51 protein-coding genes (2 of these 51 running past the window's edge) are annotated in these 57671 nt (G+C 40.1%); 27 read left to right on the plus strand and 24 right to left on the minus strand.

Annotated features, from left to right (window positions below; translation table 11 throughout):
- Together acs and ACFI4Z_RS06350 are read left to right on the plus strand one after the other, a co-directional pair.
- Positions 1–1115, plus strand: partial view of an acetate--CoA ligase gene (gene acs / locus ACFI4Z_RS06345; RefSeq protein ID WP_462669845.1) — the 3' portion only. 826 nt of this gene lie to the left of the window's left edge; only the last 1115 of its 1941 coding nucleotides appear in the window; its start codon lies beyond the left edge, outside the window; its stop codon occupies positions 1113–1115.
- Between the two features lie 93 nt (positions 1116–1208).
- Complete coding sequence (locus ACFI4Z_RS06350; RefSeq protein WP_462669846.1) at positions 1209–1871, plus strand: response regulator transcription factor; 663 nt, start codon at positions 1209–1211, stop codon at positions 1869–1871.
- A 37-nt stretch (positions 1872–1908) separates the two neighbouring features.
- Here the strand turns inward: ACFI4Z_RS06350 and purU are convergent, their stop codons facing one another.
- The gene (gene purU / locus ACFI4Z_RS06355; RefSeq protein WP_462669847.1) at positions 1909–2739 is read right to left on the minus strand and encodes a formyltetrahydrofolate deformylase; all 831 of its coding nucleotides are present in this window, start codon (positions 2737–2739) and stop codon (positions 1909–1911) included.
- Between the two features lie 390 nt (positions 2740–3129).
- On the opposite strand from purU, the gene ACFI4Z_RS06360 reads away from it, so the two are divergent.
- Positions 3130–5784: a DUF2339 domain-containing protein gene (locus ACFI4Z_RS06360; protein ID WP_462669848.1), complete on the plus strand. Its 2655-nt coding sequence runs from the start codon at positions 3130–3132 to the stop codon at positions 5782–5784.
- A gap of 275 nt (positions 5785–6059) precedes the next feature.
- On the opposite strand, the gene ACFI4Z_RS06365 is transcribed toward ACFI4Z_RS06360, so the two are convergent.
- Positions 6060–9500: a PAS domain-containing hybrid sensor histidine kinase/response regulator gene (locus tag ACFI4Z_RS06365; RefSeq protein WP_462669849.1), complete on the minus strand. Its 3441-nt coding sequence runs from the start codon at positions 9498–9500 to the stop codon at positions 6060–6062.
- Between the two features lie 383 nt (positions 9501–9883).
- Here ACFI4Z_RS06365 and ACFI4Z_RS06370 point away from each other — a divergent pair, with 383 nt between their 5' ends.
- The 11 genes from ACFI4Z_RS06370 (at position 9884) to ACFI4Z_RS06420 (ending at position 22418) form a co-directional block, all read left to right on the plus strand.
- On the plus strand, positions 9884–10147 hold the full coding sequence (locus ACFI4Z_RS06370) for a DUF4212 domain-containing protein (RefSeq protein WP_004586074.1): 264 nt from the start codon (positions 9884–9886) through the stop codon (positions 10145–10147).
- Between the two features lie 11 nt (positions 10148–10158).
- Positions 10159–11883: a sodium:solute symporter family protein gene (locus ACFI4Z_RS06375; RefSeq protein ID WP_462669850.1), complete on the plus strand. Its 1725-nt coding sequence runs from the start codon at positions 10159–10161 to the stop codon at positions 11881–11883.
- A gap of 103 nt (positions 11884–11986) precedes the next feature.
- The gene (locus ACFI4Z_RS06380; RefSeq protein WP_462669851.1) at positions 11987–13825 is read left to right on the plus strand and encodes a DUF294 nucleotidyltransferase-like domain-containing protein; all 1839 of its coding nucleotides are present in this window, start codon (positions 11987–11989) and stop codon (positions 13823–13825) included.
- Positions 13826–13849: 24 nt separating this feature from the next.
- Complete coding sequence (locus ACFI4Z_RS06385) at positions 13850–14473, plus strand: 3'-5' exonuclease (RefSeq protein WP_462669852.1); 624 nt, start codon at positions 13850–13852, stop codon at positions 14471–14473.
- A gap of 199 nt (positions 14474–14672) precedes the next feature.
- Positions 14673–14933, plus strand: a complete 261-nt coding sequence (locus ACFI4Z_RS06390; RefSeq protein ID WP_462669853.1) for a hypothetical protein — start codon at positions 14673–14675, stop codon at positions 14931–14933.
- A 225-nt stretch (positions 14934–15158) separates the two neighbouring features.
- Positions 15159–16175, plus strand: coding sequence for an erythrose-4-phosphate dehydrogenase (gene epd, locus ACFI4Z_RS06395; RefSeq protein WP_462669854.1), 1017 nt, complete (start codon positions 15159–15161; stop codon positions 16173–16175).
- 54 nt (positions 16176–16229) lie between these two features.
- Entirely contained in the window at positions 16230–17405 is a 1176-nt protein-coding gene (locus tag ACFI4Z_RS06400; protein ID WP_462669855.1) for a phosphoglycerate kinase, read from the plus strand.
- A 215-nt stretch (positions 17406–17620) separates the two neighbouring features.
- Positions 17621–18685 (plus strand): class II fructose-bisphosphate aldolase, encoded by a 1065-nt coding sequence (gene fba / locus ACFI4Z_RS06405; RefSeq protein ID WP_462669856.1) that lies wholly within the window; start codon positions 17621–17623, stop codon positions 18683–18685.
- 591 nt (positions 18686–19276) lie between these two features.
- Positions 19277–19966, plus strand: a complete 690-nt coding sequence (gene phoB, locus ACFI4Z_RS06410; protein WP_462669857.1) for a phosphate regulon transcriptional regulator PhoB — start codon at positions 19277–19279, stop codon at positions 19964–19966.
- A 65-nt stretch (positions 19967–20031) separates the two neighbouring features.
- Positions 20032–21324, plus strand: a complete 1293-nt coding sequence (phoR, locus tag ACFI4Z_RS06415) for a phosphate regulon sensor histidine kinase PhoR (protein WP_462669858.1) — start codon at positions 20032–20034, stop codon at positions 21322–21324.
- Between the two features lie 125 nt (positions 21325–21449).
- Positions 21450–22418, plus strand: a complete 969-nt coding sequence (locus ACFI4Z_RS06420) for a PstS family phosphate ABC transporter substrate-binding protein (RefSeq protein WP_462669859.1) — start codon at positions 21450–21452, stop codon at positions 22416–22418.
- Positions 22419–22633: 215 nt separating this feature from the next.
- On the opposite strand, the gene ACFI4Z_RS06425 is transcribed toward ACFI4Z_RS06420, so the two are convergent.
- From ACFI4Z_RS06425 to ACFI4Z_RS06460, 8 genes are all read right to left on the minus strand, one after another.
- A complete protein-coding gene (locus ACFI4Z_RS06425) occupies positions 22634–22873 on the minus strand; it encodes a hypothetical protein (RefSeq protein ID WP_394192393.1) in 240 nt (79 codons plus the stop codon).
- An 8-nt stretch (positions 22874–22881) separates the two neighbouring features.
- Positions 22882–23736, minus strand: a complete 855-nt coding sequence (gene panC, locus ACFI4Z_RS06430) for a pantoate--beta-alanine ligase (RefSeq protein WP_462669860.1) — start codon at positions 23734–23736, stop codon at positions 22882–22884.
- Positions 23736–24530: a 3-methyl-2-oxobutanoate hydroxymethyltransferase gene (gene panB, locus ACFI4Z_RS06435; protein WP_462669861.1), complete on the minus strand. Its 795-nt coding sequence runs from the start codon at positions 24528–24530 to the stop codon at positions 23736–23738. The genes panC and panB overlap by 1 nt, the downstream gene beginning before the upstream one ends.
- A 31-nt stretch (positions 24531–24561) precedes the next feature.
- Entirely contained in the window at positions 24562–25047 is a 486-nt protein-coding gene (gene folK / locus ACFI4Z_RS06440) for a 2-amino-4-hydroxy-6-hydroxymethyldihydropteridine diphosphokinase (protein ID WP_462669862.1), read from the minus strand.
- Between the two features lie 4 nt (positions 25048–25051).
- On the minus strand, positions 25052–26353 hold the full coding sequence (gene pcnB, locus ACFI4Z_RS06445; protein WP_462670011.1) for a polynucleotide adenylyltransferase PcnB: 1302 nt from the start codon (positions 26351–26353) through the stop codon (positions 25052–25054).
- 287 nt (positions 26354–26640) lie between these two features.
- Positions 26641–27588 (minus strand): tRNA glutamyl-Q(34) synthetase GluQRS, encoded by a 948-nt coding sequence (gluQRS, locus tag ACFI4Z_RS06450; protein ID WP_462669863.1) that lies wholly within the window; start codon positions 27586–27588, stop codon positions 26641–26643.
- A gap of 18 nt (positions 27589–27606) precedes the next feature.
- Complete coding sequence (gene dksA / locus ACFI4Z_RS06455) at positions 27607–28050, minus strand: RNA polymerase-binding protein DksA (RefSeq protein WP_462669864.1); 444 nt, start codon at positions 28048–28050, stop codon at positions 27607–27609.
- A gap of 218 nt (positions 28051–28268) precedes the next feature.
- On the minus strand, positions 28269–29258 hold the full coding sequence (locus ACFI4Z_RS06460; protein ID WP_462669865.1) for an AraC family transcriptional regulator: 990 nt from the start codon (positions 29256–29258) through the stop codon (positions 28269–28271).
- Positions 29259–29456: 198 nt separating this feature from the next.
- Here ACFI4Z_RS06460 and ACFI4Z_RS06465 point away from each other — a divergent pair, with 198 nt between their 5' ends.
- A complete protein-coding gene (locus tag ACFI4Z_RS06465) occupies positions 29457–32003 on the plus strand; it encodes a penicillin acylase family protein (RefSeq protein WP_462669866.1) in 2547 nt (848 codons plus the stop codon).
- Here ACFI4Z_RS06465 and sfsA read toward each other — a convergent pair.
- Positions 31993–32712, minus strand: a complete 720-nt coding sequence (gene sfsA / locus ACFI4Z_RS06470; protein WP_462669867.1) for a DNA/RNA nuclease SfsA — start codon at positions 32710–32712, stop codon at positions 31993–31995. The genes ACFI4Z_RS06465 and sfsA overlap by 11 nt on opposite strands.
- Positions 32713–32792: 80 nt before the next feature.
- Here sfsA and pepB point away from each other — a divergent pair, with 80 nt between their 5' ends.
- Positions 32793–34088 (plus strand): aminopeptidase PepB, encoded by a 1296-nt coding sequence (gene pepB, locus ACFI4Z_RS06475; protein WP_462669868.1) that lies wholly within the window; start codon positions 32793–32795, stop codon positions 34086–34088.
- A gap of 196 nt (positions 34089–34284) precedes the next feature.
- A complete protein-coding gene (locus ACFI4Z_RS06480) occupies positions 34285–34851 on the plus strand; it encodes a phosphoribosyltransferase (RefSeq protein ID WP_099294960.1) in 567 nt (188 codons plus the stop codon).
- A gap of 79 nt (positions 34852–34930) precedes the next feature.
- On the opposite strand, the gene ACFI4Z_RS06485 is transcribed toward ACFI4Z_RS06480, so the two are convergent.
- The 3 genes from ACFI4Z_RS06485 to ACFI4Z_RS06495 all read right to left on the minus strand — a co-directional run bounded on the left by ACFI4Z_RS06485 (position 34931) and on the right by ACFI4Z_RS06495 (position 40153).
- Positions 34931–37051 carry a YjbH domain-containing protein gene (locus ACFI4Z_RS06485; protein WP_462669869.1) on the minus strand — a complete coding sequence of 707 codons (2121 nt, stop codon included), beginning with the start codon at positions 37049–37051 and terminating at the stop codon, positions 34931–34933.
- Between the two features lie 150 nt (positions 37052–37201).
- Positions 37202–39112 carry a hypothetical protein gene (locus ACFI4Z_RS06490; protein ID WP_462669870.1) on the minus strand — a complete coding sequence of 637 codons (1911 nt, stop codon included), beginning with the start codon at positions 39110–39112 and terminating at the stop codon, positions 37202–37204.
- Positions 39113–39496: 384 nt separating this feature from the next.
- Positions 39497–40153, minus strand: coding sequence for a Crp/Fnr family transcriptional regulator (locus ACFI4Z_RS06495; RefSeq protein WP_135473089.1), 657 nt, complete (start codon positions 40151–40153; stop codon positions 39497–39499).
- 276 nt (positions 40154–40429) lie between these two features.
- Here ACFI4Z_RS06495 and ACFI4Z_RS06500 point away from each other — a divergent pair, with 276 nt between their 5' ends.
- On the plus strand, positions 40430–40660 hold the full coding sequence (locus tag ACFI4Z_RS06500; protein ID WP_462669871.1) for a uroporphyrinogen decarboxylase: 231 nt from the start codon (positions 40430–40432) through the stop codon (positions 40658–40660).
- A gap of 2 nt (positions 40661–40662) precedes the next feature.
- Here ACFI4Z_RS06500 and ACFI4Z_RS06505 read toward each other — a convergent pair whose 3' ends face one another.
- The 5 genes from ACFI4Z_RS06505 to ACFI4Z_RS06525 all read right to left on the minus strand — a co-directional run bounded on the left by ACFI4Z_RS06505 (position 40663) and on the right by ACFI4Z_RS06525 (position 43561).
- Positions 40663–42327, minus strand: coding sequence for an amidohydrolase (locus tag ACFI4Z_RS06505; RefSeq protein ID WP_462669872.1), 1665 nt, complete (start codon positions 42325–42327; stop codon positions 40663–40665).
- A gap of 152 nt (positions 42328–42479) precedes the next feature.
- Positions 42480–42716: an EF-hand domain-containing protein gene (locus ACFI4Z_RS06510; RefSeq protein WP_462669873.1), complete on the minus strand. Its 237-nt coding sequence runs from the start codon at positions 42714–42716 to the stop codon at positions 42480–42482.
- Between the two features lie 3 nt (positions 42717–42719).
- Entirely contained in the window at positions 42720–42956 is a 237-nt protein-coding gene (locus ACFI4Z_RS06515; RefSeq protein ID WP_462669874.1) for an EF-hand domain-containing protein, read from the minus strand.
- Positions 42957–43086: 130 nt separating this feature from the next.
- Positions 43087–43314, minus strand: a complete 228-nt coding sequence (locus tag ACFI4Z_RS06520) for a hypothetical protein (RefSeq protein ID WP_462669875.1) — start codon at positions 43312–43314, stop codon at positions 43087–43089.
- Between the two features lie 19 nt (positions 43315–43333).
- Complete coding sequence (locus tag ACFI4Z_RS06525) at positions 43334–43561, minus strand: EF-hand domain-containing protein (RefSeq protein ID WP_462669876.1); 228 nt, start codon at positions 43559–43561, stop codon at positions 43334–43336.
- A gap of 308 nt (positions 43562–43869) precedes the next feature.
- Between ACFI4Z_RS06525 and ACFI4Z_RS06530 the strand changes: the two genes are divergently transcribed.
- Genes ACFI4Z_RS06530 through ACFI4Z_RS06545 form a run of 4 tightly spaced genes read left to right on the plus strand, consistent with a single transcriptional unit; the run spans position 43870 to position 47694 of the window.
- Positions 43870–45318, plus strand: coding sequence for a HAMP domain-containing sensor histidine kinase (locus ACFI4Z_RS06530; protein ID WP_462670012.1), 1449 nt, complete (start codon positions 43870–43872; stop codon positions 45316–45318).
- Between the two features lies 1 nt (position 45319).
- On the plus strand, positions 45320–45832 hold the full coding sequence (locus ACFI4Z_RS06535; protein ID WP_462669877.1) for a hypothetical protein: 513 nt from the start codon (positions 45320–45322) through the stop codon (positions 45830–45832).
- Positions 45833–45835: 3 nt separating this feature from the next.
- Entirely contained in the window at positions 45836–47185 is a 1350-nt protein-coding gene (locus ACFI4Z_RS06540) for a sigma 54-interacting transcriptional regulator (protein ID WP_462669878.1), read from the plus strand.
- Between the two features lie 8 nt (positions 47186–47193).
- Positions 47194–47694 carry a DUF1543 domain-containing protein gene (locus ACFI4Z_RS06545; protein WP_462669879.1) on the plus strand — a complete coding sequence of 167 codons (501 nt, stop codon included), beginning with the start codon at positions 47194–47196 and terminating at the stop codon, positions 47692–47694.
- A gap of 20 nt (positions 47695–47714) precedes the next feature.
- Here ACFI4Z_RS06545 and ACFI4Z_RS06550 read toward each other — a convergent pair whose 3' ends face one another.
- From ACFI4Z_RS06550 to pdsR, 4 genes are all read right to left on the minus strand, one after another.
- Positions 47715–47948, minus strand: coding sequence for a hypothetical protein (locus ACFI4Z_RS06550; protein ID WP_462670013.1), 234 nt, complete (start codon positions 47946–47948; stop codon positions 47715–47717).
- Positions 47949–47998: 50 nt separating this feature from the next.
- Positions 47999–48157, minus strand: a complete 159-nt coding sequence (locus ACFI4Z_RS06555; protein WP_462669880.1) for a hypothetical protein — start codon at positions 48155–48157, stop codon at positions 47999–48001.
- A gap of 101 nt (positions 48158–48258) precedes the next feature.
- A complete protein-coding gene (pdsS, locus tag ACFI4Z_RS06560; RefSeq protein ID WP_462669881.1) occupies positions 48259–50406 on the minus strand; it encodes a proteobacterial dedicated sortase system histidine kinase in 2148 nt (715 codons plus the stop codon).
- Positions 50406–51095: a proteobacterial dedicated sortase system response regulator gene (gene pdsR, locus ACFI4Z_RS06565; protein WP_462669882.1), complete on the minus strand. Its 690-nt coding sequence runs from the start codon at positions 51093–51095 to the stop codon at positions 50406–50408. Before pdsR ends, pdsS begins: the two co-directional genes overlap by 1 nt.
- Before the next feature lie 228 nt (positions 51096–51323).
- Here pdsR and pdsO point away from each other — a divergent pair, with 228 nt between their 5' ends.
- Genes pdsO through ACFI4Z_RS06580 form a run of 3 tightly spaced genes read left to right on the plus strand, consistent with a single transcriptional unit; the run spans position 51324 to position 54682 of the window.
- Positions 51324–52052 (plus strand): sortase-associated OmpA-like protein PdsO, encoded by a 729-nt coding sequence (gene pdsO, locus ACFI4Z_RS06570; protein ID WP_462669883.1) that lies wholly within the window; start codon positions 51324–51326, stop codon positions 52050–52052.
- 54 nt (positions 52053–52106) lie between these two features.
- Complete coding sequence (locus ACFI4Z_RS06575; RefSeq protein ID WP_462669884.1) at positions 52107–54107, plus strand: marine proteobacterial sortase target protein; 2001 nt, start codon at positions 52107–52109, stop codon at positions 54105–54107.
- On the plus strand, positions 54104–54682 hold the full coding sequence (locus ACFI4Z_RS06580; protein ID WP_462669885.1) for a class GN sortase: 579 nt from the start codon (positions 54104–54106) through the stop codon (positions 54680–54682). The genes ACFI4Z_RS06575 and ACFI4Z_RS06580 overlap by 4 nt, the downstream gene beginning before the upstream one ends.
- Here ACFI4Z_RS06580 and ACFI4Z_RS06585 read toward each other — a convergent pair.
- Positions 54589–55536, minus strand: a complete 948-nt coding sequence (locus tag ACFI4Z_RS06585) for a DMT family transporter (RefSeq protein ID WP_462669886.1) — start codon at positions 55534–55536, stop codon at positions 54589–54591. The two genes, ACFI4Z_RS06580 and ACFI4Z_RS06585, sit on opposite strands and share 94 nt — an antisense overlap.
- A 126-nt stretch (positions 55537–55662) precedes the next feature.
- On the opposite strand from ACFI4Z_RS06585, the gene proB reads away from it, so the two are divergent.
- Together proB and ACFI4Z_RS06595 are read left to right on the plus strand one after the other, a co-directional pair.
- Entirely contained in the window at positions 55663–56766 is a 1104-nt protein-coding gene (proB, locus tag ACFI4Z_RS06590; RefSeq protein WP_462669887.1) for a glutamate 5-kinase, read from the plus strand.
- Between the two features lie 68 nt (positions 56767–56834).
- Positions 56835–57671, plus strand: partial view of a GGDEF domain-containing protein gene (locus tag ACFI4Z_RS06595; RefSeq protein ID WP_462669888.1) — the 5' portion only. It continues 126 nt past the right edge of the window; only the first 837 of its 963 coding nucleotides appear in the window; its start codon is at positions 56835–56837; its stop codon lies beyond the right edge, outside the window.

Here is a 57671-nt window from a genome sequence, read left to right on the forward strand (position 1 = left end):
CAGGTGGCTATTTAGTTTATTCGTCAATGACTCACGAATACGTATTTGATCTAAAAGAAGACGATGTATTTTGGTGTAGCGCTGATGTAGGTTGGATCACAGGTCACAGCTATATTGCTTATGGTCCACTCGTTAATGGCTGTACACAAGTTTTATTTGAAGGTGTGCCGACTTATCCAACTGCAGGTCGAATGGGTGAAGTAGTTGATAAGCATGGTGTTACCATTCTTTATACTGCACCTACAGCAATTCGCGCACTGATGGCTAAAGGTGATGAGCCTACATCGACCTCTAAACGTGATAGTTTACGTGTTTTAGGTTCAGTCGGTGAGCCAATTAATCCTGAAGCATGGACATGGTATTATGAACAAATTGGTAATGAAAAGTGCCCTATAGTTGATACGTGGTGGCAAACTGAAACCGGTGGCATTATGATCACGCCACTACCGGGCGCAACAGACATGAAACCGGGTTCAGCAACGCGTCCTTTCTTTGGTATTGCACCTGCATTATTTGATGCAGAAGGAAATACATTAGAAGGTGCAGTTGATGGTAATTTAGTTATCTTGGATAGCTGGCCTTCACAAGCTCGCACCGTTTATGGTGATCATGAACGTTTTGAACAAACTTACTTCTCAGCTTATCCGGGTGTATATTTTACAGGTGATGGCTGTCGTCGTGATGAAGATGGTTATTACTGGATTACAGGCCGTGTAGATGACGTACTTAATGTATCAGGGCATCGATTAGGTACCGCTGAAATAGAAAGCGCATTGGTTGCTCACGAAGCAGTAGCAGAAGCCGCTGTAGTTGGTTTCCCACATGACATTAAAGGCCAAGGCATTTATGTTTACATTACACCAAATGAAGGTGTAACTGTGAGTGATGAGTTGACTAAAGAAGTACGTAATTGGGTGCGCAAAGAGCTTAGCCCAATAGCCTCGCCAGATATGATTCAATGGTCACCGGGTTTACCTAAAACACGTTCAGGAAAGATTATGCGTCGTATTTTACGCAAGATCGCCGCCAATGAGCACCAACAACTTGGTGATACCTCGACACTTGCTGATCCGAGTGTAGTTGATGAACTTATCGAGAACAGATTAAATCGTTAAATATGCGTTAAAAACTTGATTAGAAGTTGATTCTAAACGTAGTATATCGGCTGTCATCTAATTGATGACAGCCGAATTTATTAGGAGTGAACCATGAGTCAGTTTTTAATAGCGGACGACCACCCGTTATTTCGTGAAGCACTAAAAGGGGCATTAAGTACTAAGTTTGCTGATTTAGAAGTATTTGAATCTGAAGACTTTGATACCACGTTGCAAGTGCTGAGCGAGCAAGAAGATTTAGATATCTTATTACTAGACCTACACATGCCAGGTAATGGCGATTTATACGGCCTAATTCGTATCCGAGAAGATTACCCAAGCTTACCTATTGCTGTGGTGTCAGGGAGCGAAGATATTAATATTGTATCCAAAGTGATGAGCTATGGTGCAATGGGCTTTATACCTAAGTCATCGTCGTCAGAAGATATTGCTGGCGCCATCAATCAAATTCTTGATGGTGATGTATGGTTACCGCTTGACCTAAAAGACAAAGTGGCAACGGTAGAAGGTGAAGATAAAGAAATTGCTGCGCAAGTAGCATCGCTTACCCCGCAGCAATATAAAGTTTTGCAATATCTCCATGAAGGATTACTCAATAAGCAGATTGCTTACGAGTTACATATTTCTGAAGCAACCGTAAAAGCTCATATTACTGCAATTTTTAGAAAGTTAGGCGTTTACAATCGTACTCAAGCTGTACTTATTGCAGCAAAATTACAACTAGAACCTATTGAGTCGGCATCTTTACTTAAATAATAAAGAGGCAAATAGCCTCTTCATTTAGTTTATTAATTTAGCTAAACACCACCGTTTTATTACCATTTATAAACAGCTTATGCTCAGACGCTAATTGGAGTGCTTTGCAGAAAACTGTTTTTTCTACATCTTTGCCCATTTTTGCCATTATTTCAGCGGTATTCGCATGGCTAACATGAGTTACGTCCTGCATAATAATTGGCCCTTCATCCAGCTCGTTATTAACAAAGTGAGCGGTCGCACCAATAATTTTAACGCCGCGTTCAAATGCTTGATGATAAGGTTTTGCACCAATAAAGGCAGGTAAAAATGAGTGATGAATATTAATAATTTTACCGTCAAAACGAGCGACAAACTCAGGGCTCAATATCCGCATGTATTTAGCTAAACCAATAACATCTGGGTTGTAACTAGCAATTAAATCGCCCACCTGCTTATCATGTTCAAGGCGGCTTAAACCGTCATGACTGACAACATGAAAAGGGACATTAAAACCTTTTGCTAAAGGCGCTAAATCTGGATAGTTAGCAATTACAGCAAGCACTTCAATGTTAAGGGCTTGCTCAAACTGTTTGAGTAAAACGCCTCCTAAGCAATGGGCTTCTTTAGTGGCAAGCAGCACAACTTTGGTTTTCTCGTTGTTGTGCAAAGTAACCTTTGCGCCAGTAGGTAAAATAGATTCAAGTTGCTCAATAAAGTCTTCGCTTGGCTGCCCGGTTATTTCTGTACGCATAAAAAAGCGACTAGCGTCTTTATCTACAAACTCATTATTGCGGGTAATATTTAAATTATGTTCGTGGCACAGCCCGGTGATCTTAGCTATTAAGCCCACATCATCTGCACATTGTGTAGTTAATATCGTGTTCATTAGTCCTCATTCAAATCCCGTGATAATCAGCCCCATTATTTGCCAATTACACGCTAATGCAAGGGCTTTGTGGAGTAATTGACGATTACTCATGAGTGTTGTTGAGATGCACAAGCAGATAATGTGTTTTTACATAAAAAATGTCGTTATTCAGCATGTCAGATATTGCATTGAGAGGGGGCGGTGGAAAGCATAATACTTATTTATTTTAGATAATAGCTAAGTTAATTGCTTATATATAAATTAATAAGGAGTACATAACCGTCAGCTTGCAGGGAGTTGTTTGCTAGAGTGTAATAACTACTTTAAATCGTTTATTATTTTATTTGTTTATAATTACAGCTGTTTACGATATAAAGAAGGGCATAAAATGCAATCAGGGATTGAATAATGGATGGTGTGTTAGTACTAATCGTCATATTCGCATTAGTGGTAATTGCTGGTGCAATAGCAGGATTAATTGCATTAACCAAAGTAAGCGCGTTACAGCACGATGTTGCGTCTCTAAAAAAACAATTAAATGAGCGAGTCAAAAAAACCTCAAGTCAAGAGTCACAATACGATGTAAGAGATTTTACTGAACACCAAAAAGATGTCAGTAATAATGAAGAAAATCACTCTGATTCACCTTGGGTTGAGCAAGCTAACCCTATTAATGTAATTGCTTCAAAGCCTGCTCTTTCAAATCAAACTAGTGCTGCCCATTCTCTCACTAAAAAACGCTCTTCTTCCCGTGTCGATGCTTTTATCATAAAGTTTAAAGTCGAGCTTCAACGAAACTGGATGACGTGGATTGGCGGTATTGCGTTGGCCTTTGGTGGTATATTTTTAGCAAAATATAGCTTAGATGCAGGCTTATTATCTCCTAGCCTCAGGCTTACCCTTGGCGGGTTGTTTGGCATTTCGCTGATTACGGTTGCAGAGTATTTACACCGTAAAGGTATTGTTTTTGAAGGATTCAATAACTATATTCCAGCTGCTTTAGCAGGAGGCGGGTTTATTAGTTGTTTTGCATTAACGCTGCTTGCTTACTCAAGTTATGCGATGTTAAGCCCAACCACGGCTTTTATGATGTTAGCTGTTATTGCACTGGCGGCAAGCTCAATGGCACTGCGCTTAGGGCCGCTACTCGCTGTATTAGGTATTGTAGGGGCTTATAGCGTGCCTTTGTGGGTTAACACCGGAAGCGGTAATTTAGCCGCACTTTTGACCTATATTAGCTTCGTCACTCTTTCAGCTGTGCTGGTAGCGCAAAGAGTAAAACGTAATTGGTTGTGGTATTTACTTTGGGCAGGGCATATAGGCTGGTATTGGGTAGCGCTGAGTGTGATTAACGCACAGCAATATTGGATTGTAGGTGGTTTTGCACTGCTATCGATTATTGGTTTAATCGCGATGATGCGTTTAGGTTTAACGCTGCGTTTGCTGGAGTACCGCCCACATAGTTTAAAGCGTTTATTAAGATTACAGCCGGATCACCCATTATTGTTAGCGATTGTGGTGCCGTTATTGGTAGTGATAGTAACGTCTATGGCGAGTGTGCAATGGCAAATTGTAATGGTGTGCTTAATCGTCATGTTGCTATTTTTGGTGCTGCAAAATAGCCGTTGGGATCTGTGGCAAGGTTTAGCGCTGCTAATTGCTGTTTTACTGGTTGTCAGTCAGCAATCGTATAACATTGATACTAACGATCACTTATTTATATTTAAAAATATGCATGGGCTTGGTTTATTGCTCGGTATAGGTTTTTGTGTGTACGGGCTGTATTTTGGCGCACGTTATTATAAACGGTTAAGCTTTCATTTAGTGGCTGCTTTTAGTCTGTTTGTATTAATAGCAACACTTTACACTTTAACCTCAGAGCAAAACTTAGCGGTGGCGTATTCATTATGGACAGTACTATTACTGCTTGGCAGTGGCGTTTTGCTCAAATGTGCGCAAAATGCCCATACCCAATGGCAGCAGTTTAGTTATTGGATTGGTGCTAATGCCAATGTCACCTTGTGTTTAACCATGTTATTAGCTGATAGCGGCCTCACTCTAGCGCTTGCAATTCAAGTGTTAGTTATAAGTTTTCTTGTTAAACGCCATAAAGTGCCTATGCCGCATTGGCCTATTAAAGCGCTCGTGGCAGCAGTACTTGCACGTTTAACGTTTGCACCTTGGATGGAGAGTTATACAGATTTAACGCTTCTTTCAATGCATTGGAGCATAGTGGTTTATCCCATTGCTGTTGGGCTATTTTGGTTTGCCGCAAAGCAATGGCAAAAAACAGACATGAAAATTTGGCTCGAAGGGGCTGCACTACATTGTTTGGCTTTATTTATCACTACCGAAACTAGCTATCAATTAGTTGGGCATTATCCTCAATTTGGTTCCCTGAGCTTTTATGAACAAGTTTTATTAAGCTGTAATTGGCTTGCATTAGGCTGTGTTTATTTGTATCGCGCGCAAAGTGCTGGGCAGCTAGGCAAGCTTTACAGGGTTGCAGGGTTAATCTTGTCGGCATTAGCTGGTTTATTGCTAGCAAGCACAATGTTTGATAATAACCCATTACTAACATCCTTGTATGTAGGGGAAACTCCGGTGTTTAACTGGGTGCTATTGATGTGGTTGGTGCCAAGTGCTTTAGCACTGTGGTTAGCTAACCTAGTAAAGCCAGTTAATACCCAACTTAGTAAAATAATATTGATAGTAGCGGGCGTTTTAGCTGCATTAGCAATAAATACACTCATCCGCCAGTATTGGCAAGGCGCATATATCTACCTAGATAGAAAAACCAGTGATGCGGAACTATATAGTTATTCGATTGTTTGGTTATTGCTCGGCGCGCTGGTGGTTATTTTTGGGCATTTAAAACAACAACTGCTGTTGCAAAAAGTTGGGTTAGGTATTCTTGGTGCAGTAATAGTTAAAGTGTTTTTAATTGATATGGCAAGCCTCACGGGTTTACTCAAAGCGATATCATTTATTGGCTTAGGCTTATCGCTGGTGGGCCTGAGCTGGCTTTTTCAAAAGCTCAGGAGTAAAGCGCAAGCTAGATGATTAAATTAAAGCAGTACACCTAGCAAAATTGCTAGGTACCTAGTAATTTTGCTAGGTACCTAGTTATATTTTTTAGCACGAATCTGTTTAATTTCTTGCCTAGTGCCTAGCGCCTAGTGCCTAGTACCTAGTACCTAGTACCTAGTACCTAGTACCTAGTACCTAGTACCTAGTACCTAGTACCTAGTACCTAGTGCCTAGTACCTAGTACCTAGTACCTAGTACCTAGTACCTAGTACCTAGTACCTAGTACCTAGTACCTAGTACCTAGCACATCACGTACTGTGATTAAGCAGTGCTTTTAATTTACCCGGCTTGATTGGTTTGGATAAATAATGAATATTAGCGGCTTTAGTTGCTTGTTTTAGTTCATCATCGCGCACAGCGGTAATCAAAATAGCGGGTACCGGGCTTTGCCAAATTTCACGCAGGGTTTTAATAAGCGTAATGCCATCGCAGTCATGGCCGAGTTGATAGTCCATTAAAATAACATCTGGCGCTTTATGCGCCTTTGCATACTCCATCACCGTTTCAACTTGGTCAAACAATTGGTGATCAGCTTGCCACTTCTGCAATAAACTCGCCATGGCATTTAAATTTTCAGGGTCGTCATCCACAGCAATAACATTCATTGCAGCGCGGTTTTCAAACAAGCTGTTAGTAGCCGTTTTTTGCTGTACAAATTGGTTGTCGCCGTAAGGAACTTCAATACTAAAGCGGCTGCCTTTATTAACCGTTGAATGCACTTCTAATCGCAGGCTCAGTAAATCTACCATACGTTTTACAACGCCTAAACCTAACCCTACACCTTTGTTGTCACCGGCTTCTATGCGGTAAAAATCGTTAAATATCTTCGCTTGTTCACTATCACTAATACCGGGGCCTGTGTCCCAAACTTCAATGCGTAGATGGTGCTTACGTTTACGGCATGCAACGAGTACTTTGCCACTTTCAGTATATTTGACTGCATTAGATACCAAATTTTGAATTATGCGGCGTAAGTAAGTAATGTCGCTGTGTACAATCTGCCCTTGCGAGCGGACATGCAATTTAAGGCCTTTTTCACTCGATAAAATAGCGTATTCATTACGCAGTGGCGCTAAAATATCGTCAATACTAAAATGACGTGGGGTAGGGGTCATCGCACCTTGTTCAAGTTTTGCAATTTCTAGCAATGCAGACATTAAATGCACTGTGGAATCGAGACTCGCACCAAGTTTTTCAAAGTTATTAATATTATTGTCAGCTAAGGATTTTTCATCAATGGCTGCCAAGTATAAACGCGCTGCATTGAGTGGCTGTAAAATATCATGGCTAGCGAGCGCTAAAAAGCGTGTCTTACTATCATTTGCTTGCTCTGCTTCTCGCTTTGCTAAAGTGAGTGCTTGCTCTGTTTGAACACGGCTGTCGATTTGTGCTTCGAGATCTTTATTAATAGTACGTATCTCTTGCGTGCGGGCCTCAATGCGGTTTTCAAGGTCCATGTTGACCTCTTCCAGCGCATTTTGTGTGGCAATGTGCGTGGTAATGTCTGAAAAGCTGGTAACAAACCCGCCATCAGGCAGTGGATTGCCAGTCATTTCGTATACTTGGCCATTGCGGCGGTGACGTATAAAATGATGTGAAGTGCCATTTTTTAAATGTTGTACGCGTTTTTCTACTTGTCGGTCTATTTCACCTGGGCCGCACTCTCCGCGCTCTGCGTTGTAACGGATAATATCTTCAATTGGTTGGCCTACTTCTAAAAAGTCAGCAGGGTAATCAAACATTTCAGCGTAACGCTTATTCCACGCAACAAGGTTTAGGTCTTTATCAACAACAGAAATTCCATGACTTAAATTCTCAAGTGATGTGAACAATAAGTTTTGGTTAAATTGCAGGGCTTGTGTGGTTTCGTCAAAAAAGTTAACCACTTCTTCAAAGGCCATTCGTTTACCTGAGGCAACAGTATGAACAAGTGCTTGAGCAGAGGACGCACCAAGCACACCTGTAAGTGCACGTTCACAATATGCAATAAATTCAGAAGAAGGGTGAGCGTTGTTATCACCAAGTGGATTTGTGAGCGAGAATTGAGCCATAACTTGCTGACTGCGTTGTACACCTAAGAAAGTTTGCAGCAGCACTTTAAAATCATAAACAGTGGCTTGAACGTTTTTATTTAAACGTCTAGCAAGTACAGCTTGCTCTTTTGGATTAACAAATGCAGCTGCTTGAATTTTATCAATTAAACGCTCATCGGCACCTAGTGAGAAGCTAATATAACAGCCTATATTCGCAAAAAGGGCAATGAGTGTGCCACGAGTAATGAGTGTTTGTTGAAGCTCTGTGTTAAGGGTGTTTCCGGCATCTAAAATTGGCAGCATTAAAAACAATACCCAACAACTAAAACCAGCTAATAATCCGGCGTAAACACCATAAGCATGGCCTTTTCGCCAATATAAACCACCTACAATGGCTGGTAGTAGTTGTGTAACAAGTGAGAAGGCCACCAGTCCCATACTTGCCAATGCTTTTCCATGGCCAAACCATTGCTGATAAAAATATGACAAAATTAAAATACCAGCAATAGTGAAGCGTCTAACAAGTAAAATCTGCGATTTATAACTGGTGGTGATTAGGTTACGTTTAAATTTACGGCGCAACATTAATGGAAGCACCACATCATTTGAAATCATCGTGCTGAGAGTTAGAGTTGCTACGACGATCATAGCTGTGGCTGCGGAAATACCACCAATAAACACAAATGTGGTAAGAGGAATGTTTTCATGCATTAACGGTAGCGCGAGTACAAAGCTGTCAGGTGAAAATCCGTTACCAATGTTAGGATGAATGGCCGCGGTTGCTATCGGTAAAATCATCGCTGCGGTCAGTAGTAAATAAAGCGGGAATGCCCAACGCGCTGTGAATAAATGTCGTTTGTCTTGGTTATCGACTACGGTGACGTGAAATTGTCTTGGTAAACATATAATTGCTGCTGCAGCCATTAATGATTGACCAATAAAATTAAAGCCAAAAAAGTTAAAATTATTCCAGTGTGACCAGAGAGACTCACTGATTAATACTTCGCGCTCTTGGGGTAAGTTTAATAAGGTGTATACAGCCAAACCGGCTACAGCGAGCAGTGCGAGTAATTTTATTAACGATTCAAAGGCTACTGCTAGCATTAGACCTGAGCGGTATTCTGTGACATCGACTTTGCGAGTGCCAAAAAATATGGCGAACATGGTCATAACAAGAGTTGCAGACAAAGCGACCATAGAGCCTGATATCTTGTTGTCGCTTTGCAGCAGCAAAAAGCTACTACTGAGGGCTTTTAACTGTAAAGCGATGTAAGGAATGGTTGCCAGCAAGGCAATTACGGTGACCATGATCGCCGTAGTTTGGCGTTTGCCGTAGCGTGCAGATATAAAGTCAGCAATGGTGGTGATGTTTTGTTTTTTACTGACCAGCACCAGCTTACGTAAAAAACCTTGGCCAAATATAAATAATAACGCAGGCCCTAATAAAATAGGTAAATAACTCCAACTGCTGGTTGCAGCAGTCCCAACAGAGCCATAATACGTCCACGAAGTACAATAAATCCCCAGTGAAAACGAGTATACAAACGGGTGGTGGCTAATTCGTTTTGATAATGGGGTGGTTTTGTCTCCCCAATTAGCTAACCAAAATAATACGCCTATGTAGGCTAAAGCAACAAATATCAGTGCGGCAGTCATGTCTTAATACGATTTTTATTATGTTGCTTCATACCATACCAGAAGTTGTCAGTAATTTGCGTCGTCAATTTATGAAGGTTATTTTATAGTATTTTTAAATAGCTGAAAAATAATAAAATATTTAATATCTGTATTTTTATTAGACTAATGTCGAAGATCATCATAAAAGCGTATTTTTATAACTCAGCAGTGTACTTGAAATAGTTAAACTGCTGATTTTAATGTATTTTAACTTAAATTTAACAGTTGGTGTTTTGCAGTTTACGTAAACGTTAACCTGATGTTACGACTATGGTCTCAAATCAATCTTGTTAAGGCATTGCTAAGTTTAATAATGAAAATAAAAACACATCACTTTTTTCAGTGTTGAAGAGGAAAATAAAATGGCTTTTAAAGATGAAGAACAAGCAAAAGCTTACTGGGCGGAAAACATTTCGCTGCTATTTAAATTATTAGCAGTTTGGTTTGTTGTGTCGTTTGGTTTTGGCATTTTACTGGTAGATGTACTTAATGAAGTACGTTTTTTTGGGTTTAAACTCGGCTTCTGGTTCTCCCAGCAAGGCGCTATTTATACCTTTGTGGCTTTGATTTTTGTTTACGTTTTCAAAATGAATACGTTGGATAAAAAATACGGCGTAGACGAATAGGAGCTTAAGTAATGGATGTTCAAACACTCACGTTTTTAATTGTTGGTTTAAGCTTCGCGCTTTATATCGGCATTGCAATTTGGGCCCGAGCTGGCTCAACAAATGAGTTTTATGTCGCTGGTGGTGGTGTACCGCCGCTTGCAAATGGTATGGCAACCGCTGCCGATTGGATGAGTGCGGCGTCATTTATCTCAATGGCCGGTATTATCTCGTTCGCAGGTTATGACGGTGGCGTATACCTAATGGGCTGGACGGGTGGTTATGTACTGCTTGCTATGTGCCTTGCACCTTATCTACGTAAATTTGGTAAATTTACGGTACCTGACTTTATTGGCGACCGTTACTACTCTCGCACAGCGCGTTTGGTGGCAATATTTTGTGCTATTTTCATTTGCTTTACTTATATTGCAGGGCAAATGCGTGGCGTAGGCGTTGTATTCTCTCGTTTCTTAGAAGTTGAAATTGAAACGGGTGTATACATTGGTATGGTTATCGTATTTTTCTATGCTGTTTTAGGTGGCATGAAAGGCATTACTTACACACAGGTAGCTCAATACTGCGTACTTGTATTCGCTTACTTGGTTCCTGCAATTTTCATCTCTATGATGATGACAGGCCACTTTTTCCCACAAACTGGCTTTGGTGCCACGTTAAGTGATGGTTCTGGCATGTATGTGTTGGATAAATTGGATGGCTTGAGTTCTGAACTTGGTTTTGCCCAATACACCGAAGGCTCTAAGAGTATGATTGATGTATTTGCAATCACTGGTGCCTTAATGGTGGGTACAGCGGGTTTACCACACGTTATTGTACGTTTCTTCACGGTTCCTCGTGTTAAAGATACACGTATCTCTGCAGCGTGGACGTTAGTGTTCATTGCGATTGTATACACCACGGCACCTGCAGTTGCGTCATTTGCTCGCGTAAACATGATTGATACTATTAATGGTAAAGATGGTAGCGGTACCGAGTACGCACAAGCACCTGCTTGGATTAAAAACTGGGAAAGAACAGGACTTATTACCTTTAATGATAAAAACGGTGATGGCAAAATGTTTTACACCGCAGGTAAAATTGATGACCCAAGCAGTGCAAATGAAGTAAAAGTTGACCGCGATATTATGGTGTTGGCAAACCCTGAGATTGCTAATTTACCAGCGTGGGTTATTGCATTAGTGGCAGCGGGTGGTATAGCTGCAGCGCTTTCAACAACCGCGGGTTTATTATTGGTTATCTCGACCTCTGTGTCGCATGATTTACTCAAGCGAACCCTAAAACCGGATATAAGTGATAAACAAGAGCTATTGGCAGCAAGGTTGGCTGCGATGGTAGCGATTGTTATCTCGGCATACTTTGGTATTAACCCGCCTGGCTTTGTGGCGTCGGTGGTGGCATTTGCATTCGGTTTAGCGGCTGCGAGTTTCTTCCCGGCGATTATTATGGGTATATTCTCAAAATCGATGAATAAAGAGGGAGCAATTGCCGGCATGGTAACAGGTATAACCTTTACTGCTGCTTACATTATCTTCTTTAAATTTGTTAGCCCTGAACTGAATAGCCCTGAACATTGGTTCTTAGGTATTTCACCTGAAGGTATTGGTTTGATTGGTATGATTGTTAACTTTGGTGTTGCTGCAATTGTAATGAAACTAACCGGTGAAACGCCTGTTGAAATTCAAGAAATGGTTGAAGGTATTCGTAACCCTAAAGGGTCTAGTGAAGCTCACGCTCACTAAATAATATATTGGTTATATATTTTGAAGCCCGACTTTTGTCGGGCTTTTTATTTTTAACGGATAGCAGTACAGTATTCGTACACTTATTTATGTGAGTACAGTTATGAATAATGAGCAGCAGGAAGTAGCCCAATTTGTTATAGCCCAAACCCCCTTTAGCCAGATTGACAGCAGTGCCACTGATTATTTTGTCACTCACTTAGATAGTATTTATTTAACCCGTGAAAATCAGACTCAGTGGTTGCAGTCAGCATCACCTAAATTATTTTTGATTCGCTCAGGTTTATACGATTTAGTTGATGCCACAGGTGATGTGATTACACGTTTAGCGCAGGGAGACTATTTTGGGTTTCCATCTTTACTAACCGGAGAGGCAATACAAAATCGTTTAGAAACGCAAAAAGAGGGCATTGTGTATATGCTCAATCAAGATGCCTTTGATTTTTTGCGCCGAGAATATAAACCCTTTGAGCAATATTTTGTGCGGGCACATGCTAATCGATTACTTTCATCACATTATAAAAGTCAGAACGAAAGTTGGTCGGAGCGTAAGATCTCTGAGCTGATGTCTCGGAAAGCGGTTACTTTAGCTCCCGATGCCAGTATTCGCCAAACAGCAAAGAAAATGAAAAAATATGGCGTTTCCTCAATCATGATTACTGAGTTTGAGAGATTAGTGGGGGTGGTAACAGATCGTGATTTACGTAATCGTGTACTTGCAGACGAGGTTGACCCTAAAGAGGCGATCAACTCAATAATGAGTAAAAAACCTAAATATATCTTTGAGAATAATCGGGTTTTTTCAGCGCTGCATTTAATGCTTAAACATAATATTCACCACTTACCCGTGCTAGATGAACATCATAAAGCGCTGGGTATGATCACCAGTACAGATTTGCTCAGACAACAAAAAAGTGACCCTGTACAATTAATAGGGCGAATCTATAAAGCACACAATATCGTTGATTTAAAGCGCTATGCAGCAGAAATACCAGAGTTACTAAGAGGCTTTTCACATAATATTGATGATATTTCATTGATAGGCAAACTGCTTAGCGGTTTGACGGATGCACTAACTTCACGACTCATACACCTCTTTCAAGAAGACAATGGTGCAGCGCCTACTAGCTTTAGTTTTATTTGTTTTGGTTCGCAAGCGCGTGAGGAGCAAACACTGCACTCAGATCAAGATAATGGATTGCTATTACCTGATGATTTAAGTGAAGCTCATCAAGACTATTTTCGCCGTATGGGTGAGTTTGTTTGTGAGCAGCTCGTTGAATGCGGCATTCGTCGTTGTCCAGGCAATATAATGGCTAGTAGTGAGCTGTGTAGAATGAGTATTTCAGATTGGTGTGAACGTTTTTTTAAGTGGATAAAAAGCCCAACGCCAGAGGCAATGCTTAATTGTAAAATATTTTTTGATTTACGATTTATTGAAGGCTCAAACTCACTTTATACCAGTTTTTGTGAACAGCTGACCCGTATTTCGCGTAACGAGTTATTTTATGCGGCCATGGCCAGCGATATTAAATCGACCCCAGTGCCAATTGGTTTGTTTAACCAATTTAAATTAGAAAAAGATGCCAAACAGCATAAGTACATTGATTTAAAAAAACGGGGTGTAGTAATCATCAATGACATTGTGCGTTTGTATGCGCTCAAAGCAGGTGTTCGCCGGGCAAATACACAAGAACGCCTTGATGCGTTATTGAAATACCCAGAACTAAATAAGCAAGATGTTTATAATTTAAAGGATTGTTGGCGATTTTTAACTCAGTTGCGGTTAAGAACGCAGATTAACGAAGAGGGTTTACCCAGTAATTGTATTAATCCTGATAAGTTAAATTCACTAGAACGCCATCAACTAAAAGAGGCATTTTATTTAATTAAACAAGCCCAGCAAGCTGCTGCATTTAAATTTGCTCGAGGGAGCTTATAATGACGGATAAATTGAGGGCTCAGCATGGTTAAATTATGGCTAAGCCGATATATATCAAGAAAGAAGTTACTGGCTAAAAATGCATTTAGCCAGCGTTATCTTGTCATTGACTTAGAGCTAACAGGGTTAGATGCAAAACAGCATGAGATAGTATCAGTGGCATGGGTGCTGGTGGATCAGCAGTGTATAAAGTTAAGTAAAGCAGAGCACTATATTAACAAAGAAGTTAAACAACTTGAGCAAAGCCCAATTTTTCATGGTATTGCCCAACAAGAGGTTGCTCAGGGGCAAAGTTTAAGTGATATTTTAAACAAGCTCAGTAGGCACTTTGATGACTCAATTTTAGTGTTTCATAATGCAAGTTTAGATTGGAGTTTTTTAAAGTGTGCTTTCAAAGCACATGGTATAAATGTTAAACCGAAATTAATTATTGATACGTTTCAAATTGAAAAAAAGCGTTTACTGCAACAAGGTCAAGAAATAGCATTGGATGATTTAACTTTAAATGCCTGTAGGGCGCGTTATGACTTACCACACTACACCTGTCATCATGCACTTACGGATGCTATGGCTACCGCCGAGCTATTACTTGCGCAGTGCTATCAAATTGGCCAAGGTAGAGATTTAAAGTTGCACGACTTAGTTTAAAGCTCACCCATAATTACTTTATTAAAAAAGCTGAATGCTTTTATATAAATACAGACTGAATTACTGACTTGTTGTTAGCCAAAAATTAACTTTAAGTATTGTTTTATAGATAAAAAATAAGGCTTTGTCAGTGCAGTTATTGGTTTGTTATTTTGCTACACTAATGTCCTGAAATTTACTCCTTTTTATAGGTCTTTTAATGAAAAATAATTTACTGCCATCTTTAGTTGGTGTGATAGTCAGTTTAATTGCAGTATGGTGGTTGCATGGGTTTTTATTAGTGGATCGTTGTTTAGATAGCGGCGGTGCGATTGATCATAAGACTAATTTATGTTTCGGTGAAAATGAACAAATAATTGAGCTGGTCACACCATCAGGTACACTAGCTATTTATTGTATAGTGATTATGACGGTATCATTATTAACCAGTAATTTAATACGCAAGCTATTTAAGCGCTAAAAATTTATCACAACTATATCGGGATTGTATTACGTATCGAGCCTAGAACCTAGAACCTAGAACCTACTAAAAGGTCGATTACCAAAATTTGGGCCATCGAAACATGGTTAATTTTAAGTTTCTGCTATTCAGCTCTTATATTCAATCTCAAGGTCGATTACAATACCGCCATCAAAAAGGCAGATTGCCTTTATCTGCAAGCAACTAGAGTGGATTTTCTTTCGAATGGCAATCAAACTTGCAATTAATGGTTTTGGTCGAATTGGTCGTAATATAGTCCGAGCGTTGTATGAATCAGGGCTAAGCGATGAGATCAAAATTGTTGCTATTAATGAATTAGCAGATCCTAAAGGGATCGCTCACCTACTTAAGTATGATACGTCTCATGGACGCTTCAAATTCCCTGTTACTCTCGGTGAAGATTGTATAAATGTTGCCGGCGATTCAATTGCATTATTTTGCGAAGAAAATCCGTGTGAGCTTCCTTGGCAGGTACTTGATATCGATGTGGTGCTAGAGTGCACGGGTGTGTTTCATTCTCGAGAACATGCACAACTTCACTTAAATGCGGGTGCGAAAAAGGTATTATTTTCACAACCTGCGGATGCAGATGTCGATGCCACTATCGTTTACGGTATTAATGATGATGAATTAACCGCTGCACAAACGATAGTATCTAACGGCTCATGTACAACAAACTGTATTGTTCCCGTTATTAAAGTGCTTGATGATGCATTTGAAATTGAATCGGGTGCCATCACCACTATTCATGCTTCGATGAATGATCAGCAGGTCATTGATGCCTATCACCATGATTTACGTCGTACTCGTGCAGCAAGTCAATCAATTATTCCGGTAGACACAAAATTAGCACGCGGTATTGAGCGGATATTACCTAAATTTCATGGCCGATTTGAAGCCATCGCTGTGCGAGTGCCTACTATTAATGTTACGGCGATGGATTTGAGCGTCACAGTCAATACAGACGTTGATTTAGTTACAGTGAATAAAGCCTTAAAAGCGGCCGCTAAAGATCGTTTAGAAGGTATTTTAAGTTATACAGAGGAGCCATTGGTCTCTGTTGATTTTAATCATGACGCACACTCATGTATTATTGATGGCACGCAGACACGAGTTAGTCATAAACGACTGATAAAGTTATTAGTCTGGTGTGACAATGAATGGGGGTTTGCCAACCGTATGATAGACACCGCACGGTGTATGATGGTTGCAAAAAACTAGAATTATAATTAAGAATTTTTACTCAAGTCAGTATCGTTAACTAAGGAGAAGTCCATGTCGGTCATTAATATGGTAGATTTAGATTTAAACGGCAAACGCGTGTTAATTCGTGAAGATTTAAATGTACCAGTCAAAGCAGGTAAAGTGACCTCAGATGCACGTATTCGTGCAGCATTACCAAGCATCAAACTAGCCCTTGAGAAAGGCGCAAAAGTAATGGTGATGTCACATCTTGGCCGCCCTACGGAAGGGGAATACAACGAAGAGTTTTCACTTTCTCCAGTTGTTGATTATTTAAACGAGGCACTGGAGCAAACAGTACGCCTTGAAAAAAGCTACCTAGATGGTGTTGAAATTGCTGATAATGAAGTGGTTGTGTTTGAAAACGTACGCTTTAATGTTGGTGAAAAGAAAAACGACGAGGCATTGTCTAAAAAGCTCGCTGCACTGTGTGATGTTTACGTAATGGACGCTTTTGGTACTGCTCACCGTGCACAAGCTTCAACCCATGGCGTTGGCTTATTTGCAGATGTTGCGTGTGCAGGTCCTTTATTGGCAGCAGAGCTAGAGGCCCTAGGGAAAGCACTTGATAATCCAGCGCGTCCACTTGTTGCGATTGTTGGTGGTTCTAAAGTATCAACCAAATTAACAGTGCTTGACTCACTTTCTACGATTGTTGATCAGCTAGTAACTGGTGGCGGTATTGCAAATACTTTCATAGCTGCAGCAGGTCACCCTGTAGGTAAATCACTTTATGAAGCTGACTTAATTGATGAAGCAAATAAATTATGCGCAGCAGCTAAGAGTAATAATGGTGAAATTCCTGTTCCTACTGACGTTGTTGTGGGTAATGAATTTTCAGAATCAACGGTTGCAACATTAAAAGATGTTAGTGAAGTAACCAGTGATGATATGATTTTTGATATTGGCCCGGATACAGCTAATAAATTAGCTAAAATTATTGCCAACGCTGGCACTGTTGTTTGGAATGGCCCTGTTGGGGTATTCGAATTTGATCAATTTGGTAATGGCACACGTGCAATTGCACAAGCGATTGCTGATTCAAACGCGTTCTCAATTGCAGGTGGCGGCGATACGCTAGCAGCGATTGATAAATACGGTATTGCCGATAAAGTTTCATACATTTCAACCGGTGGTGGTGCTTTCCTTGAATTCTTAGAAGGGAAAAAATTGCCAGCTGTTGCTATGCTAGAAGAGCGTGCTAAATAAACTGAGCATGCTTGTTGGTGTAAGTAAATTTACTTACACCGGCTAACACCATTAATTAAATACCTCTCACCCTTATTTAATTACTGGTTTGTGTTAGCGGTAGGTTTGGTAAATGCCAAAACTGTCGTGATGCAGTGATTGCATCGAATTAAACTATTCCGTTCGACTAGGTAGTGTTGCGTTTTCGCAGCTATCGATAATTTGGAGAATACCCAATGGCTTTAATCAGTATGCGACAACTTCTTGATCATGCAGCTGAAAATGGTTACGGCGTGCCAGCTTTTAACGTTAATAACCAAGAGCAAATCCGCGCTATTATGATGGCGGCTGATAAAACAAATAGCCCCGTAATTGTGCAAGGCTCAGCAGGTGCTCGTGCCTATGCTGGTGCCCCATTTATTCGTCATATGATTTTAGCTGCCATTGAAGAATGGCCACACATCCCAGTGGTTATGCATCAGGATCACGGTACTTCACCAGGCGTTTGCCAGCGTTCAATCCAGTTAGGTTTTTCATCTGTAATGATGGATGGCTCATTAATGACAGATGGAAAAACACCTTCAAGCTATGAGTATAATGTTGATGTAACACGCAAAACAGTTGAGCTTGCTCACTCATGCGGCGTATCGGTTGAAGGCGAATTAGGTGTTTTAGGTTCTCTTGAGACTGGCGAAGCTGGAGAAGAAGACGGTGTTGGTGCTGAAGGTAAATTAACCACAGATCAAATGCTAACCGATCCAGAAGAAGCGGCAGACTTTGTTAGCAAAACTCACTGTGATGCGCTTGCAATTGCCTGTGGTACTTCTCACGGAGCTTATAAATTTACACGCCCACCAACGGATGACATTTTAGCAATCGATCGTATTAAAGCGATTCATGCACGTATTCCTAATACTCACCTTGTAATGCATGGTTCGTCATCAGTTCCACAAGAGTGGCTTGAAATTATTAATCAATATGGTGGTGAAATTCCTGAAACATACGGTGTGCCAGTTGCGCAAATCGTTGAAGGTATTAAGTTTGGTGTTCGTAAAGTAAACATTGACACAGATTTGCGTTTAGCATCAACAGGTGCTATTCGTCGTCATTTAGCACTGAATCCATCAAACTTCGATCCTCGTAAATACCTTGCTGAAGCAACCAAAGCAATGACTGAGATCTGTGTAGCGCGTTATGAAGCGTTTGGCACTGCGGGTCAAGCAAGTAAGATCAAGCCAATCTCACTAGATGAAATGCATCTTAAATACTTATCAGGTGAGTTAGATCCACAAGTTAAGTAACTTAACAGGTTGAAAAAAAAGCCAGTATCTGCAAAGAGCTGGCTTTTTTTGTGCGCGTATAATGAAGAAAGATCATTCCCTTACTAACTTATAACGAAAGAGATCGAGTTTTTACCAACGGTTTATTGTTGAGATCAGCCTTTTACTAAGGATCATGATCTAATGTGTATTTTTTGTTTGAAAATCCAGCGCAAAACGTAATGTTTGTATAAATGATCAACACCTTATATTAGCATGTTAGTACAAACATGATCCCAGATCTAAGTTGGTTAGTAAAAATATGATCCGAATTTGTTTGCTTAGTATGAATTTGATCCAAAGCTTCATTTAAAATTTTATAGTGAAGAAGGCTAATTTTTAAACTAAAAAATTATTGTAGAATATTAAATATACTTTTACTGACCTGTTTCACTTGCAGTAATGTAAGAAGAAGTTGATTGAATCAAGTCTAATAGATGAGTTTTTATGCTTTTTTTGCGTTGTTTGTGTTTTTTTTTCGCTCATTTTAATTTACACGTTACACTTTCATAAAAATGTCATACTTAGTCATAATAATGAAAACAAGTTCGATAACGAAAGAGAAGAATTGGAATGTCACGTAAAGTACTTGTCGTCGATGACGAAGCGCCTATTAGGGAAATGTTAGTTTTTGTATTAGAACAAAATGGATTTCAAGCGGTTGAAGCCGAAGATTACGATTCTGCTATTGCAGCCATGGTAGAGCCATACCCGGATATGGTTTTACTGGATTGGATGTTACCAGGTGGCAGTGGTATTCAAATTGCTAAAAAGTTTAAACAAAACGAGCATACCCGCAAAATCCCTATCATCATGCTAACAGCCCGTGGTGAAGAAGAAGACAAAGTACGTGGCCTAGAAGTGGGTGCTGACGATTATGTAACGAAACCATTTTCACCTAAAGAACTGATGGCACGCATTAAAGCTGTTATCCGCCGAGTTTCACCAACTTCGTTAGAAGAGGCAATTGAGGTGCACGGTTTACGCTTAGATCCAATTTCACATCGCGTAACTTCTGATGGCAGCGAGTTGGACATGGGCCCTACAGAGTTTAGATTATTGCACTTCTTTATGACTCATCCAGAGCGCGTATATAGCCGAGAACAATTGCTAGATAATGTGTGGGGGACTAATGTCTATGTTGAAGATAGAACCGTCGACGTGCATATTCGTCGTTTGCGTAAAGCGATTGCTCCACTGGGCCATGATAGATTGGTTCAAACGGTGAGAGGCGCAGGTTACCGTTTTTCGAGTAAACTATAGTATCTTAAACGTTAAGTTAATGACTTTATTAGCTTAAGTTTATTTTTCTAAGGTAAAGTGAGTTTATGTATCGAGTTGTTAATAAGCAGGCGCTTGCGAAGCGTTTGCTTATCTATTTTTTACCCCTACTACTTATTGGCGTGCTTGTTGGCGCGCCATTTTTGCTTTTATTTTTAGGCTCTTTTTCATTATTAGTTTGGCATTATCATCAACTTTACCGACTCAGTGATTGGCTACTTAATCAACGCAGTTTTAACCCACCGGAAGGTGAAGGTGCATGGGAGCAAGTTTTTGAAGGAATTTATCATCTACAGCATCGTAATCGCAAAAAGAGAAATGAACTTGCAGATCTAATTCGTCGCTTTCGTGATGGTGCAGAGGCGGTCCCTGATGCTGTTGTGGTGTTACAGCGGGATCTCAGCATTGTTTGGTGTAATCAATTAGCGTTAAAAATACTCGGTTTGCAGTGGCCTGCTGATCATGGACAACGTTTAGATAATCTAATTCGCGATCCAAAATTTGCTAAATATATGTACCAAGAAAACTTTGCTGAAGCTCTTGAACTTGAAAACATACACAGTGTTGAGCAAGTACTCGAATACCGTGTAATGCCATACGCAAGCTCACAGCTTATGGTGGTTGTAAGAGATGTTACTCGTCTAAAGCAGTTAGAACAGATGCGCAAAGACTTTGTTGCAAATGTGTCGCATGAGTTACGCACACCGTTGACGGTAGTGACAGGCTATTTAGAGATGTTTGATGGCGATATGATGCCACCACCTGCTATGTGGAATAAAGCGCAGAACACCATGTTAGAACAGTGTAAGCGCATGGATAGCTTGGTAAATCAATTATTGTCACTGTCGCGCATCGAAGGTGAAAGACGTCAAGACAATGATAAAGCAATTAATGTCCCTCAGCTATTAGCGTATATTCGCACTGAAGCCCAGTCACTTAATCAAGATAAAGGGCATGAGCTCACATTTGAGATTGATACTGAGCTTGATATTAAAGGTGCTGAGGATGAACTGCGCAGTGCGTTTTCTAACTTGGTGTTTAATGCTATTCATTACACTAAACCCGGAGGAAAAGTAACGGTAAGTTGGCAACGGGTAAATAATCAAGCCGTTTTTGCTGTCGTTGATAATGGTGATGGTATAGCACCAGAGCATATTAACCGCCTCACTGAGCGGTTTTACCGTGTAGATAAAGCGAGAAGTAGAACAACGGGTGGTTCAGGTTTAGGCTTGGCGATAACCAAGCATGTACTTACACGCCATGATAGCCATTTAGAAATAAAAAGTAAGCTTGGTGAAGGCTCATGTTTCTCTTTTTCGTTTTCAAAAGAGAAGCTGTAGAGAGCGAAAATTCAAAAACACTCGAAAGTCATAAAAGTGCAATAATTAAGTAATCTAACTGTCATTTAATGGCTTTAAAGTAGTTAGCAGTTAGGAAATGGGACGAACAAATCGGAGTAACCCCTATGAAATTTAAAAGTTTAGTTGCCGCAATGGGTGTGGCTGTTACAACATTAGTATCTGCACAAGCGCTAGCTTTAGATAAAACGATTCCTGAGTATGAGAAAACAACAGGTATCTCAGGCAACTTTTCATCAGTGGGCTCTGACACTCTTGCCAACATGATGACTTTTTGGGCTGAAGAATATAAGCGCTTCTACCCTAATGTAAATATTCAAATTCAGGCAGCAGGCTCTTCAACAGCGCCACCGGCTTTAACTGAAGGCACAGCAAATTTCGGTCCTATGAGCCGTAAGATGAAGTCAAAAGAAATTGAATCGTTTGAAAAGCGTTATGGTTACAAGCCAACAGAAGTACGTGTTGCAATTGATGCTCTTGCTGTATTTGTTCACAAAGATAACCCAATTGAAGGTCTTCGTATTGACGAGGTTGACGCTATCTTTTCTTCAACGCGTAAATGTGGCGCATCAGATGAAGTATCTCGTTGGAGTGATGTAGGCTTAACTGGTGATTGGGCTGCTAAAGACATTCAACTTTATGGTCGTAATTCAGTATCAGGCACGTATGGTTACTTTAAGAAAATGGCTTTATGTAAAGGCGATTTCCGTAATAACGTAAACGAACAGCCGGGTTCTGCATCAGTTGTACAGTCAATTTCATCTTCTGTAAATGCAATCGGCTACTCAGGTATTGGTTATAAAACATCGGGTGTTCGTACTGTACCATTGGCTAAGAAAGGCAATAAATTTGTTGATGCAACGCTTGATAACGTAGCAACAGGTAAGTACCCGCTATCTCGTTTCTTGTATGTTTATATTAACAAACACCCTAATAAACCACTTTCTCCAATTGATGCGGAATTCCTTAAAATGGTACTTTCTCAAAGCGGTCAAAAAATTGTTGAAAAAGACGGCTATGTACCCTTGTCGGGAACTATGGCAATGAGAGAGCTTAAGAAACTAGGCCTTTTATAATCATATAGTTGATAATAATAAAAACCGTCTTTATTCATAAAGGCGGTTTTTTTGTGTCTAGCGATAAAACCTAAAGCTCAATTTAATACATGCGTTAAAGTGTGATTGAATCGATTCAAAGTTTAGGTTAGCGAGTAGTGATTTAAAGGGTTGCATAAGTATAGAGCAGGGGGAGAAGCTTATCAGAGTATGGTTGATAAGCTTGAAGTCATTATTTATTGCATTTCACCTAGCTTTTCAGCATTGGCTTTGCATTGATTAAATGTTTCTATGCATTTTGTACTACATACTTTGTGTGCCATACCTTCCCCTGTGCTCTGTTGCTCACAGTTAAGCTCACATTGGTAATTTTGTTGTGCACATTGCTGCATTTCTGGATTTTCTATTTGGTTTTGACAGCCGAATAACAGCCCTGCAAGTAAGGTCGTGCTGGCTATCTTAAGTAGTGAATTCATTTTTATCCCTAATTTTTTATATCAACTTGTAAGTTATCGATTAGCCTCACATTACCTAAATATGCAGCAGCTAAAATGACCAATTGTTCATCTTTTACTGTAGCGCTTTTTAAGGTATCGCGCTGTACTATCTCAAAATAATCTGCTTTTAATCCTGCATCGCTCAGCATTTGCTTTGCTTGTTGGCAAAGAGCTGAAAAGTTATTTTGACCAGCTTTTAACTGCGCCGCAACATAAGATAATGTTTTAAATAAATTGGCCGCTGTGGCTTTTTCTAGATCAGATAAGTAACCATTACGAGAGCTCATCGCAAGTCCTGAGACTTCACGAGTAGTCGCAACGCCAATCACTTCAACAGGGATAGATAAATCGCGCACCATCGTTTTGATAACTTGTAACTGCTGATAATCTTTCTCACCGAAACAGGCAAAGTCAGGTTGAACCAAATTAAATAGCTTTGTTACTACGGTTGCAACACCTTTAAAATGACCTGGGCGAGAACCACCACAATAACCCATTGAAATATTCGGTACATCAACATAACTTTGTGCGCCTAAACCGTTAGGGTAAATGGTCTCTACATTTGGAGTAAAAACAATATCGGTGCCCAGCTCAGCTAGCCCTTGTTTATCAGCATTCAACGTACGCGGATAACTATCTAAGTCTTCACTTTCACCAAACTGCATTGGATTAACAAAAATACTCACAACAACTTTATCAGCCATTGTTTTTGCTTTTTCTACCAGTGAGAAATGACCTTGATGCAAATTTCCCATTGTAGGCACCAACGCAACACTTAGGCCGACTTGACGCCAGGCTTTAATTTGACTGCGTAATGATTTTATTTCAGTTATAGACTGCATTATTTAAACTCATGTTCAACGCTTGGGAAGGTGCCACTTTTAACATCATTGCAGTATTTTTTTACCGCGTCAGGCATATTACCTGTTTCTAATAAAAAGTTTTTAGAGAACTTAGGGATGTAACCTGCAGAAATACCCACCAAATCATGCATCACTAATATTTGGCCATCGGTTTGATTTCCTGCACCTATGCCAATTGTTGGAATGCCAACCGCGTCTGTAATACGTTTGGCAAGCTCAGCAGGTATGCATTCAAGTACAATCATTTGTGCGCCTGCTTTTTCAAGAGCTTGTGCATCTATAATCATCTTTTTAGCTTGCTCTTCGATGCGGCCTTGAATTTTAAAACCACCAAAAACATGCACAGACTGAGGCGTGAGTCCTAAGTGCCCACACACAGGAATGCCTTGTTGTGTTAGAGCTGTAATTGAATCGTACAACCATTCACCACCTTCTAACTTGACCATGTTAGCCCCTGCACGCATCAGTTGCGCCGCATTTTCACAGCTTTTCTGCGGGTTTGAATAGGTCATAAATGGCATATCTGCAATGACAAATAAATCACGGCTGCCAGCACGGACGCAGCGAGTATGGTAGGCGATGTCTATATTTGTTACCGCTAGGGTATCGTCACCACCTTGCAGTACCATACCAAGCGAATCACCTACTAAAACAACGTCAACACCGTTATCATAAAAGAGCTTCGCAAAGCTGGCATCGTAAGCGGTTAAAGCGGTTATTTTTTGCTGTTCTGCTTTCATTTTATTGAGAGTAGAGACTGTTATTTTAGACATAATATCCTCATAGGCAACGCCCTGAAATTAATTACAGAGGTAATTGTTGTAATTCGTTTAATGCTAATGTTGCGGTAATATCTGTTAATCTTTTGCCAGTGGGCAAGGTAATATCAGGCGCAATTTCAAGTAATGGATAGACAACAAACTCACGCTCAGTCAAACCATAATGGGGAACTGTTAGCCGTTCAGTATTTATTACTTGATTTCCAAATAATAAAATATCGATATCCAGCGTTCGTGGACCCCAACGCTCCTCTTTACGAACACGCCCGTGGTCTAGTTCAATTTTTTGTGTTAAATCAAGAAGCTGCTCGGGAGGAAGATTCGTTTTTATAGCCGCTACGGCATTGACATAATCCGGCTGATCTTGCGGACCCATCGGCTTACTAGCATAGTGATGAGACACACTTATAAGCTCGCAATGAGGAAGCGTTTGTAAGGCTAAAATAGCATTGTTTAACTGCTCACGTGGGGCGTTTAAATTTGCCCCTAGGCCTAAGTATACAGTTTCCATTTAATTACTCAGCTGCCGGTTTTGGGCTACTACGGCGTCGTGAACGACGTCGGCCTTTAGGTGCACCTTGGTTTCCTAATGCTCTAACCATATCTTTTTGGCCATTTACGTCTTTATTTAAATATTCGCTCCACCAATTTGCAAGTTCTTGGTGTTGATGTTCACCGGCTTGCACGCGTAAGAGTAAAAAGTCATAAGCGGCTTTAAAACGCGGTTGTTGAGTCAACCTAAATGCACGTTGGCCTGAGCGTTTGTCTAAGCGCTGCTGTATATGCCAAATATCACGGGCACCCAAGGTGAAACGCTTAGGTACGGCAATATGTTGTGCGTTTTCACTGAGCACTTTATTCATTGCTTGGGCGTACGCATCATACTCTGAAAGTTGTTCACTGAGTTGTAGCTGTTTCGCTATTTTTAATAACGGGAACCACAATAGAGCAGCAAAGATGAAAGCTGGCGTGACTTTTTTATCCGCGTTAATACGCTCATCTGTATTGCGGAACATCTGCTGAATAAGAGAATGCTCTAATCCCTCAGTATTTTTATCTAAAATTTTATCAAGCGCTGGAAATAATGACTTAAATAAACCATAGCGGCGCAACATAAGGAAGTTCTCTTCGGCTTTGCCGTTTAAGAAAAGCTTTAATGTTTCTTCAAATAACCGCGCTGGAGGAATGTTATCAAGCAGACTTGCTAGCTCTTTAATTGGCTTTTCAGTTGCAGGCGCAATAGTCATATCAAGCTTGGTGGCAAAGCGCACTGCACGTAGCATACGTACAGGATCTTCTCTATAGCGAGTTTGTGGGTCGCCAATTAGCTCTATTTGCCTTGCATTAATAGCGGCAATACCATTGGCAAAATCATGAATTGAGAAGTCATTAATCGAGTAATACAAGGCATTGATGGTAAAGTCGCGGCGCTCAGCATCTTCTTCAATACTGCCAAAAACATTGTCACGCAATAGTTGGCCTTGATCACTAGATTGGCTAATTTGGTTTTTATCTTCAGCGGCTTCATGATGGCCGCGCATTGTGGCTACTTCAATAATTTCGCGACCAAAAACAATATGTGCTAATCGGAATCGACGACCAATTAAACGACAGTTACGAAATAGCTTTTTTACTTGTTCTGGCGTGGCGTTGGTTACAACATCAAAGTCTTTTGGTTGTTGGCCTAACAAAATATCACGAACACAACCACCAACAAGGTAGGCATCAAACCCTCCATCTTTCAGGCGGTATAATACCTTGATTGCATTGGGGCTAAATTGTTTACGAGAAATACCGTGCTCATTACGTCCAATAATCAAGGGCAAAGTTTGCTCTTGTTCTGGTTGATGTGTTTGAGTGCCATTTGGCCCAATAATTTGCCGACAAAATTGAAAAAGCTTGGAAATAATAATCTGTCTCCTACAGAACTCTGTTAATTGACGGCATATCCATCAAAAATCTAACCAAGTATAGCTGTATTTTGTTATTAACTGCACGAGGAATGTGCATACTTGGCGATAAACGTATTGCGTGGCTTATAATATACCAGCGCGGCTTAAAAATTAAGTTGATGGCTTTAAAATAAACGCTATTTAGTTATTAATTACTTAATTAGTTGCTTAAAAACGGTTGCTTGGTTAGCGTCAGCTTGAGAAATCTGAATTTGTGGTACTTTTGGTACGTGTTGGAGGTCATAGCGATTGACAGCCCATGCCATCATTTTCTCTACACTGAGTGTGGATATTTCTGGTGTAGGTGCTAACCCTAAAAATTCAAATGCGTTGAATAAACTGGGCTTTGGATTTTGTTTACAAATGGCTGGTGCATAATTTTGCTTAGATAATTTAAATCCTGGCTTTGCAACGGCCAAAGGTAAGTGCGCGTAATTAGGGGTTGGAGCTTTAAGTTGCTTAAATAAGCTTAACTGCCTTGCAGTTGGTTCCAATAAATCTGCGCCTCGAACTACATCTGTGATCCCTTGCTCAATATCATCAGCAACAACCACAAGTTGATAGGCAAATAATCCATCGCTGCGTTTAATAATATAGTCTTCATGGGCGAGGGCTGAATCTACAACAACATTACCTTGAATCAAGTCAATATAACGAATTGTGGGGTGGCATTGAGTGAGGCGAAGTGCGTACTTACTTACATCCACAAAGCGGTTTTTACAGTGACCTTGGTATATTCCGCCAAGCGCTTTAATTTGTTTACGAGAACAGTCACACGCATAAACCAAGTGCTGGTCTTTTAACGCTGTTACATAGTGTTGATATAATTCATGGCGCTGAGTTTGATAAACAACTTGCTCATCCCAATGCAAGCCGTAGGCCTCTAATGTTTTGAGAATATCGTCAGCTGCGCCTTTTACAACACGGGATGTATCTATATCTTCAATACGAACTAACCAGCTGCCTTGATTATATTTTGCGTCAAGGTAACTGCCCACAGCCGCAACCAAGGAGCCAAAGTGAAGAGGCCCAGAAGGTGACGGCGCAAAGCGTCCGCGATAGTTGCGCAATGGCGCATTAACGGCTGTGGTTATCGACATGGTTTAACTTAAAAGTTATTAACCACGTCCAGCTTGTTTTTCTTTGATTTCGGCAAGTGTTTTACAGTCTACACATAAATCAGCTGTAGGACGTGCTTCTAAACGACGGATTCCGATTTCAATTCCGCATGATTCACAAAATCCAAAATCATCTTCTTTGATAAGGGTAATTGTTTTTTCAATTTTTTTGATCAGTTTACGCTCACGGTCACGTGTTCTAAGTTCTAGAGAGAACTCTTCTTCTTGTGCAGCACGGTCAACTGGATCAGGAAAGTTAGCAGCTTCGTCTTGCATGTGCGATTTAGTGCGGTCTACTTCGTTGCGTAAATCGTTGCGCCATGCTTCCAAAATAGTTTTAAAATGAGCACGTTGTGCTTCATTCATATACTCTTCGCCCGGTTTTTCCTGGTACGGTTCTAATCCGGCCTGAGCCAATAACCCTAATTTTTTTTGGTCTGGCATAACTTTCTCCTAAATCCTTAATATAATGCCCAGCTTTAGCCGGCGGCTATAAATAACAGAATCCTATGGCCTAGGCAAATTTATTTTTAATTAATTAGCTGTGGTTAAATCGTTTTTAACTGCTTTAAAAGGTATCAGGCGATTAGTTTGATTGCTTTTTAATCACAGTGTGATTTTTTAACTGGCCTAGTTATATGGGCAAAAATATTTATTACAACTTAATTTTTTATTTGTGTTAAAAACTTTTTCGGTGAACAACCATACCAACGCTTAAATGCGCGTTGTAATACACTTTGTTCTGAAAACCCTAATCGGTTACTAACCTCCAGTACACTCAGTTTATTAAGCAACATACGCTTAGCGTGGTATTTGCGAAGCTCATCAACCAGCATTGAATAGCTACAGCCTTGCTCAGTTAAATAACGTTGTAAGCTGCGTTTTTTAAAACCAAACTGTGTTGCAGCTTGTTCAACATTAGGTACATTTGGAAAGTGTGCGGTAATGTATGCTTTAAGCTGGTTTATACAGTCATTTTCACTAATAAGCTCAATTGCTTGCGCTGACAATAATTGCTCTAGTTCTTGGTTTGCTGAATTAAGTGGACTATTAAGCATGTTACTTTTAAAGCTAAGCGTATTGGTTGTTGCGTGGAACTCAATAGGACAATTAAATACAGCTTTATATGCGCGCAAACTCTCAGGCTTAGGTTCAGATCTAGTAAGTTGTACCTTTATAAGCGATAAATCTGTGTTTTTGAAACTGCAATATTTTGCGAAAGAGAGCCAACTACTGAATAGTTCATCAACCATATGGTGCTGTATTTTAGTGCTTGGGTACCAGCTTAAATGACTCGTTTGGTGCTCGTGATGGAGTTGAATAATCCCTACATTTCGTACTAGCGTATTAAGTTGTAAAGCGTGTTGTAGCACCTTGCCTAAAGAATCACTCACTAGCGCAATGTGGCCAAGTAAACCCCAGCTTTGCGTTTTTAAAGACTGACCAAATTTTAATCCTATATGATCGCAACAAAGTTGTTGTGCTGCAAATGCCATTAGCTGTTCATAATCTGTAACTGGGTATTTATAGCGGCTATCATCGAGGCGGTTTGCACGGTTGTGTAAGCGTTTATTTACTGCTTCTGGAGCAAGTCCTTGCGCTATCAAAAAATGGACTAAGGAGCGAATTATTTGGCTACTAACAAAATACATTTTAGTTACCTTTACAGAATAGAGAACATCAAGCTGCAGTAGTTGGCGCGTAAAGTCAATTTTTTGCGTGAGGAGTCAAGATTTAGACAATTTTATAAGGCATGGTATCCATTGGATAAAAACAAAAAGTAATCAGAATTAAGGTTAACAGCTCTGCTAATTGTATCTAGCATTGAGATTAACCAACAAGGAACCACAATGAAACTTCACACACTCTCTATTAGTATTGCAGCAGCGTTATTATTAACTGCATGCGGCTCGGATGATGACAATAACACTGTTGAGCCGCCACCTGTAGTGGTTGAGCCAAACCCAGAACCCGCACCTGCAATTACTGCATTTGATGACGATAATAAGCTCGATGCAAATATTCGCTGGACGACCTTTGGGGTGCCCCATATTAAGGCAGATAACTTAGAAAGCTTAGCGTTTGGTAGTGGCTATGCCTACGCCAAAGATCATACTTGTTTATTGCTGGATCAAATTGTAAAAACCCGTGGCGAGCGAGCTAAATATTTTGGTCCGGACAAAGTACCTGGTAGTGGTGATTCTGCGCATTTAATTTCTGACTTTGGCTATAAAGCCCTAGGGGTTAATGCTTATGCAAATGAGCATTATGACGAGCTTAACGACGCTAGCCGCGCGCATTATGAAGGGTTTGTGCAAGGTTTTAACAAATATGTGAGCGATACTGGTACTGATAACCTAGCCCCAGAGTGTGCATCGCAGCCGTGGGTGTTTGAATTAACTCCAGAAGATATGTTGGCATACGCCATGGCAACAGTGCAGCTTGCAAGCTCGGCTAACTTTTTAGATCTTGCATTTTTAGCCAATCCAGGAGACGGTAGTGAGTATTTACCGACACCAAAAGCATCAGAGCCTAGCTCAGTTTCAAGCGTTGTTAAAAATATAAATCAACAAGCTAAAAGCTTTAAACTAGAGAAGAAATTTCAACACTTAGGTTCGAATGGCTGGGGTGTTGGTAAAGATAAAATGGCCAATGGCAAAGGGGGCTTATTAGCGAATCCGCACTTTCCTCACGAAGGTAATCTACGGTTTTGGCAATCACACTTAACCATTCCTGGTGCTATGAATGTCATGGGTGGCAGCTTGCAGGGGATGCCAGGCGTTATCAACATTGGCTTTAATGAGCATGTTGCCTGGACGCACACATTTTCAACCGCACGACATTTTTTAATCTATCAATTAGCGCTAAATGAAAACGACCGAATGAGTTATAGCGTTGAAGGTGATGATTACACCATTAAAACTAAAAAAGTATCTGTCGAAGTCGCGATTGCGCCGGGTATGACAATCGAGCTGGAAAAAGACTTTTATTACAGCCACCACGGCTTGATGATTGAAACACCGGCTGCAAACGGCTTAGGCTGGGATGATAGTCAAGCGTTTACTATTAAAGATGCCAATGAGTTCAATATGGACGTAGTTGCTCAGTGGTCTGCTCTAAACCAAGCACGCAGCTTAGATGACATGAAAGCCTCGTTTGCACAGTTTGATGGCGTGTCGTTTAACAATACAATGGCAACGGATAAAGACGGTAATGTATTTTTCGTTGATGACAGTACAGTACTTAATGTGGGTGATACCGCCAATATGGCGATTCGTATTCAGCCTGAGCTTGTTGCACTGCGCGAATCGACTGGGTTTGATTTAGTACCCGGTAACTTAAAGTTATTTGAAGCTGATGGCAATGTGCCGTTTGAAAAAGCGCCGCAGTTAAGCCGCACTGACTATGTGCAAAATTCTAACGATAGTTACTGGGTAACCAATCCAGAGCAACCATTACTCGGTTTTGCCGCACAATATGGTGATGTACACAAACCACTTTCATTGCGAACCCGAATGGGCTTACAGCTATTAAAAGATGGCGGTGGCGAAGATGGTTTATTTACCCTTGATGAGCTTGAAACCGCCCTGGTTGGCGATCGCATTTACCTTGGTGAGCTGGTGTTTGAACAGCTGGTTGCTCAGTGCCAAGCACGAGGTGACACGCCTGTAATGCTAAGTAATGGTGATAGTATTGATTTAACGCAAGCGTGCAGTGTGTTAGCGCAGTGGAATGGCGCAATGAACCTAGAGACTAAAGGTGCAGCCCTAATCCGTGAGTTTGCCCATTTATTTGATGCAGATACGTTGCTCGCAGATAATTTTGATGTCACAAACCCTGCAAATACACCAAATACTTTGCGTATTGACGGCTCTGCCTTGGTTACCTTGGCGCATGCAGTGGCTACATTACAAAGTAATGGAATCGCACTTGATGCAACCCTTGCACAAATGCAATTTGTAGAGAAAACGCTTGCAGGAGGTAATGCCTCAGGGGAAAAACTACCGTGGAGCGGCCCTATGCATGTTGAGGGTGGATTCAATGTGTTTAGATTCGATCGTAGCGGTACTACTCGTTCAACCTTGATCCCTTATATTGATCATCAAGCGTTAAATGACGCTATTACGGGAGAACCACTGCGCTCAAACCTAAGTAGTGCAGGGTATCCGGTCAATTATGGTTCTAGTTGGATGTTTGTGATGAATTTTACCGACGATGGTCCGGTTGCCAAAGGTTTACTAACGATGTCGCAAAGCTCAGACTCAACGTCGGATCATTTTGATGATCAATCACGTTTTTATTCTAAAAATGCCACGCTTAGGCCATTATTGTTCAAAGATGAAGATATTAACCTTAATTTGATTGGTGAAATGGATGTTTCACTAACTAAGGAATAAATGCCACTCTTTCGGCCAGAGTAACTTCTTTGGCCGAAACTTTTGCTTTGTATGCCAATACCTCAACACCTCTAGCAATCGCCTCTGTTAATAACTGGGCGTACTTTTTATCGATATGTTTTGCTGCACTCACTTGGGTTATGCCTTCATGTAACACGGCAAACAGTAATACAGCGCGATGACCTTGTTCAACCATTTCTATTAATTCGCGAATATGTTTTTGCCCGCGTAGCGTTTGCGCATCAGGAAAGTAACCTTGGCCCGTTTCTGGCGCGTCTTGGCTTAATAAAGTGACTGATTTCACTTCAACATAGCAGTTTGGGCGGTCAGGGTCGCTGAGTAAGAAGTCGATTCGGCTATTTTCTTGACCGTATTTTACTTCGCTTTGTAGTTGCGCATAACCACTTAGTTCATTAATTATATTGCTTTGCAGTGCTTCATCGACCACTTTATTTGCCATTGCTGTATTAACACAAATGAGGTGTTGAAACTGATTTTGAGTGAGCTCTAAAGAATGCGGATATTTACGCTTTGTATTATCACTGGTTGAGTAAAATGCGGTGAAATCAGACTCGGCGCAGCCTGTCATTTTTCCTGTGTTAGCGCAATGTGCAGTAAACTCAGTGCCGTCCGCTAAGCGTAAGTCGGCTAAAAATCGTTTGTAGCGTTTAATTAATGTGGCTTGTTGTAATGGCTTAGCAAATTTCATTATTTGGTCTCAATCAGTTGGGAAGTTGTGCCAGCTATAGTAGACTCAATGCCACTAATTAGCGCAAAGAGTATTCTAACATGTCTGAAAAATTTGTTGTTCAATTAAGCGAACAAGCGGCTGCATCTCATTGGGGCGAAAACGCCACACTTTCATTTAACGAGCAGGGCGCTACGGTTCATTTAGCCGAGCAAGAGACCTTAAAAAACGTGCAAAAAGCAGCGCGTACCATTGCCAATCAAGGTGTTAAAAATGTAGTTTTAGCTGGCGATTGCTGGTGCACCGAAACACAATGGGCATTTTATCAAGGCTTTGTTTCTCCTAAAACGTTAGCAGGCGTTGAATTTGTCGAAAATGCAAAAACAGACAGCCAAGAGTTAAACTCATTATTACGTTCTGCCACATGGGCACGTGAAATGATCAACGGCACAGCGGATGATATTTTCCCTGAAAGCCTTGCAGGTAAAGCGGCTGAGTTTATTCAATCACTTGCACCTGAGCATGTCAGCTACCAAATTATTAAAGGCGATGCATTACTTGAGCAGCAATGGATTGGTATTCATGCTGTTGGTCGTGGCAGTGAGCGCCCGCCAGTATTATTAGCGTTAGATTACAACCCAACTGGGGATGACAATGCACCAGTAGATGCCGCTTTAGTGGGTAAAGGGATCACGTTTGACTCAGGCGGTTACTCAATTAAGTCAAGTGAAGGCATGCTGGGTATGAAATGCGATATGGGTGGTGCAGCCACAGTTACAGCTGGTTTAGCCTTAGCGATTAGCCGTGGTATTAACAAACGTATCAAGCTATTTTTATGCTGTGCAGAGAACATGATTTCTGGCCATGCATATAAACTAGGTGACATTCTTACTTATAAAAATGGCACAACGGTTGAAATTGTAAATACCGATGCTGAAGGGCGTTTAGTACTTGCCGATGGCCTTATGGCTGCTGGCGAAACCGGTGCGCCGCTTATTATCAATGCCGCAACGTTAACAGGCGCTGCGCTGGTTGCAGTTGGCCAAGAGTACAATGCCTTATTTGGTCTTGATAAAGAGTTTGTACGTGAAGTTGAAGGCTTTGCAGAGCAAGAAATGGAAGCTGGTTGGCCATTGCCACTAGAAAAGTGGCATCAACAAAACTGCCCTTCGCCTTATGCTGATACAGCAAATAGTCGAGCGCAAAAGGGCGGCGGTTATGGCGGCGCATCAAATGCGGCAGGTTTCTTATCACGCTTTGTACCAAACGATGGTAAAGGCTGGGTGCACATTGATTTAGCCGCTGCCTTTAATATGGGTAGCACAGGGCAATGGGCCGCTGGTGCTACAACAGTCGGTATGCGTACCGTTGCACGTACATTGCTTGAAAAAGCATAATTTAGCTACGGCTAGATAAGCACCATTGATGAAAATAGCACCTTATGAAAATAAGGTGCTATTTATTAAAAATCCCCCCGTAAACAAGCTTTTTATCCTAATTTACGCTAAAATCTCGCCCCACAGCTTTTCAGGTGGTTAACTTTGTCTTGCTTAGACTACACTTGATTGAACTACATACACTGGGGTTTCTATTATGTCTGATAAGACTTACATCACGGCGCAGCAATTGCTTGAAGATTCTTTTCGCGTTGCCGCACAAGTTTACCAAGACGGCTTTCGTCCTGATTTTATTATTGGTATTTGGCGCGGTGGTGCACCAATTGGTATTGCAGTGCAAGAGTATTATGATTACAAAGGCATAGAGACTGATCATATCGCAGTGCGTACGTCTTCGTATTACGGTATTAATCAGCAATCAAAAGAGATCAAAGTTCACGGTTTACATTACATTATTGAAAATGCCAATGCCGGTGACTCGCTACTTATTGTCGATGATGTTTTTGACTCTGGCCGTAGTATTTTTGCATTAAAAGAAAAGCTTTCAGAGTTAATGCGTTTAAATTTACCAAAAGATATTCGTGTAGCATGCCCATACTACAAGCCGAAAAACTCAAAAGTTGATATGAAACCAGATTATTACATTCACGAATCTGAAGAATGGCTCGTGTTCCCGCATGAGCTTTCAGGATTAACGCCAGATGAGATCATCGAAGGTAAAACGGACCTTGCAAAAATTCATGATCTATTGCTAGAAAAGTAAATTATGTATTACTAAACAATAAAAAAGGCCTGTTAAAGGCCTTTTTTATTTAAATAAAACAACAAACTAAAATTAAATATTATTTATATATTTCAAATGCTTCTTTTAACCTTGGAAGGTGAGAATAAATATAATTACTCGACATTCTGTCTTGGTTAAAGAAAGTATTGTCAAGGTCAATAGATGAGGTCGGTGTAACAGCACTTGTTCTATTAATTAAGTTAACATCTTGGTTTATAACAGTGTTCACACTGTGACTCCAATTTTTTGTGCCTTTGACTTGCCAATTACCTGCGCTCATATCTTTACGAGGCGATAGTGGGATGCTAAAACCAATGCCTACTTTTTGCACATCAGTATCTATATACATTAATCTTAAATTCGCATCACCGAACCAAAATTTAGTTTCAAGTTTATAGCCTGTATCTTCATTCCAGAACTGCCCACCGGTTATATGGAAGGAAACATCTTTTTCAGCCCATAAATAACGGTAAGAAAGTAACGAGTAATCACGTTTATCTGTGTTGTAATCTTTATATTCAAAATAGCCTATTTTAGCCTTTAATTTATGGGCACCTGCAGGGCTTTGCCACGCCGTTTCATTAGTTATACCCATATAGTCAAAGTAATCTTGAAATAGCCCAACCTGAGTTTGGTTATAGATATTAAACGGAAGTGAGAACGTCTGGTAAGCGACTGCACGTTTAATCCCCGTTTCTTGACGAGAATTTGAGAAAATTCTGCGCTCTTCAAAATGACTTGTATTGGCTACATTTACTTGGCCGGTTACATTTATACCTGCACCTTGCCAAATTGGAATATTTAAGTCAGCTTGTAGTGCTAATGAATAATCGAGTACGCCAAATTCTGTTGCATGCCTAGATGATAAAGAAGGTGAAAATGTTACTCTTGGAACAAAGTAAGGGCTTGTCTTTGTTGTATTTCCAGCCCATTTGATAGATTGCGCATCTTGACTAGTAAATTGAGTTTTAACGAGTAAATCAGGCGTTATATTTTCACTGATAAAGCGTCGGTAATTTTCCAGTTGCCCACTTACTTGTAATATAGGTATGTCTAATTTTGATAAACGAACAATAAAGTCGTTACTTCCTTCAGGGAAATGTTCAGTAATACGGCCTAACACAAGGCCTAAAGCGTCAATTTCATTTCGGTTATAAACTGAGTTTTCAAATTCAACTATTATTAAATCACTTTCAGATAAACCCACACGCAGGTTTTCAAATCCATCATTGCTCAATGCTGATTTTAAGCCATGTATGTTTTGATTATTAACTTGGTTAGATTGTTCTATCTTTTTAGGCTTAGATACAGTTTGCGGTGAATTTGAGTTTACTAAAGTGCTCACCTCAATTTGTGATTTTCTATCTTTTTTTGCTATAGAAGCCGTGTCTGTATTATCAGGTGTGGGGGCTGCTTTAGGTTCAGTGTAGCTGCTTTGCGATTGATCGCTTAGCGGCATACTGATATTTACTCCCCAATAAGTGTCTTCATCAGCAAGTTCAGTATTAGAGTAAAAGCGGCTGTTAATAGATACTGTGGCAATATCGTATAACCACTCTTTTGGAATAGTCACTTTTGCACCAAGGTTAAAAGCTTCTGAGTCATGCTCTGCAAGGATAGATAGCCAAGTGAAAGGTTGGTATTCAACACCTGCAAAAGCGCCATCAAGTTGACCTATGCGCGCGTCAGAGCTTCCCATGCCCGCACTAAAGCGAAAATCCCATAACTCTTTTGATGCTACAGCGTAATAGGCTTCATAATTATTAGCCGCGCCGCCTATGTCTTTTGCACCTATAGCGATAGTAAACCAGTCTTTAGGGATAAAAGGGATTTGATACTTGGCATTAAATGAGAGATCGCGAATTTGTCCATCATTTTCGTAGCTATAAAGGTTATCATGCATGGATGAAGAGGTAATTCTACCGCTTACCTCTAGGCCGTCAAAAAGCCCCGCAGAAAATGTGAAATTATGGCCATCGGTGTATTTATTTCTTATTTCCAGCTGATTGCTGTAGCCAATATCAATATCACCTTTATTCATTACGGCCGCTGTGGGAGTATGAAAAATTCCAGTAAAACCATTAAATGCAATGCCATGATTTAAATCATTAGCAGCAAAAGCAGAAGAGCTGGCACCAATTGCACAAAGTGTCGCGAGAGTTTTTTTATAATAAGTCACGTGATTAACCAATTTAGATTTAAATGAGGCTTTAAATTTTTAAAACCAAAAGTTACTTCTACCATAATATAAATGAAGCAATAACTTAATAGCAAGATAAACAAAAGCCGCGCAAATGCGCGGCTTTAGGAGGTAATGTTCTAGTAGTAATTAAGAACCAGAACCAGATCCAGTAGCTTCAACTTCTTCAACTTCACATACAGTTGGGATATCAAATGCAACTGAAGTTGTATTTACTTCTAACGCCTCATTTAACCATGTGCTATTCACATAGTCATAGTAATAAAGTGTGTAGCTAGCACCTTCATCTAATGAAAGATTAAATGTAGCACCTTCACCGTATACGTAGTTACTGAATCTATCATTGCGAAGTAAGTATACAGTCGTAGGTGTTGGAGTTGGCGCAGCCGCTACTTCAAAGTCATCAGTGTTGCTACAAACAAGTTGAGTAGTAACTTGTTTTGAAACCTTAGTAGATGCAGTAGTCGTAAGTTGAAGTGTTTCACCATTTAAATCACATAGGTTATTAACACTTAACTTAGATGCATTACCATCAACGTCCGTAGATAAGCCATCAAGTATATTCTTACCGTCCTGAAGTACCTTGATGTCTATAGGGAAGCTTGGTGGGTTATTAATGTTACCTTGAGAGTAATCACCGTAGTAAGTCGTTAATTTTCTGCGGAAACCATTAGTTTCAAGTAGCACAGAAACCTGATCAGCATTTGCATCACCGTTAGCGTCAACCATGTCGAACGATACTTTAGAACATTGGTTGTTGTTAAAGTAATCTAAGTTCCAGTAAGAAAGGTGATCAACGTCTACTGAAACGTCAAATGTAGTATAAGTACCGTCAAGGGCATCATTTGCATTAACAGTTACTTCACCATAGCTTTCAAATGACCATTTACCTTCATCTTCATCGTAACTCCAAACAGGGAAAATATCGCCCGCTGCAAGTTTACGTGGAGTTGGATTCGCAACAGTACAAACACCTTTGCTGAAGCCATTTTCTTCTGCGAAAGTTGCAATATCTGTGTTAGCAGGAAGAGTTACTGGGCAAGGGTTAGACGTTTTCTTGTCAACTTCCATTGCAACAGTGATTGTATTGCCTTCACCAAATGTACTTACTTTATTGCCTTCATCATCAACAAGTTCGATAGCAACAAAACCACCTGAAGTAAATGAACCATCAACCTGAGAATCAGTACCATCTGGGTTAGCAACTGAAAGTGCTAATCCACCAGGAAATGCATCTAACGAAGAGCTTTCTTCAGCAACGTCATCAGTCTCATTATCATTACGTGTTGCTTCATTAGCAAAGTATGCAACAGTCATTTGTGGAGCTGAAGTTAATGCCGCACCATCTTTATCTAAAAATTGGGTGCCACTTTTAATTTTTACAGAGGTACCACCAGTCGCTTTTGATGCTTTTTCGGCAGGAATGCTTTGCTTAAGTTCAACTTCGGTCTTGTCGCCAGTTACAGACAAACCAGAAGCAGGGTCATATGCTACTGTTGTACCATCTTCAGCAAGGTCTGATAATCCTTTAGTTGCTGCAACAATTGCAACTTCAGAATCAGCGAGAGTTCTTGGTGTTAATCGGATTTCTTGAGCAGATATGTTGTCATCAGCAGTAACACTGAGGCTGCCAGAGTTGTTCAAAAAGCCTTCAGCAGATACAACATAATTATATGTTACGCCATCAGCAGGGATTGAACCAATAGTGAAAGAAAAGTTGCTGGCTGTTGTCGTCTTATCTGCATCTGATAGGGCTTCACCTGCTGCGGTTAGAAGGCCGTCTTCAGACGAAGTAAATTTTATAGTGGCAGATACTGTTTCAGCTAAACGTTGCCCAGTTGCGTCAACTAAGTTTACACTTATTGCACCAGCTTGAACTTCAGCTGCTGCAGGTGGTACCGCAACCACGACCGTTTCTGGTGGCGGAGCTGGCGGCTCTACATAATTGTTGTCATCGTTGTCGCTGAAACAAGCTGTTAAGCTTGCTGTTAGGCCAAGAGCTAGCGCTAGCTTGGTTAGCTTGAAATTATTATTTCCCATAATCGTTACCTTTCTTTCCTTTCTCTTTAAGTAAACAGACTTAATTGCAGTTAAACTAGTATCATTAGAGGTCCCTTAAAGAGGTACTTTTACTATGATACAATAATTTTGTTTATGAAGGATAAGCGCACATTATATATACGTCAAGTGAACATTATATATACTTTCTTTAAATTAATAAGAAAATTGTAATCAGTGTTACTAGAGTACAAAAGTTGAGTACAAATATTGTATTTGCAGCGCTTACCTTAAAGTTTAGATGCTAATGTAAACAAGCATACCATGTAAAACTTATTAGTGTAATTTAGCATCTTTTATATTGCTAAATTATGTATGTTTTGTGTAATTCTATTAATAATAGCATTCGTGAAAAGGATAATATAGTTAGATTTGTGAAAAGCTATCTACGTAATCACTGAGCTTGTCAAGGTTAACAGCCTTCAAACCATTGTTGGACCTTTCTACTAAGCCTTTTTCAACTAGCTCTGATACGACGCGACGATAGGCTCTCTCGGTTGTTGCAAACCGCTCCGCTTCGGCGTTAACCGTTGGGTAAGCACGCAGTAATGTTGGGTTATTATTTTCTGCTCGTAATAAGCAGTCTTTAGCTATGTTGTAACCAAGAGGGAGCAGTAATTTGTCCAAGTTTATTTTTTGATTTTCTTGAAATTTTGCAGCAATAGTTTGTGCTGTATACAAGCTCAACTCGGGCTTGTCTAATAATAAGGCTCGCCAATGTTTCAATTCGATTAAGTTATAACTCACGTCACTAAAACAAGTTACAGTATAAATACACGGGTTATTGTTTAGAGCTTCAATTTCGCCAATTAGTGTATTATTACAATCAAGTTGCCCTAATAATAGGCGTCTGCCGTTACCTACGTCATAGCTAAATGAAACCGTGCCACTACGTACTAACACGAGCTTTGTTAAAGGCTGATCTTGGTGAATTAGCACTTCTTTTTTTGATTGCTGGTACCGACTACCAGCAAAAGTGAGAAGTTGCTCAACTAGATAACTCGAAAAATGATATTGAAACATCAAATATGCTCTTCGGACAATTGTCCTATTTATTACATCTTAATGGCGATAGCATTAAGACTCTAAGAATTTACACTAACTTACTAGCTTGTTTAAGCGCCTCAGCACTTATACAAGTTTGACACCTTTATATCCCGTGTAACGATTATTTAAAAGTATGCTTTTAGCTTACTTTAGGTTTTAAGTAAGTTAGTTTTTTATACAGTACTACATTGTGTCGCTATTGCACCTAAATCGCAATACCCATAGTGTTAATCTTAATAGTTAGGAAAACAAATGAGTTGGGAATATTTAGGTTATATAGCTTCTGCTTTACTTGTTGCTTCTTTAACGATGAGCGATGTAGTCAAACTGCGCTGGTTAAATTTTGCTGGGTGTATAGCATTTACACTTTATGGTATTGCAATAAGTGCATGGCCAGTTGCAATAACAAATGGTTTACTGACTTTTGTTAACTTATACCATTTAATTAAACTTAATCGTAAAAAGTCAAAAACTGCAGGATAATACTATTCTGCAGTAACCACTGAGTTAACATTCGTTTTTTGATATTTTAGTTCACCTGCTATCCAAGTTTGTTCAACGTTTATGCTATAAATATCTTTTACTGGCACTTTGAAATAATCTTTATCAACTAAAATAAAGTCAGCCCACTTTCCTTGCTCTAAGCTGCCTAGCTTAAACTCTTGATGTGCAGCGTATGCTCCTCCCAGCGTGAAAGCGCGAAATGCCTCTTCTCGGCTTAACGCTTCATCTGCTCGCCAGCCATTTTCTGGGCGCAGCTGATGATCCATTCTTGTTATTGCTGAATACAAACCGTGAAAAGGATTGGCAAGTTCAACAGGAAAATCAGAACCAGCGGCAACAACAGAGCCTTGATTTAAAAAGGTTTGCCATGCATATGCACCGGATAATTGTTTTTGCGTCAAACGTTGTTCTGCCATATGCATATCAGATGTTGCATGAACGGGCTGCATCGACGGAATGATTTTTAATGCTTTAAAGCGAGGGATATCAGTTGGGTTTACTATTTGTGCATGCTCAATCCTGTTGCGCAGTAAAATACCACCCGTTTTTTTAAATACGTTTTCATATGCGTTAAGCACAGTTTGATTTGCTTGGTCACCTATTGCGTGTGTGTTAGCGCTAAACCCGTTAGAAAAGCTCAAGGTAAATAACGCCTCTAATTTTTGCTGAGTCTCTAACATTAAACCTTTGTGGCTTTTTCTGTCAGCATAATCCTCAATTAGCGCAGCTCCTCGGCTACCAAGGGCACCATCAGCGTATATTTTTACACTGCGAATAGACATATAATCATTGATATCCTTAAAACGACCTGCTTTGAGCATCGTTTCAAGTGATGGGTCAGTTGCGCTAAGCATCGCAACTATCCGCAATGGTAAAGTTTCTTGTTCAGCGCGCTGCTTATAGATTTGCCATGTTTGTTTATCGATACCGGCATCGTGAGTAGAAGTTATGCCAAGGCTTAATAGGTGGTTACCTGCTTTATCAAGAGCTTGATTTATATCAGCCTCTGAAGGTGAAGGAATAAATGTCGTGATTAACCCTTCGGCTTTGTCTATAAATACACCACTGGGTTTGCCATCTGAGTTGCGAATAATCTCCCCTCCGTCAGGGACGCCAGTGTTTGAGGTTATATTAGCCAACGCCATTGCTTTGCTATTAACCCAAATTGCGTGTCCATCAACACGCGATAGAACGACCGGTACATCGCTTATAATTTTGTCTAAATCGGCGGCTGTCGGAAATTGCTTTGAAGGCCAAAGCTCTTGATTCCATCCTCGGCCAATTATCCAACCTTCTTTGCCTTTCGCAAATTTAGCGAGCTTATCTTGAATACTCTTTACAGATTCGCTGCCACGTAAATCCAGTTGCGATAAATTTTGACCTAAACCAATAACATGGCCATGGGCATCAATTAGCCCAGGTAAAAGTGTCTTTTGTTTTGCATCGAATTTTTCAGCATCAGGAAAGCTATTTTTTAGCTCATCAGAACCCACCTTAACAACTTTACCATCTTTTATCACAAGGGTTGAAAATTGTGTCAGCTCGCCTTTGTAGGTTGGGGTGTAACCATTTGCATTGTAAATAACCTTGGTATTAGCAACTGCTATTAAAGGAAGAAAGAGGGATAATGCGAGCAAGTTTTTCATTGTGAGAGTCATCTAATTGTTGTTTTTATAAACATTAACAGAGAATCTCAGTGCTGCAAAATATTTGTGTTACTTTTAAGATTCCTTATAAAAGCATATGTTTATGTATTAATTAGTAAAACACTGTTACATATACAAAACTTTAAATGTGCTTATTTATTGGCGTATACGCTGAACTCTGTAAAGGACAAACGACTGTCTTTGTCGGTATCATAGCTATTAAAGCGAGACCAAAGCGCAGGGTCTCTCGCTGTTTCTGCACGTGTTAATAGGCCATCTTCATTTTTATCCAGTGCTTTGAATGTATCTGCCTGTGTGTTGGTGTTAGCAAAAACACTGAAGCCAGTCAGTAATAATAAAGGCAATACGATGATATTTTGTTTGTTCATATTTTAATACAAGCTATTCGTTAAATAGTGTTTGAATTCAAGTAAGGATATACGGTTGTCTCTGTCTTTATCCCAGCGCTGGTAATCATTAAGTAACTGCGGTTGAGGATCAAGTTCCGATTTTGTTAAAAATCCATTTTTGTCCTTGTCTAGGTGGTCAAAGCGCTGCTTTACATCGAGTGCCGATGCACCAAAGCTTACACTCATCATCAATCCACAAATAAGTGCTTTATTTTTCATCATTTATTCCTTTAATGAATGTTAAAGATAAAGTATTTGCCATAATTTAAGTCCCAACAATAAATCCATTTACACAATCCCTCCGGGATTATGGCAAATACTTTAATTTAGTTAACCGAGTGTAGGTTCGTTAGCGCTTTAGTTGTTTAAATTCGCGCTCAGAAAGCATTTCGTCACCGTTTTCGTCAAGATCGCTAAATTGTTTAAACAGGTTATCGCTCTTTTTAGCTTCTAAACGTGATATTTCGCCATCTGAATTAATATCAAATTGCGCAAATTTAACATTGAGCTGTGAGGCCAAAACGGACGCACTAATGGCCAAAAACATTAATGCAAATGCACTTATTAATTGTTTCATCTTGTTTCCTTAACATTAATTACTGAATAAATAATTTAAATTCTGCATACGAAATTTGACCACTGTGGTCTTTATCTATTTGCTCAAAATTTTTATAAAGCATGGCATCTTCATATGCCTCTCCTTCGCTTAGCATTCCATTATCATCCTTGTCTAGCTCGGCGAAGATGGCCTTGCTGTCTAAAGCAGTTGCACTAAAGTTTAACAGTGCACTTAGGCAAAATAGTGTGATTACACGAGAGCTCATAAACATCCTTTTTAATGATACATGTTGTATTTAGTTGATAGTGCTAACAAGAATAGTGCCAAAAATATTTTTGCTTAAAAATCAGTGGTTTAGTTTTTTATCAAGTTTAAGGTAAGAAAAAAATACTCAGTGGCGTGTCTTTTTTGCAACAAGGTAAGGGTGTAAATAAAAAATATCTTTTAAACTAATTGCTTAGCGTGTTGCCAGTTAGCTACAGCAGGACTTCAAAAAGCATCTAATAGTGTTTTATTCAGCGAGTGTCTAAGTTAGCTGCCTGATAATGCGTCGACTATTAAAAAGGAAGGGTAATACCAGTGGCGATAGGCAAAAAATACAAAACTATGCTTAGGTGGCGCCCGAGTCTTATTGGGCAGTTTTTGATTAGTATTTTATTGTCTTTATTGCCCTTGTCTTTGGTGGTTATTATTTTTTTAAATGCGTTAAACAAACAGCTTGCCACCACTCAAATTATTGTGGATAGCAACTACAAAGTAACCAAATCATTTAATAGCCTTAAGCAAGACCTTAATAGTTTAGAGCGAGCAACACGGCAAAACTGGGTATTAAAAAGTGAATCACTTGATGGACTTATTAAAGATAAGTGGATCGCTTCATTTAAGACAATTGATGAACTAACAGTGTTAAGTAATGAACAAGGTAAGCAAAAATGGCAGTTACTGTTAACCGTGCTACGTAATACAAAAAAACAGCTTATTGAGGAAAACGCACAAAACGCCCAGCTGTTTATTCCAATTAGCCAGCTTATTAACGAACAAACGTTGTGGTTACGAGAGAAAAATGAACAAAAAATTGCTGAAAATCAACAGCAATTAAAGGCATTACAGAGCTCCTTTATAAATTGGTTAGTCGCACTTCTGCCCTTAACTATGTTAGTGGGTGGGGGATTCTTATGGCGTATAAGTGGCCGTTTAAAGGGCTTAACTTCTGTTATTGATAAATTAGGCCAAGGAGATTGGCAGCAAAAAATATCAGTGCAGGGATCGGCTGAACTTGTTGAGTTGGGTAATAAGTTACAGTGGGTGCAAGCTCAATTACATACTTTGGAGCAGCAAAAGGACACCTTTTTACGTCATGTAACGCATGAGCTGAAAACGCCATTAGCCTCTATGGTTGAAGGCACAGATTTGTTGAGTGATGAGATTGTAGGACCCATAAACAAAGAGCAGCAGGCAGTGCTTGTTTTAATTACTCAAAGTATGGAGCGCTTACGTACTATGATAGAGAGCTTGCTTAGTTACAATGCAATTCGCACCAGTAAAGATAACTTAAATGAAGTTGAATTTGATCAAATACTAAAAAAAATAAATAACCATTTTGAGCATCGGTTGCAAGCCCGCGAGCAAACTTTATGTTGGCACGTTAATGTACCCGATAAGCCTCTTCCTTTGGCTGGTGAGCTAATTGAAATGTCACTCATTCAGCTTATTTCTAATGCGTTAAAATACTCAGCCAATGAAAGTTCTGTCAAAGTTGAACTCGCACTAGTTGAGAATCAGTTAATCATAACAGTCAGTGATCATGGCATTGGGATTAAAGAGCATGAAAAACCCAAAATATTCAATGCTTTTTATCAAACAAAAGCAAGCCAAGTAGAAAACTCCCAAGGCAGCGGCTTAGGATTAACAATCGTAAAAGAATCAATTGAACAACTTAAAGGTACAATTACTGTTGAGGAAAATAGTCCTCAAGGTTGCTGTTTCACTATTAAAATACCGATTCAACAAGGAGTGAATTAATATGACTTGTTATTTTAAGTCAGCTTTTTTGGCCTGTTTTATCCTAACAGGATTGACGGGGTGTGAGTTAATGAGTGATACCAGTACAAAAAACACTGATTCAATAAAGGCGGTCCACCCAAACCCAAAACCTCGCCCCAAAACTGAACCAGCTTATCCATCGGCAAGTACAGTGATCGCTTGGCATGCCTCGTCATGTGGCGGTTTTACGCTAGCTGCTGATAAGAAACAGTATGTGGGTAAGAGAGAGATTCAATCGTATTTTAACTTCAGTTGTAAAAATAATACGTTAGCACCTGAAAAAGTACTAACAATGCTTTTACAACTCGATCAAGCTTATTATTGGCCTGATGATATTAAACATTACTGGTGGCTGCAAAAGCAGCAAATAAAACAACAGCTCAATGCGAAAAAAGAACAACAGGCATTGAGCGATAAAATGCAAGAGACCTTATCGTCTCTGGCAACCATCGAGCAGCAACTGCTGTTACGCGAAGAAACTAAGGAGCAGTAATCTATGGCAACTCAATTAACCCAAAGCGCACGAGTTTTATTGGTGGATGATGATGCAAGTTTACTTAAATTACTGTCTATTCGCATTGAATCTAAAGGTTATCAAGTTACAACCTGCGAAAGTGGTATGGCGGCGCTGCAATTACTTAAAAGCCACGTATTTGATGCAGTGATCACCGACTTACGTATGGATGAAATGGACGGTATGACACTTCATCGCCAGTTACAAAGTCGTTATCCGGCATTGCCTGTGATAATGATGACGGCTCATGGTTCGATACCCGATGCAGTTGAAGCAACTAAACAGGGCATTTTTGCATTTATAACCAAGCCCGTGGATAAAGACGAGTTATTTGACAGCCTCGCTAAAGCAATTGAAATTCATGGATTAAGTGGTGAGGAGCAATCTGCAAGTAGCACTATAGTGACTCGCAGTGGTGCGATGTTGCATTTACTTGAACAAGTAAAGCTTTTAGGCCCAACCCAAGTAAATGTGCTTATATCAGGTGCTAGTGGCACAGGTAAAGAGTTACTCGCCAATGCGATTCATCTTCATAGTCACGTATGCGACGGGCCTTTTGTTGCTATAAATTGTGGAGCGGTGCCCGGTGAGTTACTTGAGTCTGAGTTATTTGGTCATAAAAAAGGCGCGTTCACGGGGGCTGTAAAAGATCACCAAGGGTTATTTCAACAAGCTCAAGGCGGCACGTTATTTTTAGATGAAATAGGTGATATGCCATTAAACTTACAAGTTAAGTTATTACGTGTATTACAAGAAAAAACCATCCGCCCAGTGGGTTTCCAAGAAGAGATACCGATTGATGTGCGTATTGTCTCTGCAACTCATAAGAATTTACCCGATGCTATTGCTAATCAACAGTTTAGAGAAGATTTATACTATCGCTTAAATGTTGTAAATTTAAAGCTCCCAGCGTTAAAAGAGCGTCGAGAGGATATTAGCTTATTAGCACAACATTTTAGCTCAATGATTGCAAAACGAATGGGGCAAGGGCAAAAGCAGTTTGCTACCGATGCTATGTACGCATTAGTTCGTTATGATTGGCCTGGCAATATTCGTCAACTACAAAATGTGGTTGAACAGGTAGTGGCTCTTTCACCTAGTGAAGTTATTTCAGTACACTTGGTTGAAAGTGCTCTGAACAGTAATGAAACCAATGTCGAGCCGCTTTCTTTAAACGATGCAAAAAAAGAGTTTGAGCGTGATTATGTAATTAATACGCTAAAAATGGCCGCAGGCAACGTTGCAGAAGGTGCAAAACTTGCAAAGCGAAATCGTTCAGATTTTTATAAGTTAATTAAAAAACATAACATTGATGTTGATGCTATTTTATAGGAGCAAAAATGCAGTTATTTATGGTGTATTTAGGTGGCAGAATACAAGGTTGTCATATTGAAATGCATGATGTTCGATTTGTTGTTGGAGATTCAATAGAGCAGTGTTATTCAAAGTTAAAAAGCCAATGGGTTGGTGATAAAAACAGTGTGCATATGGACAGCTTTATGGCAATCAAGCACATTGATGGTTATCAAGTTGAGGTTGTAAATCAGCCTGTTGCGCAGCCAGAAAAACTATTTTTTGTGAATCTAGGCGCATACCGCGCTGATAGCCTTGCGGAACAGCATGATTTTGCTTTGTATGTGGCGCACGACGCTGAGCAAGCTAAGCAACGCGCAAAGGATAATTTACTAGCTGGGTTAAGCCACATACACAAAGATGATTTACATGATGTTGATGATTGTTTTGCTATTGACTTACTTGATAGTCAATTGAGTATTAAGTTAACTCCTAGCGGCCAATCACAGACAATAAAACCAGATTGGTTTGGTTATCATATTTTATAAGTTAAGACTCAAGTAAGCGACTAATCGTTGTCGCTTTGCTCTAAGCGTTCCTTATCTTCACTGTTACTTGCAATTTTAAAAGCAATAATAACAAAACCAAACATGACAAAAGGTAAAGCGGCAAGTAAATACTCAGTAAGGTTACTGTCGGTAAAGCTAGCTTGTAATAAATAATGTCCTGCCACACACAGTAGGATCACAATAAGCAGAATGGGTAATAAAATAAGTTCTTTTTTAGCTGAGTGGCTTTTCATCATTTGGCATTACTTTTTCAAGGTGCGCCATTGTAATGAGCAAACAGCTTTTAGGTCAAATAACTTGGTTGGTAAATATTAATACCTTGAGTTGAATCAAACTTTTCAGTTTCTGGTTCAACTTCATCGGTATTGTTTTCATCTCTTTCTACGCAATGATATAAGTCGAATATAAAATCGATTTCTTCGCGTTTTAATATAGCTGACATTTTAACCTCCTAAAGCAGCTGTAAGCTAACAATAAGAATATGCTTGTCAGTCTGAATTATAAGTGAATGATTATTTAGCAAATTGTGTAGAAGTGTAACCATCAGCTCTTTTCAGAGGTATCTTTAGATAATGGTAATCTAACGATAAATTCAACCCCATCATTTTGCTGATTATTGAGTGCCGTTACACTGCCTTTATGATACTCACACACTAAACGGACAATATATAAACCTAACCCTAAATGTGGTTGTTGCTGAAGTTGCTGGCTGCGGATTGACACCATCGAATCAAAAATATGTTCAGCAAGCCCTTCAGGTAATAACGGTCCTTTATTTTTAACAGACAGCACAGCATTATTTTCATCTTGGTCTAGGTTGATGCTAATGGCATTATCATCCAGGTTAAACTCTAGCGCATTATTAATGAGTTTATCGAGTAGCTGCGCAATAAATTCAGGTACCCCCATCAATGGGAGTGAGCTGTCGCAAATTGTTAGCGTAAACGCTTGTTGCGGGTAAGTCAGCTGGTAGCCTTGCATACATCCAGAAACTACTTTTTGTAACTCAAATGGCTCAGGTTCATTGCTTTGAATGCTTTGCTCAAGCCGAGTGGCTTCACTCATTGTGGTAATGATTTTACCTAATCGCTCAACACCTTCACTTGCTCGGTCAAGGTACTTTTGGGTCAGTTCATTTTGCGGTTGCATTTGTAGATTTTCTAAAGAACTACGCACTACGGCAACTGGCGTTCTTAATTCGTGAGATAATCGTGACGACATAGTTTCAAGGTAATCAGTATAACCTCCAAGCCGGCTTACTATACTGGCAAAACTGCGTGAAAGGTCGCCTATTTCATCATTTGAATCTGAATAGTTAATTGTGCCAGTAACTCGCCCTTGTGCATCAATTGCTTGCTCTGCGGTATCACGTAGGCGCCTGATTCGGTTTGATATACGTGAAGCAAAAAAGAATAAAGTAACAGTGCCTATTAGCATTACCGCTAAAATGACATTAAATAACTTCTCAAGTGATTTATTTCTTAGGGTGCGAACACCATTGGTGGTTTCTTCAGCGATAACAGCACCAATAACTTTATCATTGATCCAAATAGGGTAAGCAGCCGATAATATCACTGCTTTGTTATCAGGGGTGAGTCGCCAAGATGAAGCTGGTGTGCCATTGAGTGCCTTTCCAATATGGCTGCCTTGCATAGATGCTACATCGTGCAATGTGTCTAAAAACTCGTTTTCTGGACGAGTAAGCACTTTATAATAAAGCGGGTGTAAGTAATTTCTTTCAAAGCGTTGCCACCATGTTTTGGCGGGGGTATCGGCAATGCCATCAGCCCAGACGCCATCCGCATGGTGAATTGAGCCGGATTGCGCCAACACACGATGATGATTATCAACCACCCAAATACGGCTACCACTGTGTCCCATGCCTTTTAAAATGCGGTTTATTTCGGGTGAAGGGACGAGCACTGAACCAATGTCATTGGGGTTGAGAATGTTTGAGGTTGACATTAATTGCGGTTCCACCTTTTTCGAATCCCAATCCTCAATTGCAAACCCCAGCTTATTACCAAGCATGCTTAACGGAAAACGCAGTTCAATATTATAGCCAGTAGCAGTACTGGTAAAATAACCTTGTATTTTAGTAAATGGATTATTGGTTTGTGCATCAAACGCATTTACCCAGCCATCTTGGCGAGCCGCTACAATATAATGTTTAAATTTACCCTCTGGGGTTTTTAACATGATTTGTAAGTGATCGTTTCGGGTTAAACTTAAGCTGTTTTTAGCGCGGTAAATTAATGAATTATCGGTTACTTTAAATACAGCATATAAAAATTCGCCATATTTACCCACCATGTGATCAAAAGACAGATCAGCGCTTTGGTGATTGGTTTTATCACCTTGTAAATAACGCTCATCATAATGCCAAATTAAGTTCTGGTAAGGTTGCCAATCAGATAATTTGCCATCAAGTTGAATTGGGTTATTCAGGTTGTAGGCATAAAGATCACGTCCTTTAACTACTTGATCTAAAAAATTACTTTGTGAATCAAATAAAGCGGGGCGTTCATGCAATGCTGTGGCGAGTGCGCGAGTTGTGCCAACAAGAGTTTTTTCTTGGCCTTGGCGTAAAAATTTCTCCATTTCCCATACGTATTCGTAGCCTAGCCATGGCAATAACAATAAAAAGCATGATAAAAAGATAAATTTACTACGAAGGCCTAAACGGAGCATTAAAGTTGCTCCCAGCGGTAGCCCATACCATATACGGTGTCTATACAATCAAACCCAGCATCTAAGGCTATAAATTTTTTACGGATACGTTTTACATGCGATGTAATTGTAGAGTCATCTACATAAATTTTGGCATCGCTCATCAATTCATTACGACTTTTAACATGGCCTGGGCGCTGTGCTAATGAATGTACCATCCAAAATTCGGTGACAGTTAAATCAACAAGTTGTTGTTGCCAAAATACTTGCATGCGTTTGGTATCTAACATGAGTAGGCCGCGATTAATTAATGCGGTTTCATCAGCAGGTTGCTCTAGTGCTTCCATCCGCCTAAATAAAGCACCAATACGTGCTGCTAAATGCGCCATACTAATGTCTTTTGTAAGGTAGTCATCAGCCCCCATACGAAGGCCACAAACGGTATCGATTTCGCTATCACGGGCGGTTAAAAAAATAATCGGTAATGTTTTAGATAATGTCCGCAAGGTTTGGCAAAGCAAAAAACCGCCATCAATTTCATGGCCTAAGCCAATATCTACAATGGTCAAATCGGGTAGCCCATCATTTAACGCGCGCTCAGCAGATTGCCTATCACAATAGCCACTGACCATATAGCCCTGAGCGGTTAGCATTTCCATGTAATTTTCGCGGATTGCAGTTTCATCTTCAATGATGGCTATTTTTTTCATTTTTTTATTACTCTTATTGACTTAGACGCACTATAGCGAAGTTTTTGTATCGAAAAAGGCTAACAAGGCAATTGCCCTTTTTTTGCCACAATTGCTCAGCAGTTTGCCTTTATTCATCCCTTTTGTTGCCACTTGCCAGTGTTTTAATAACACCATCCCAATTACAGCAGACGGCAACCAACGTCAGCTGAACAAATGAATAAACAATTAAGTACAAAGGAATAAATTATGAAAAAACTTATTATCGCATGCACTATCGCCACTTTATTAGCAGCGCCTAACTTTGCTCATGCAAGTAATGAAGAGAAAAAAGAAACGCACAAAGAAACACTTGTAGGTCTTAGTACCGGGGCTATTTTAGGAGGCATCGTCGGCGGACCAGTAGGTGCATTTATAGGTGCTTTTGCTGGTGGATTAATTGGCGATAAGGAAGTTGCAGAAGATAAAATTGCAGAGCAAAAACGTGCCCTGATTGTGATGCAAGATAAAACAGACGACTACCACCATGTATTAGCTCATAACGCTAAGCTCACCGAACAGTTAGATGTTTTAGAGCAGCATAATGAGCGTCTTACACTCTCACAAATGAAAAATTTGATGGCAATGACAGTGCAGTTTAAAACGGGGTCAAGCGAGATTGCTCCCCACTTTGCTAAGCAACTTGATCAGCTTGTTAATTTGTTGAAAAGTCAACCAAAGCTATTAATTGATTTAAATGGGTTTGCTGATCAACGAGGTGATGAACAGGCTAATTTACAGCTATCAAAGAAGCGAGTTTCTGCGGTGCAAAGTTACTTAATTAAGCATGGCGTTAGCCATACTCGGTTGACGGCTAACGCATTTGGTGAGCAACACACGCTTGCTAATAGTGATACGTATGAAGAGAACGTATTTGATCGTCGGGTAACGCTGACTACTCGTCCGAGTAACGTCTCACAAACAGCCAGTAATGACTAATCCGTTTTGGGTGCGCTAAAGAGCACCCACATAATTATTTTAGGCGTGAATTTTATGTTGAGTAGACCTAGCAAAGTGCTTACCCAGTCTTATGTAAAGGTGTGGGTAAGCCTTTTTATATTAGTTTGTAGTTTTACACCATACTCAGTGGCGGCAAGTGCTGTTGAGCTGCAAATGTATGACAACCAAGGCGCAGGCGTTGCACCGGGTGTTATTTTGCAAAGTGATGCAAAAATGACGGTAACAGGTCTGATAAACCACGTTATTGTGACTCAGCATTACCGTAACGAAAACCCGTTTGCAGTGAATGCGCGTTATGTATTTCCACTGCCTGATGAAAGTGCTGTACATGCAATGACTATGCGCATTGGTGAGCGTGTCATTAAAGGCCAAATAGATAAGACAGAGCAAGCAGAGCAGCGTTTTCAACAAGCTAAAAAAGCAGGTAAACAAGCGGCCATCGTCAGGCAGCAACGGGCAAATATATTCACTACAAATGTAGCCAATATAAACCCTGGTGAAACCGTTATTATCGAGCTTGAGTATCAAGAAGTGATTGATTATCGCAGTGGTACTTTTGCGCTTAGATTTCCGACGACGATAACACCGCGTTATCATCCACTTAATGGCGAGTTATCAGCTGCAAACGCTCAAGATAATAAAGCGATTAACACGCCTTTAGTTGCTAATGGTTGGATCAGCCCTGTTTATCAAACTTCGGCTGGCGCGGCTTCTGATAGTGGAAAGTTTAGTTTAACTATTAATATCGATGTTGGATTGGAATTGGTTGATATTGAATCTAAATATCACCAAATTGCAGTAACCAATCCACAGTTTGGACATTATCAAATTGCACTTGATGAAGGCAGCGCTGTTAACCGAGATTTTTTACTGGAGTTTAAGCCATTACAAAAAGAGCAAGCGCAAGCTGCGTATTTTACTGAGCAGTTGGAAAATGGTGAGCGTTACGGTTTATTAATGCTAATGCCACCAGATGATCACTTTACTCAAACGCAAAGACTGCCGCGTGAAATGGTTTTTGTAATTGATACCTCGGGCTCAATGCATGGTCAATCCATGGAGCAGGCAAAAAGTGCGTTGTACTATGCATTATCTTTACTTGATGCAAACGACAGCTTTAATATTATTGGGTTTGACGACCAAGTAGCCTCTATGAGCGAACATCCGATTGCAGCTAATGACTTTAATCTGCGCCGAGCCGAGCGTTTTGTTTACAACCTACAAGCGGATGGCGGCACTAATATTGAAGATGCGTTAGATGCGGTGCTTGATAACAGCGAGCAAGAGGGGTTTGTGCGCCAAGTGGTATTTTTAACGGATGGCAGTGTTAGTAATGAAGCTGAACTATTTACACATATTCGCATGCAATTAGGTGATACGCGTTTATTTACGGTAGGAATAGGCAGTGCACCAAATAGTTACTTTATGCGACGCGCTGCTGATGTGGGTCGGGGAACATTTACTTTTATAGGTAGTAAGAAAGATGTACAACCGAAAATGCAGCAATTATTCAATAAATTGGCTCATCCTGCCATTACTCAATTAACCTTGCAAAGTAATGATAAGCAGCTCGAGTATTGGCCATCACCGTTACCTGATTTATATTTTTCAGAGCCTGTTATGGTGGCCATTAAATTAACAAACAATGATGGAGTAAGTCTTCTCGGTCAAACAGCGCAAGGGCCACTTAATTTAAAACTTAATGCACAGCAAGGCCAAAATGCAATGGGCATAAGCCGGTTATGGGCACGGCAAAAAATTAAGTCGTTATTACTTTATAACGATAAACAACTAGTAAAAGAACAAGTTCAAAACCTAGCATTAGAGCATCAATTACTAAGCCCATTTACTGCATTTGTCGCGATTGAGCAAACAACAATAAACACGCCAGCTGAACACGATGTACAAGTAGCAAATCAACCCGTGCAAGGACTCACCATGCGATTGCCGCAAACTGATGGACAAAGTAGGTTACACATGTTTTTGGGGGGCATTTTAATCACTGTGTTCGTTTTTTTAAGAGTCAAAAAATGAAATTCTGGTTTAGTGTTCTCGCCCTTGTATTGGGTGTGGGTTTATTTTCACATGGCAGTTATATACAAGCAAAGGCATGGCTTGCTCAGCACTTAATTGAGCAAGCATGGCAAAAAGCGTTACTTACTCCAAATGAGCAAGTAAAACCTTGGTTCTACGCGGATAGCTATGTAACAGCGCAGCTTAACTGGCCAAGCCAAGGCAAAATGTTATCAGTATTAGCAGGGGCTAGTGGCCGTAATTTAGCGTTTGCGCCAAGCCATTATTTACCAAGCGGTGAGCTTGGTTCTGAACACGGCGCTTTAATTGCGGGGCACAACGACACCCACTTTGCCTTTCTACAAAACGTTAAAGTAGGCGAGCAGTTTAGCTTACAAACACAAAGTGGTGCCGTGGTGTATTATCAAGTGCGCGAGATTGACGTCGTTCATCAATCCCAAACTGATTTTTTAGCGCACAGTGGTTTGTATTTACTAACTTGCTATCCTTTTGATTCAGTCGTGGAAGGGACCGAATTTAGGTTGTTAGTCTCTGCTGATAAGGTGTCGTCAACAACACCAACGACTAATTCTTGATGGCGTTGACTGATCATGACACCTACAAACACCACGGTAATACTAAGCCATTGGCCTAAAGTGAGTATTTCACCCAGCATAATGGCAGATAAAATTAAGGTGAATATTGGAATTAAATTAGAGTATGCAGCAGCAGTAAGCACCGAGACCTTGCTAATTGCATAGTTATACAAACCATACCCACCCAAAGTAACGCAAGAGCCCAAGTATAAAATACTCATTAATGCAGTTAAATCATGTTGGTTTTCACTTGGTAAATCAATGAACAGTAAAAATGGAGCAAAAAACAAACTGCCACTAAAACCTTGTAAAGCAATGAGTGTTAAAGGGGAATAGCGCGCGGCTAAGTGCTTTACTGCCACGGTATAAAAAGCCGCACACACCATTGCCATGAGCTCTAAAAAGTTTCCTAACAGCGGGTTAGGGGCTTGATCTGAAGTAGGAGAGAGCAGTGTCAGTAAAATACTGCCGCCAATACAAAAGGTAAAGCCAATAACTATGGCCTTACTGATGTACTCTTTAAGCATAAAAAACGCGAGAAAAGCAACAATGATAGGTAAACAAGAGACGATCACACCCGCTTGTGAGGCTGAGGTGTATTCCATAGCGTGCCCTTCAAATAGGAAGTATAAGCACGGCTCCGCTAGTGACATCCCCACAAGATACTTCCAATCCCCCTTACGGTAGTCAAAACGAATAACGTAGCGCCATAAACATGCAGCAATGACTAGTGTTGTTAGCATACGTAAAAAAATCACCAGCGCGGGGTCATAAATAGCAATCGCATATTTGAGTGCAATAAATGAGCTACCCCATAAAAAGGTGGCAATAATTAAACATAAACTAGCTGGCATGATTGGCTCTTACTTAAAATTCAGATGAATAAATAAAAATGCGATCCTAGCATGAATATTTTTAACTTGTTCAAAAAGCGATAACTGGTATAAATAAATTATTCATATTTTGTGTAGTAAGTAGCCATGTATAGGGCACAGGTAATAGTAGTTAAGTTGGGAACGAGTGTGCTTACCGGTGGCAGCGATAAACTCGATAAAGCGCACATGGTTGAACTTGTTCGCCAATGTAGCGAATTAAAAAAGCAAGGCCATCAAGTCGTCATGGTTTCAAGTGGTGCAGTGGCCGCGGGCCGAGAGCAACTTATTAAGCCCTGTGGTCGCTCGGTGATAGACAAACAAATGCTTGCAGCCATCGGTCAAGGTCAGCTTATTCATATTTGGCAAAGTCTATTTGCATTGTATGGTGTTAATGTTGGGCAAATGTTGCTGACTCGTGCTGATCTAGAAGACCGTGACCGTTACTTAAACGCCAGAGACACATTAACAGCTTTATTAAGTCATGATGTGGTGCCAATTATTAACGAAAATGATGCCGTTGCGACCAGTGAAATTAAAGTGGGTGATAATGACAACTTATCGGCATTCGTCGCTATTTTGGCCAATGCAGATAAGTTATTGCTATTAACTGATCAAGAGGGTTTATTCACCAGTGACCCTCGCACGGATGCTAACGCACAACTTATTGAACAAGTTAGTCATATTAATGATGAGCTACGTCAGCTTGCTGGTGGTAGCGGTACAAGCTTAGGTACGGGCGGTATGGCAACTAAGCTTCAAGCTGCTGATATAGCAAGGCGCGCTGGTGTTGAAGTGATAATAGCCAAAGGCGCGGGTCAAAATGTCATTTTAAACTGTATGACGGATCAATTACCCGGCACCCGCTTTGTAAAACTCAGTGCGCCAAAGGATGGCCGCAAGAAGTGGTTACTAGCAGGGCCAAAAAGTAGTGGTCAAATAGTTATTGATGATGGTGCAACATTGGCTATTCAGCAACATGGCGCGAGCTTATTAGCCAAAGGTGTGCGTGCAGCAAAAGGCGTATTTACAAGGGGAGACTTAGTTGATTTAGTGGATTTAAATAATCAGTGTGTAGCTCGTGGAGTTGTTCGATTTAATAATCAGGAAGTTGAGGAAATTAAAGGTTGTCACTCCAATGATATTATTAACGTATTAGGCTTTGATTGTGGATCAGCAGTTATCCATCGCGATGATTTAGTGTTGTTTTAGCCAGATAAGTTAGCAAATGAAGTATATTGTTCTAAACTTAATGCCATGTATTTATAGGTAGATGTTAAATGGCGAACCCCTGCGGACATGAGTGGATTGTATCTATAACACAACAAGAAGAAGAGCCAGATTTAGATAAAACTTTGCTAAGCGCTATTTCAGAGCTTGCAGAAATTGATGCTTTTGCAATTTACGTTAATAAGCACTTTAATGATGATGTTGCGCCTGTATTACTGAATAAAGACTCTCCTTTAGGAGCATTGGATAGTCATGAAATAGCATCAATTTTACAAAAGGTTTCAAAAAATAAAATACGCGTAAGTGCGGCCTTTGGCTCCTACACAAGTTACATCCCCATGTATTATTTAGGGCGCGTTATTGGTATGTTGCTGGTGGAGTCAGACCATGAGTTAGCTGAGCGAACCACTATGCTCAGCATTCATATTTTAAATGTGTATGCCAACCAACTTGCACTTATTCATCGCTCACGGTTAGATCCCCTCACAGAGCTTTTAAATCGGCAAACCTTTGATACCAAAGTGATGGAGATTGTGTCTGATGATCAATTCTCTTTGTCTAATGAAACACAAAGTTGGTTTTTAGCTTTAGTGGATATTGATCATTTTAAACGAGTTAATGACAATTTTGGCCATGTGATTGGAGATGAAGTTATTTTGCTCTTAGCGAGGTTACTTAAAAATAATTTTAAAGTTGATGATTTTGTATTTCGTTATGGTGGTGAAGAATTTGCTGTACTTTTTTATGCTAAAAGTAACTCCGATGCACATCACACTCTCGAATGCTTTAGAAAAAACGTAGCAGAATATCCTTTCCCTCAAGTAGGTCAGTTAACTGTGAGCATTGGTTATTTAAAACTTACAGAAGTTGATATGGTGGCGTCACTT

The organism is Pseudoalteromonas sp. RWi3 (genome assembly GCF_054960735.1).

Excerpts from the sequence above, each read along its gene's own strand:
- ACFI4Z_RS06350 (WP_462669846.1), top strand. The coding sequence starts at position 1,209 with ATGAGTCAGTTTTTAATAGCGGACGACCACCCGTTATTTCGTGAAGCA.
- purU (WP_462669847.1), bottom strand. The coding sequence starts at position 2,739 with ATGAACACGATATTAACTACACAATGTGCAGATGATGTGGGCTTAATA.
- ACFI4Z_RS06360 (WP_462669848.1), top strand. The coding sequence starts at position 3,130 with ATGGATGGTGTGTTAGTACTAATCGTCATATTCGCATTAGTGGTAATT.
- ACFI4Z_RS06365 (WP_462669849.1), bottom strand. The coding sequence starts at position 9,500 with ATGACTGCCGCACTGATATTTGTTGCTTTAGCCTACATAGGCGTATTA.
- ACFI4Z_RS06370 (WP_004586074.1), top strand. The coding sequence starts at position 9,884 with ATGGCTTTTAAAGATGAAGAACAAGCAAAAGCTTACTGGGCGGAAAAC.
- ACFI4Z_RS06375 (WP_462669850.1), top strand. The coding sequence starts at position 10,159 with ATGGATGTTCAAACACTCACGTTTTTAATTGTTGGTTTAAGCTTCGCG.
- ACFI4Z_RS06380 (WP_462669851.1), top strand. The coding sequence starts at position 11,987 with ATGAATAATGAGCAGCAGGAAGTAGCCCAATTTGTTATAGCCCAAACC.
- ACFI4Z_RS06385 (WP_462669852.1), top strand. The coding sequence starts at position 13,850 with ATGGTTAAATTATGGCTAAGCCGATATATATCAAGAAAGAAGTTACTG.
- ACFI4Z_RS06390 (WP_462669853.1), top strand. The coding sequence starts at position 14,673 with ATGAAAAATAATTTACTGCCATCTTTAGTTGGTGTGATAGTCAGTTTA.
- epd (WP_462669854.1), top strand. The coding sequence starts at position 15,159 with ATGGCAATCAAACTTGCAATTAATGGTTTTGGTCGAATTGGTCGTAAT.
- ACFI4Z_RS06400 (WP_462669855.1), top strand. The coding sequence starts at position 16,230 with ATGTCGGTCATTAATATGGTAGATTTAGATTTAAACGGCAAACGCGTG.
- fba (WP_462669856.1), top strand. The coding sequence starts at position 17,621 with ATGGCTTTAATCAGTATGCGACAACTTCTTGATCATGCAGCTGAAAAT.
- phoB (WP_462669857.1), top strand. The coding sequence starts at position 19,277 with ATGTCACGTAAAGTACTTGTCGTCGATGACGAAGCGCCTATTAGGGAA.
- phoR (WP_462669858.1), top strand. The coding sequence starts at position 20,032 with ATGTATCGAGTTGTTAATAAGCAGGCGCTTGCGAAGCGTTTGCTTATC.
- ACFI4Z_RS06420 (WP_462669859.1), top strand. The coding sequence starts at position 21,450 with ATGAAATTTAAAAGTTTAGTTGCCGCAATGGGTGTGGCTGTTACAACA.
- ACFI4Z_RS06425 (WP_394192393.1), bottom strand. The coding sequence starts at position 22,873 with ATGAATTCACTACTTAAGATAGCCAGCACGACCTTACTTGCAGGGCTG.
- panC (WP_462669860.1), bottom strand. The coding sequence starts at position 23,736 with ATGCAGTCTATAACTGAAATAAAATCATTACGCAGTCAAATTAAAGCC.
- panB (WP_462669861.1), bottom strand. The coding sequence starts at position 24,530 with ATGTCTAAAATAACAGTCTCTACTCTCAATAAAATGAAAGCAGAACAG.
- folK (WP_462669862.1), bottom strand. The coding sequence starts at position 25,047 with ATGGAAACTGTATACTTAGGCCTAGGGGCAAATTTAAACGCCCCACGT.
- gluQRS (WP_462669863.1), bottom strand. The coding sequence starts at position 27,588 with ATGTCGATAACCACAGCCGTTAATGCGCCATTGCGCAACTATCGCGGA.
- dksA (WP_462669864.1), bottom strand. The coding sequence starts at position 28,050 with ATGCCAGACCAAAAAAAATTAGGGTTATTGGCTCAGGCCGGATTAGAA.
- ACFI4Z_RS06460 (WP_462669865.1), bottom strand. The coding sequence starts at position 29,258 with ATGTATTTTGTTAGTAGCCAAATAATTCGCTCCTTAGTCCATTTTTTG.
- ACFI4Z_RS06465 (WP_462669866.1), top strand. The coding sequence starts at position 29,457 with ATGAAACTTCACACACTCTCTATTAGTATTGCAGCAGCGTTATTATTA.
- sfsA (WP_462669867.1), bottom strand. The coding sequence starts at position 32,712 with ATGAAATTTGCTAAGCCATTACAACAAGCCACATTAATTAAACGCTAC.
- pepB (WP_462669868.1), top strand. The coding sequence starts at position 32,793 with ATGTCTGAAAAATTTGTTGTTCAATTAAGCGAACAAGCGGCTGCATCT.
- ACFI4Z_RS06480 (WP_099294960.1), top strand. The coding sequence starts at position 34,285 with ATGTCTGATAAGACTTACATCACGGCGCAGCAATTGCTTGAAGATTCT.
- ACFI4Z_RS06490 (WP_462669870.1), bottom strand. The coding sequence starts at position 39,112 with ATGGGAAATAATAATTTCAAGCTAACCAAGCTAGCGCTAGCTCTTGGC.
- ACFI4Z_RS06495 (WP_135473089.1), bottom strand. The coding sequence starts at position 40,153 with ATGTTTCAATATCATTTTTCGAGTTATCTAGTTGAGCAACTTCTCACT.
- ACFI4Z_RS06500 (WP_462669871.1), top strand. The coding sequence starts at position 40,430 with ATGAGTTGGGAATATTTAGGTTATATAGCTTCTGCTTTACTTGTTGCT.
- ACFI4Z_RS06505 (WP_462669872.1), bottom strand. The coding sequence starts at position 42,327 with ATGAAAAACTTGCTCGCATTATCCCTCTTTCTTCCTTTAATAGCAGTT.
- ACFI4Z_RS06510 (WP_462669873.1), bottom strand. The coding sequence starts at position 42,716 with ATGAACAAACAAAATATCATCGTATTGCCTTTATTATTACTGACTGGC.
- ACFI4Z_RS06515 (WP_462669874.1), bottom strand. The coding sequence starts at position 42,956 with ATGAAAAATAAAGCACTTATTTGTGGATTGATGATGAGTGTAAGCTTT.
- ACFI4Z_RS06520 (WP_462669875.1), bottom strand. The coding sequence starts at position 43,314 with ATGAAACAATTAATAAGTGCATTTGCATTAATGTTTTTGGCCATTAGT.
- ACFI4Z_RS06525 (WP_462669876.1), bottom strand. The coding sequence starts at position 43,561 with ATGAGCTCTCGTGTAATCACACTATTTTGCCTAAGTGCACTGTTAAAC.
- ACFI4Z_RS06535 (WP_462669877.1), top strand. The coding sequence starts at position 45,320 with ATGACTTGTTATTTTAAGTCAGCTTTTTTGGCCTGTTTTATCCTAACA.
- ACFI4Z_RS06540 (WP_462669878.1), top strand. The coding sequence starts at position 45,836 with ATGGCAACTCAATTAACCCAAAGCGCACGAGTTTTATTGGTGGATGAT.
- ACFI4Z_RS06545 (WP_462669879.1), top strand. The coding sequence starts at position 47,194 with ATGCAGTTATTTATGGTGTATTTAGGTGGCAGAATACAAGGTTGTCAT.
- ACFI4Z_RS06550 (WP_462670013.1), bottom strand. The coding sequence starts at position 47,948 with ATGAAAAGCCACTCAGCTAAAAAAGAACTTATTTTATTACCCATTCTG.
- ACFI4Z_RS06555 (WP_462669880.1), bottom strand. The coding sequence starts at position 48,157 with ATGTCAGCTATATTAAAACGCGAAGAAATCGATTTTATATTCGACTTA.
- pdsS (WP_462669881.1), bottom strand. The coding sequence starts at position 50,406 with ATGCTCCGTTTAGGCCTTCGTAGTAAATTTATCTTTTTATCATGCTTT.
- pdsR (WP_462669882.1), bottom strand. The coding sequence starts at position 51,095 with ATGAAAAAAATAGCCATCATTGAAGATGAAACTGCAATCCGCGAAAAT.
- pdsO (WP_462669883.1), top strand. The coding sequence starts at position 51,324 with ATGAAAAAACTTATTATCGCATGCACTATCGCCACTTTATTAGCAGCG.
- ACFI4Z_RS06575 (WP_462669884.1), top strand. The coding sequence starts at position 52,107 with ATGTTGAGTAGACCTAGCAAAGTGCTTACCCAGTCTTATGTAAAGGTG.
- ACFI4Z_RS06580 (WP_462669885.1), top strand. The coding sequence starts at position 54,104 with ATGAAATTCTGGTTTAGTGTTCTCGCCCTTGTATTGGGTGTGGGTTTA.
- ACFI4Z_RS06585 (WP_462669886.1), bottom strand. The coding sequence starts at position 55,536 with ATGCCAGCTAGTTTATGTTTAATTATTGCCACCTTTTTATGGGGTAGC.
- proB (WP_462669887.1), top strand. The coding sequence starts at position 55,663 with ATGTATAGGGCACAGGTAATAGTAGTTAAGTTGGGAACGAGTGTGCTT.